45 protein-coding genes and 1 pseudogene (2 of these 46 cut by a window edge) are annotated in these 57671 nt (G+C 70.5%); 26 read left to right on the forward strand and 20 right to left on the reverse strand.

Going from position 1 to position 57671, the window contains the following annotated elements; all coding sequences use genetic code 11:
• On the reverse strand, positions 1 to 191 hold the start of the coding sequence (locus Pph01_RS35460) for an ACT domain-containing protein (protein ID WP_204077588.1). The gene continues 430 nt to the left of window position 1, outside the view; only the first 191 of its 621 coding nucleotides appear in the window; its start codon is at positions 189 to 191; its stop codon lies off the left edge, out of view.
• A 231-nt stretch (positions 192 to 422) separates the two neighbouring features.
• On the opposite strand from Pph01_RS35460, the gene Pph01_RS35465 reads away from it, so the two are divergent.
• Positions 423 to 1808: a HAMP domain-containing sensor histidine kinase gene (locus tag Pph01_RS35465; RefSeq protein ID WP_204077589.1), complete on the forward strand. Its 1386-nt coding sequence runs from the start codon at positions 423 to 425 to the stop codon at positions 1806 to 1808.
• 15 nt (positions 1809 to 1823) lie between these two features.
• Here Pph01_RS35465 and Pph01_RS35470 read toward each other — a convergent pair whose 3' ends face one another.
• On the reverse strand, positions 1824 to 2750 hold the full coding sequence (locus tag Pph01_RS35470) for an alpha/beta hydrolase (RefSeq protein ID WP_204077590.1): 927 nt from the start codon (positions 2748 to 2750) through the stop codon (positions 1824 to 1826).
• A gap of 166 nt (positions 2751 to 2916) precedes the next feature.
• Here Pph01_RS35470 and Pph01_RS35475 point away from each other — a divergent pair, with 166 nt between their 5' ends.
• From Pph01_RS35475 to Pph01_RS35485, 3 genes are read left to right on the forward strand one after another with little or no spacing between them, the layout of a single operon-like run.
• A complete protein-coding gene (locus Pph01_RS35475; RefSeq protein ID WP_204077591.1) occupies positions 2917 to 4989 on the forward strand; it encodes an N-acetylneuraminate synthase family protein in 2073 nt (690 codons plus the stop codon).
• Positions 4990 to 5002: 13 nt separating this feature from the next.
• On the forward strand, positions 5003 to 5944 hold the full coding sequence (locus Pph01_RS35480; protein WP_204077592.1) for a glycosyltransferase family 2 protein: 942 nt from the start codon (positions 5003 to 5005) through the stop codon (positions 5942 to 5944).
• Positions 5941 to 7239 (forward strand): alpha-2,8-polysialyltransferase family protein, encoded by a 1299-nt coding sequence (locus Pph01_RS35485; RefSeq protein WP_204077593.1) that lies wholly within the window; start codon positions 5941 to 5943, stop codon positions 7237 to 7239. Before Pph01_RS35480 ends, Pph01_RS35485 begins: the two co-directional genes overlap by 4 nt.
• A gap of 106 nt (positions 7240 to 7345) precedes the next feature.
• Here the strand turns inward: Pph01_RS35485 and Pph01_RS35490 are convergent, their stop codons facing one another.
• Complete coding sequence (locus Pph01_RS35490) at positions 7346 to 8557, reverse strand: DUF6716 putative glycosyltransferase (protein ID WP_239117258.1); 1212 nt, start codon at positions 8555 to 8557, stop codon at positions 7346 to 7348.
• Between the two features lie 5 nt (positions 8558 to 8562).
• A complete protein-coding gene (locus tag Pph01_RS35495) occupies positions 8563 to 9705 on the reverse strand; it encodes a hypothetical protein (RefSeq protein WP_204077595.1) in 1143 nt (380 codons plus the stop codon).
• Between the two features lie 256 nt (positions 9706 to 9961).
• On the opposite strand from Pph01_RS35495, the gene Pph01_RS35500 reads away from it, so the two are divergent.
• The 6 genes from Pph01_RS35500 to Pph01_RS35525 all read left to right on the forward strand — a co-directional run bounded on the left by Pph01_RS35500 (position 9962) and on the right by Pph01_RS35525 (position 17841).
• Complete coding sequence (locus Pph01_RS35500) at positions 9962 to 11458, forward strand: sulfatase family protein (RefSeq protein ID WP_239117252.1); 1497 nt, start codon at positions 9962 to 9964, stop codon at positions 11456 to 11458.
• A gap of 599 nt (positions 11459 to 12057) precedes the next feature.
• Entirely contained in the window at positions 12058 to 13398 is a 1341-nt protein-coding gene (locus tag Pph01_RS35505; protein ID WP_204077596.1) for an ABC transporter substrate-binding protein, read from the forward strand.
• 86 nt (positions 13399 to 13484) lie between these two features.
• Positions 13485 to 14459, forward strand: coding sequence for a carbohydrate ABC transporter permease (locus Pph01_RS35510; RefSeq protein WP_204077597.1), 975 nt, complete (start codon positions 13485 to 13487; stop codon positions 14457 to 14459).
• Positions 14456 to 15346, forward strand: a complete 891-nt coding sequence (locus Pph01_RS35515) for a carbohydrate ABC transporter permease (protein WP_239117253.1) — start codon at positions 14456 to 14458, stop codon at positions 15344 to 15346. The genes Pph01_RS35510 and Pph01_RS35515 overlap by 4 nt, the downstream gene beginning before the upstream one ends.
• Positions 15343 to 16776 (forward strand): GH1 family beta-glucosidase, encoded by a 1434-nt coding sequence (locus Pph01_RS35520; protein WP_204077598.1) that lies wholly within the window; start codon positions 15343 to 15345, stop codon positions 16774 to 16776. The genes Pph01_RS35515 and Pph01_RS35520 overlap by 4 nt, the downstream gene beginning before the upstream one ends.
• 45 nt (positions 16777 to 16821) lie before the next feature.
• The gene (locus Pph01_RS35525; protein ID WP_204077599.1) at positions 16822 to 17841 is read left to right on the forward strand and encodes a LacI family DNA-binding transcriptional regulator; all 1020 of its coding nucleotides are present in this window, start codon (positions 16822 to 16824) and stop codon (positions 17839 to 17841) included.
• 13 nt (positions 17842 to 17854) lie between these two features.
• Here the strand turns inward: Pph01_RS35525 and Pph01_RS35530 are convergent, their stop codons facing one another.
• Positions 17855 to 19144 (reverse strand): condensation domain-containing protein, encoded by a 1290-nt coding sequence (locus tag Pph01_RS35530; protein WP_204077600.1) that lies wholly within the window; start codon positions 19142 to 19144, stop codon positions 17855 to 17857.
• 501 nt (positions 19145 to 19645) lie between these two features.
• On the opposite strand from Pph01_RS35530, the gene Pph01_RS35535 reads away from it, so the two are divergent.
• From Pph01_RS35535 to Pph01_RS35560, 6 genes are all read left to right on the forward strand, one after another.
• Entirely contained in the window at positions 19646 to 20965 is a 1320-nt protein-coding gene (locus tag Pph01_RS35535) for a GH1 family beta-glucosidase (protein ID WP_204077601.1), read from the forward strand.
• Positions 20966 to 21087: 122 nt separating this feature from the next.
• Positions 21088 to 21978, forward strand: a complete 891-nt coding sequence (locus Pph01_RS35540) for an aldose 1-epimerase family protein (RefSeq protein WP_239117254.1) — start codon at positions 21088 to 21090, stop codon at positions 21976 to 21978.
• A gap of 6 nt (positions 21979 to 21984) precedes the next feature.
• On the forward strand, positions 21985 to 22977 hold the full coding sequence (locus tag Pph01_RS35545) for a phosphotransferase family protein (RefSeq protein ID WP_204077603.1): 993 nt from the start codon (positions 21985 to 21987) through the stop codon (positions 22975 to 22977).
• Positions 22978 to 23056: 79 nt separating this feature from the next.
• Positions 23057 to 24265, forward strand: a complete 1209-nt coding sequence (locus Pph01_RS35550) for an FAD-dependent oxidoreductase (RefSeq protein ID WP_204077604.1) — start codon at positions 23057 to 23059, stop codon at positions 24263 to 24265.
• A gap of 59 nt (positions 24266 to 24324) precedes the next feature.
• Positions 24325 to 25659 carry a class II 3-deoxy-7-phosphoheptulonate synthase gene (locus tag Pph01_RS35555; RefSeq protein WP_204077605.1) on the forward strand — a complete coding sequence of 445 codons (1335 nt, stop codon included), beginning with the start codon at positions 24325 to 24327 and terminating at the stop codon, positions 25657 to 25659.
• Positions 25660 to 25716: 57 nt separating this feature from the next.
• Entirely contained in the window at positions 25717 to 26511 is a 795-nt protein-coding gene (locus tag Pph01_RS35560) for an SAM-dependent methyltransferase (protein WP_204077606.1), read from the forward strand.
• Positions 26512 to 26544: 33 nt separating this feature from the next.
• Here the strand turns inward: Pph01_RS35560 and Pph01_RS35565 are convergent, their stop codons facing one another.
• A complete protein-coding gene (locus Pph01_RS35565; protein WP_204077607.1) occupies positions 26545 to 26913 on the reverse strand; it encodes a thioredoxin family protein in 369 nt (122 codons plus the stop codon).
• 118 nt (positions 26914 to 27031) lie between these two features.
• Here Pph01_RS35565 and ctaD point away from each other — a divergent pair, with 118 nt between their 5' ends.
• Positions 27032 to 28714 (forward strand): aa3-type cytochrome oxidase subunit I, encoded by a 1683-nt coding sequence (gene ctaD / locus Pph01_RS35570; RefSeq protein ID WP_204077608.1) that lies wholly within the window; start codon positions 27032 to 27034, stop codon positions 28712 to 28714.
• 11 nt (positions 28715 to 28725) lie between these two features.
• On the opposite strand, the gene Pph01_RS35575 is transcribed toward ctaD, so the two are convergent.
• Positions 28726 to 31122: an ExeM/NucH family extracellular endonuclease gene (locus Pph01_RS35575; RefSeq protein ID WP_204077609.1), complete on the reverse strand. Its 2397-nt coding sequence runs from the start codon at positions 31120 to 31122 to the stop codon at positions 28726 to 28728.
• A 272-nt stretch (positions 31123 to 31394) separates the two neighbouring features.
• On the reverse strand, positions 31395 to 31868 hold the full coding sequence (locus Pph01_RS35580) for a universal stress protein (protein ID WP_204077610.1): 474 nt from the start codon (positions 31866 to 31868) through the stop codon (positions 31395 to 31397).
• Between Pph01_RS35580 and Pph01_RS43035 the strand changes: the two are divergent.
• Positions 31863 to 32273, forward strand: a pseudogene (locus tag Pph01_RS43035) (permease prefix domain 1-containing protein); the annotation flags it as partial. The gene Pph01_RS35580 and the pseudogene Pph01_RS43035 sit on opposite strands and share 6 nt — an antisense overlap.
• Before the next feature lie 503 nt (positions 32274 to 32776).
• On the opposite strand, the gene Pph01_RS35585 reads toward Pph01_RS43035, so the two are convergent.
• Complete coding sequence (locus tag Pph01_RS35585) at positions 32777 to 33118, reverse strand: PadR family transcriptional regulator (RefSeq protein WP_204077611.1); 342 nt, start codon at positions 33116 to 33118, stop codon at positions 32777 to 32779.
• Between the two features lie 86 nt (positions 33119 to 33204).
• Between Pph01_RS35585 and Pph01_RS35590 the strand changes: the two genes are divergently transcribed.
• Genes Pph01_RS35590 through cydC form a run of 4 tightly spaced genes read left to right on the forward strand, consistent with a single transcriptional unit; the run spans position 33205 to position 38595 of the window.
• Positions 33205 to 34392: a cytochrome ubiquinol oxidase subunit I gene (locus tag Pph01_RS35590; protein ID WP_204077612.1), complete on the forward strand. Its 1188-nt coding sequence runs from the start codon at positions 33205 to 33207 to the stop codon at positions 34390 to 34392.
• An 11-nt stretch (positions 34393 to 34403) separates the two neighbouring features.
• Positions 34404 to 35165, forward strand: a complete 762-nt coding sequence (locus Pph01_RS35595) for a cytochrome d ubiquinol oxidase subunit II (protein ID WP_204077613.1) — start codon at positions 34404 to 34406, stop codon at positions 35163 to 35165.
• Positions 35166 to 35197: 32 nt separating this feature from the next.
• Entirely contained in the window at positions 35198 to 36898 is a 1701-nt protein-coding gene (gene cydD, locus Pph01_RS35600) for a thiol reductant ABC exporter subunit CydD (protein ID WP_204077614.1), read from the forward strand.
• Positions 36895 to 38595 carry a thiol reductant ABC exporter subunit CydC gene (gene cydC / locus Pph01_RS35605; RefSeq protein WP_239117255.1) on the forward strand — a complete coding sequence of 567 codons (1701 nt, stop codon included), beginning with the start codon at positions 36895 to 36897 and terminating at the stop codon, positions 38593 to 38595. Before cydD ends, cydC begins: the two co-directional genes overlap by 4 nt.
• Before the next feature lie 184 nt (positions 38596 to 38779).
• Here the strand turns inward: cydC and Pph01_RS35610 are convergent, their stop codons facing one another.
• The 3 genes from Pph01_RS35610 to lon form a co-directional block, all read right to left on the reverse strand.
• Positions 38780 to 40075: a S1C family serine protease gene (locus Pph01_RS35610; RefSeq protein ID WP_204077615.1), complete on the reverse strand. Its 1296-nt coding sequence runs from the start codon at positions 40073 to 40075 to the stop codon at positions 38780 to 38782.
• Between the two features lie 134 nt (positions 40076 to 40209).
• Positions 40210 to 41745: an acyl-CoA synthetase gene (locus Pph01_RS35615; protein WP_204077616.1), complete on the reverse strand. Its 1536-nt coding sequence runs from the start codon at positions 41743 to 41745 to the stop codon at positions 40210 to 40212.
• Between the two features lie 207 nt (positions 41746 to 41952).
• Complete coding sequence (lon, locus tag Pph01_RS35620) at positions 41953 to 44316, reverse strand: endopeptidase La (protein WP_204077617.1); 2364 nt, start codon at positions 44314 to 44316, stop codon at positions 41953 to 41955.
• Between the two features lie 260 nt (positions 44317 to 44576).
• Between lon and Pph01_RS35625 the strand changes: the two genes are divergently transcribed.
• Positions 44577 to 44903, forward strand: coding sequence for a DUF8820 family protein (locus Pph01_RS35625; protein ID WP_204077618.1), 327 nt, complete (start codon positions 44577 to 44579; stop codon positions 44901 to 44903).
• Positions 44903 to 46207: a DUF6745 domain-containing protein gene (locus tag Pph01_RS35630; protein WP_204077619.1), complete on the forward strand. Its 1305-nt coding sequence runs from the start codon at positions 44903 to 44905 to the stop codon at positions 46205 to 46207. Before Pph01_RS35625 ends, Pph01_RS35630 begins: the two co-directional genes overlap by 1 nt.
• On the opposite strand, the gene Pph01_RS35635 is transcribed toward Pph01_RS35630, so the two are convergent.
• Genes Pph01_RS35635 through Pph01_RS35655 form a run of 5 tightly spaced genes read right to left on the reverse strand, consistent with a single transcriptional unit; the run spans position 46133 to position 51438 of the window.
• A complete protein-coding gene (locus Pph01_RS35635; protein WP_204077620.1) occupies positions 46133 to 47074 on the reverse strand; it encodes an STM4011 family radical SAM protein in 942 nt (313 codons plus the stop codon). The genes Pph01_RS35630 and Pph01_RS35635 overlap by 75 nt on opposite strands.
• Positions 47074 to 48384, reverse strand: coding sequence for an STM4012 family radical SAM protein (locus Pph01_RS35640; protein ID WP_204077621.1), 1311 nt, complete (start codon positions 48382 to 48384; stop codon positions 47074 to 47076). The genes Pph01_RS35635 and Pph01_RS35640 overlap by 1 nt, the downstream gene beginning before the upstream one ends.
• Positions 48381 to 49235 carry an STM4013/SEN3800 family hydrolase gene (locus Pph01_RS35645; protein ID WP_204077641.1) on the reverse strand — a complete coding sequence of 285 codons (855 nt, stop codon included), beginning with the start codon at positions 49233 to 49235 and terminating at the stop codon, positions 48381 to 48383. The genes Pph01_RS35640 and Pph01_RS35645 overlap by 4 nt, the downstream gene beginning before the upstream one ends.
• Complete coding sequence (locus tag Pph01_RS35650) at positions 49232 to 50482, reverse strand: STM4014 family protein (RefSeq protein ID WP_204077622.1); 1251 nt, start codon at positions 50480 to 50482, stop codon at positions 49232 to 49234. The genes Pph01_RS35645 and Pph01_RS35650 overlap by 4 nt, the downstream gene beginning before the upstream one ends.
• The gene (locus tag Pph01_RS35655) at positions 50479 to 51438 is read right to left on the reverse strand and encodes an STM4015 family protein (protein WP_239117256.1); all 960 of its coding nucleotides are present in this window, start codon (positions 51436 to 51438) and stop codon (positions 50479 to 50481) included. Before Pph01_RS35655 ends, Pph01_RS35650 begins: the two co-directional genes overlap by 4 nt.
• Before the next feature lie 119 nt (positions 51439 to 51557).
• Here Pph01_RS35655 and Pph01_RS35660 point away from each other — a divergent pair, with 119 nt between their 5' ends.
• Complete coding sequence (locus Pph01_RS35660) at positions 51558 to 53012, forward strand: MFS transporter (protein WP_239117257.1); 1455 nt, start codon at positions 51558 to 51560, stop codon at positions 53010 to 53012.
• 116 nt (positions 53013 to 53128) lie between these two features.
• Entirely contained in the window at positions 53129 to 54634 is a 1506-nt protein-coding gene (locus tag Pph01_RS35665; protein ID WP_204077625.1) for an FG-GAP repeat protein, read from the forward strand.
• On the opposite strand, the gene Pph01_RS35670 is transcribed toward Pph01_RS35665, so the two are convergent.
• The 3 genes from Pph01_RS35670 to Pph01_RS35680 form a co-directional block, all read right to left on the reverse strand.
• Positions 54619 to 56175: an alkaline phosphatase D family protein gene (locus Pph01_RS35670; RefSeq protein ID WP_204077626.1), complete on the reverse strand. Its 1557-nt coding sequence runs from the start codon at positions 56173 to 56175 to the stop codon at positions 54619 to 54621. The two genes, Pph01_RS35665 and Pph01_RS35670, sit on opposite strands and share 16 nt — an antisense overlap.
• A 285-nt stretch (positions 56176 to 56460) precedes the next feature.
• Positions 56461 to 57036, reverse strand: coding sequence for an HAD family hydrolase (locus tag Pph01_RS35675; RefSeq protein ID WP_204077627.1), 576 nt, complete (start codon positions 57034 to 57036; stop codon positions 56461 to 56463).
• A gap of 35 nt (positions 57037 to 57071) precedes the next feature.
• Positions 57072 to 57671: the 3' portion of a hypothetical protein gene (locus tag Pph01_RS35680; RefSeq protein WP_204077628.1), read on the reverse strand. It continues 234 nt past the right edge of the window; only the last 600 of its 834 coding nucleotides appear in the window; its start codon lies off the right edge, out of view; its stop codon occupies positions 57072 to 57074.

Raw genomic sequence — 57671 nt, forward strand, 5'->3', positions numbered from 1 at the left:
ATCCGCTCGCGCAGCTCGCCGGGCTCGAACACCCCCGACCAGGAAACGGTGAAGTCGTCGACGGCCCTGCCCGCCTGCCGTTCGAGGACGGTCACCTGCAGGATGTCGGCCCCCATCACGCCGAACGCCCGGGCCACCTGGCCGAGCACCCCCGGCCGGTCGGGGAGCGAGACCCGTAGCCGCAGCAACATCCGTATCACCTCCTTGTGCGACAACAACAGTGTCCGACCGAGGTTTCAGGTTCATTACGGCAATGGGTCATGCCATTGCCTCCCGATTCCCGCCGCTGTCCGTACCGCCGTACGGCCCGGGGTCGGAGACGTCCCCACCCCAGGCGGGACCATTGAGAACTTTGACCAACTTTGGCAATGGCTTGAGAATGTCGCGAAATACTGCGCGATGACCATGAGTAACCTCGGGGGATGCCCCTCCCCTGGCCGCGTTCGCGATCTCTGCGCGCACGGCTGACCTTCATCGCAACCGCAGCCGCCGCCCTCGTCCTCATCCCCGTCTCCATCGCCGCCGACGTCGGCGTCCGGCATGCCGTCGCCGCTCACATCTGGAACGACAGCCTCGACGTGGCGAGCAGGATCGCCGCGGAGATCCGCGACGGCCGGACGCCCACGGTCATCCCCACGGCGGACGGCGGCATAGACCTGATCACGGTGACCGGAGCGGACGGCGCGGTGATCGCCACCAGCGCCGCCGCCAAGGGGCTGCGGGCCTTCACGTCGATACGGCCGTCCTCCGACACCCGGGTCGCCCAGACCACCACGTGCTCGGTCCCCAACCGCGACTGCGTGTACCTGACCGCCGTGCGGGTCTCGGACACGGCCGGCTCCCCGATCGTCTACGCCGGGCGCTCGGCGCCCGCGATTCTGGACAGCCGCTTCCCGGAACTGGAACTTCTCCTGCTGGTCGTCGTCCTGGGAGGCGGCGTGGGGCTGATGGCGTGGTGCGTCTCCGGCCGCGCGTTACGCCCGGTCGAGGCCATCAGCTCGGAGTTCGAGGAGGTCTCGGCCGACAACCCCGGATCCCGCGTCCCCGAACCTCCCGGCGACGACGAGATCGCGCGCCTCGCCCGCACGGCGAACGACGCGCTCGCCCGGCTCGACAAGTCGATCCGGCAACAGCGGCAACTCGCCGCCGACGCCTCTCACGAACTGCGCACCCCCATCGCCGGGATCCGGGCCCAACTTGAGGACGCGCGGCTGCACCCGCAGGACACCGCTGTGGCCATCGACGCCGCGCTGCGCGACACGACCAGGCTGGAGGCGATCGTCTCCGACCTTCTTCTGCTCACCAGCATCGGGACGACCCCGCACACCGTCCGCGAGCGTGTGGATCTCGGACGGCTGGTCTCCGGTGAGGTGAAGCGGAGATCGGGACACATGCCCATCCGGCTGCAGCTCGAACCGGACGTGATCGTGAGCGGGCTGCCCGCCCAGATCGCCCGCGTCGTGACGAACCTGCTCGACAACGCGGAACGCCATGCGGCCACCGGCGTCAGCGTGGACGTCCGCGGCGACGACGAGGGCGTCGTGTTGTCCGTGGTCAACGACGGCGAGCACATCCCCGAGGAGGACCGGGAGCGGATCTTCGAACGGTTCTACCGCAGGGACACCGCGCGGAGCAGGCGGGACGGCGGCACGGGGCTCGGCCTGGCCATCGCGCGCGAGGTCGTCGAGGCCCACCACGGGACCATCACCGTCGAGGACGTCGACCAGGGAGTCAGGTTCGTCGTGCGCCTCCCGCGGGCCCCGCAGGAACCGCCCCCCGACGGCGACCCGCCGTCTCCGGACCGATGAGCGCACCGGGCCGCGTCAGGCGGGAAGCAGCGCGGGCAACACGTCTTCGAGTTCGCGGATCCAGTACCGCCAGTCGTGGGTGCCGGCGCCGTAGAAGTCCGTGGTGACGGCCACGCCGGCGGCCCGCGCCGCGGTGACGAAGCGCCGGTTCCGCTCGAGGATGGACCGCTCCCCCTCGTCCACGGCCTCACCCCGGCCATCGAGCGGACCGGGCCGGCCGTCACCGCACGCGAGGTAGACGCGCACGTTCTCCAGGCGCCCGGCCAGGTCCGCCGGGTTGTGCGCCTTCCAGACCTCCGGCCGCTCCCGGGCGTCCCCCCACAGATCCCGCGGGTCCACGCCGTAATCGCGCATGAGGCCTTCGAGCCCGCCGGGGTCGTATCCGGTGTCGATCACTCCGGAGAACGACGCCGCCGCCTCGAAGACGCCCGGATGCCTGGCCGCGTACGCGAGCGCGCCGAACCCGCCCATGGAGGCACCCGCGACCGCACGGCGGTCACCTGTGCGGTAACGCGCCTCCACGAGAGGCATCACCTCTTTCAGGTGGAACGACTCCCAGGCGGGGCCGTCGAGCCAGTCCGAGTACCAGCTCATCTCGCCGCCCTCCGGGACGACCACGACGGCTTTCAGGCCGGCCGTAATCCGCTCGGCGTCGCCGTACACCAGCCACGCGTCCCCTCTGCTGACGCAGCAGCCGTGCAGCAGGTAGAGGACCGGCCATCCCGCGGACCCCGGCATCCAGCCCTCCGGCTTGAGCACCCAGACCGAACCCTCCCGGCCGAGCGCGGGCGACCGGATCGACAGGCGGTCCACCCTGGCGCTCAGCCCCTCGACGGCGGTGATCCGTGCCCCCGCTCCGGTGCCTTCCGTCGTCGTGCCCGGCGCCCCGGAGCACGCCGCCACAGCGGCGAACAAGGCCAGAGCAGCAAAGATCCGGCGCATTCCCGCACCTCTCTCCACCGAGATCGCGCGCTTCGACGTCATCCAAAGTTAAACATGCGGCCTATACCTGTTCAGCTGACTCACGCCCAACCAGCGCTCCCACTGACTAGGTTTCGGGGCACCCCCAATCTGGGGGAACTGTCGTCGCGTGCAGAAGGAGTCACTCGTGCGAGTGCTGGCTGTTGTCCCCGCCCGTGGTGGTTCGGTGGGCGTCCCGCTGAAGAACCTGGAGAAGGTCGGAGGCACTCCACTGGTCGCGCGAGCGGTCGCCGCGTGTGTGCAGGCCGAGCTCATCGACGAGGTCGTCGTCAGCACCGACCACGACCGCATCGCCGAAGTCGCCGAGAACGCGGGAGCGCGCGTCGTACGCCGCCCGGCCGACATCAGCGGCTCGACCGCCTCCAGCGAATCGGCCGTCCTGCACGCCCTGTCCGAGGGCCTGGACGAGGACCCGGAGATCGTGCTCCTGGTGCAGTGCACCAGCGCCTTCATCGACCCGGCGGACCTCGACGCGGCCATCGCGAAGGTCGTGGCGGGCGAGGCCGACTCGGTGTTCTCGGGCACCGAGACCTACGAGTTCGTCTGGACCGGCGACGGCCACGGCGTCAACCACGACCCCGCGACCCGTCCCCGCCGCCAGGACCGCGATGCCCAGTTCCGCGAGACCGGCGCGTTCTACGTCATGCGCACCGAGGGCCTGCGTGAGCACGGGCACCGCTTCTTCGGCCGGATCGCCGTCCAGCAGGTCCCGGCCGAGCACTCGGTCGAGGTGGACACCCCCGAGGACCTGAAGATCGTCCGGGCCCTGGCCCCCGTCGTGGACAGGCCGCTGCCGATCGACGTCGACGCCGTGGTGACCGACTTCGACGGCGTGCACACCGACGACCGCGCGTTCGTCGACTCCGAGGGCCGCGAGCTCGTGGCCGTCAGCCGCGCCGACGGCATGGGCGTCTCGCTCCTCAAGCGGGCCGGCGTCAAGGTCCTGGTGCTGTCGTCCGAGCAGAACCCCGTGGTCGCCGCCCGCGCCGCCAAGCTCGGCGTGCCCGTCGTCCAGGGCCTGGCCACCAAGCACGAGGCGCTCAGCGAGTGGCTCTCGAGCGAGGGCCTCGACCCCGAGCGGGTCGCCTACATCGGCAACGACGTCAACGACCTCGCCGCGATGTCCCTCGTCGGCTGGCCGGTCACCGTACCCGACGCCCACCCCCGTGTCCGCGCCGCCGCGCGTGTGGTGTTGTCGACCCCGGGTGGCGCCGGAGCCGTCCGCGAGCTGTCGGACCGCGTGCTCGCCGCCCGGCCCGAGGCCGACGCGGCCGCCCCGGTCGCCCGGCCGACCGTCACGGTCACCTCGGCCGCCTCGCGGCCCCAGCCCGCTCCCGTGCAGATCGGCGACGCGCTGGTCGGCGCCGGTCAGCCGGTCTACATGATCGCCGAGATCGGCATCAACCACAACGGCGACGTCGACATCGCCCGCAGGCTGATCGACGTCGCGGCGGACGCCGGCTGCCAGGCCGTCAAGTTCCAGAAGCGGACTCCCGAGATCTGCGTGCCGGTGGAGCAGCGCAGCCAGATCCGGCAGACTCCGTGGGGCGAGATGACCTACATGGAGTACAAGATCCGAACCGAGTTCGGCTACGACGAGTACTCGCAGATCGCCAAGCACTCCGAGGAGCGCGGGCTCGCCTGGTTCGCCTCCCCCTGGGACGTCCCCTCGGTCGAGTTCCTCGAGGCGATGGACGTTCCCACGCACAAGGTCGCGTCCGCGTCGATCACCGACCACGAGCTGCTCCGGGCGCTCGCGAGCACCGGCAAGCCGATCATCCTGTCGACCGGCATGTCGACGCTGGAGGAGATCGACAAGGCGGTGGAGATCCTCGGCACCTCCAAGCTCGTGATGATGCACGCCACCTCGACCTACCCGCTGCCTCCGGAAGAGGCGAACCTCCGCACCATCGTCACCCTCCAGGAGAGGTACGGCGTGCCGGTCGGGTACTCGGGTCACGAGCGCGGCCTGCAGATCTCGCTCGCGGCGGTCACGCTCGGCGCGGTCACCGTCGAGCGGCACATCACGCTCGACCGGACCATGTGGGGTTCGGACCACGCCGCCTCCCTCGAGCCGAGCGGCCTGGAGCACCTGGTCCGGGACATCCGCATCATCGAGAGCGCGCTCGGCGACGGCGTCAAGCGCGTCTTCCCGGGCGAGGAGGCCCCCCGCGCCCGCCTGCGCCGCACCACCGTGTGATCGCGGAGGGCTGGTGATCACACTTTCGGTCGTCGTGCCGGTCCGTGACGGGGAACCGTACATAGCCGACGCCCTGACGTCTCTGGTCCGGAACGTGTCCAGCACGTTCCGGACCGAGGTCATCGTCGTCGACGACGGATCGGCCGACGCCACCCCGGAGGTCGTCGAGGACTTCCGGGACGACCTGCCGGGGCTCGCGGTCATCAGGAACCCGGCTCCCGTCGGCCTCGCCGACGCAAGGAACCTGGGGCTGCGGCAAGCCACCGGCAGGTACGTGACGTTCCTCGACGGCGACGACTGGCTGGCGCCCGGCTACCTGGCCCAGCTGGTGTCGGCCATCGAGGGGTTCGGCTGCGACTTCGTCCGGGTGGACCACATCCGGGCGGAGGGCCGCAAGCGGGAGATCTTCCGCGCGCCGGAGGCCCGCAGGAACGTCGTCCTCGACCCGCGGGAGTCCATCCTGCCCGCAGGCGCCAAGACGCTGGTCGACTACCCCTTCGCATGGGCCGGCATCTACCGCCGCGAGTTGGGTGAGCTGCTCACCTTCCCGAGCGGCCTGCACACGGCCGAGGACCGTCCGTGGATCTGGCGGCTGCACCAGCGGACGAGGTCGTTCGCGATGGTGTCGCTTGCGGGGGTGTTCTACCGCCGGGGTTTGCCAGGCTCCCTCACGCAGGTCGGCGACGATCGGCAGCTGTACTTCTTCGACGCGTTCGAGCAGGTCTTCGCGGAGGTCGAGGAGAGGTTCCGGCCCAAGGCGATCCGGACGTTCTGCGCGTTGCTCGTCAACCATCTCGAGGCGGGGCACCGGTTCACCCCGGAGACCGCGGCCCGTTTCTCGGCCCGGGCCACGGAGGTGCTGACCGCCCTCCCGGAGGATCTTCTCGCCGAGGCCATCGCGACCAACGAGCCCGAGCGGCAGGCTACGCTGCTGCGCCTGAAGGAGGGCTCATGAACCAGGTGTTCCACGCCTCGCGGTTCTTCGGGGCGATGACCATCGCGGCCGCGATCGACGCGGGGGCGTTCGGCTCCGCGGACCGGCGGGTGTTGCTCGTCACCAACAACGCGGACATCCCCGAGGTCGCCCAGTCTCTGGACGAGACGCCCGGGTTCGCCGCGCTGCGCGACAGGTTCGACGAGATCCGTTCGTGGAACGAGATCATCGCGCCGCTGCACCCGTCCGAGTGGAAGGCCCGCGCGGTCGAGGCGCCCCTGTTCGCACGGCTGCTGGAATCCCACCTGGGCATCGACCGCGTGGACGAACTGGTCCTGGAGTCGGTCATCGTCTCGCCGGCCCGCACGCTGCCCGGGCTGTTCAAGGACTGCAGGCTGACGGTCTACTCCGACGGCCTGATGGCCCACAGCCCGACCAGGGACCCGCTGCCAGCGGAGATCTCCGCCAGGGTCGCCCGGCTCATCCATCTCGGCCTGGTTCCCGGTCTGACTCCCCTGCTCCTCACCGAGCACGGCGTGCCGTCCCACGAGTTGCCGGTCGACGCCTTCCGGCGGGTCGTCGCGCAGGTCGCGGCCACGGAGCCGGACGGCCTGCAGGGCGACGCGGTCGTGCTCGGGCAGTATCTGGCGGCCCTCGGCATCGTCACCCCGCAGGAGGAGGCCGAGCTGCACGCCTCCATGTTGCGGGCCCTGGTCGCCAGGGGGCATGAGCGGATCGTGTTCAAACCGCACCCGGCCGCGGGACGGCGGCAGAGCATGCAGCTCAAGCGGATCGCGGCGGACGTCGGCGCGCACCTGGTCATGGCGGGTGAGCACATCCCCGCCGAGGTCCTGTTCGCCAAGGTACGGCCCGCACTCGTCGTCAGCTGCTTCTCCACGGCACTGATGACGGCGCGGAAGTTCTTCGGCCTGCCCGTGGCGTCCATGGGCACGGACCTGCTGCTGGAGCGGCTCAAGCCGTTCGAGAACAGTAACCGGATCCCGGTCACGATCGTCGACGCGAGCGTCCCCCGGCTGGCCGCGGACGGCTCCCTGTCCGCGCCCGCACCCGTCGACCTCGGCGAACTCATCGGCGCCGTCGCGTACTGCATGCAGAGTGAGCGTCACCCGGAGCTGCGCGAGACCGCGCGGGCATACGTCGAGGCGAACGGGCACGCGCGGTACTTCAAGAAGCGGCGGCTCGAGGTGCTGAACCTGCTACCGGAGCCTGAGCCCGTCCCGGAATCCGAGCCTGCCCCGGAGCCGGAACCCGTGGCGGCGCCGACGTCACGGCTGCGCCGCCTCATCGGGCGTTAGGCCGGGTCTCCCCCGCGCGGGAACGCTCTGGGCCCCGAAAGGCGAGAATGCCCGCCGCTGTGTGCGCGGCGGGCATTCTCGTTCTCAGACGGCCAGGTGAACGCTGTCAGAACGCCTTGAGGTAACGCCGCATCCGCCGCTTGGCGCGGTAGCCGTACTTGAGAACCTTGGGCGGGACCTCGAGACGGAGCCGGGCCCGGCGGCGGGCCGTGGCGTGTTCGGGTGAGTCGAGGACGGAGCGGGCCGGGACGAGAGTGCCGGCCTGGGCGGCCGCCACCAGCCCAGAGACCCGGTCGACCCAGTCGCTGGCCGAGGCGTCGTGGAAGTAGTTGGCCTGGCACCACGCCTCCGTCGGCATGCGGAAGTCGGCCTTGGCCAGGTCCTCCATCGTGCCGAGGCAACCGCTGCCCTCGAAGACGAGGTTGATCATCTCCGCGCTGACCCCGAAGTCGGACAACACGAGCAGCGGCACCCGCTGGGCGATCGCCTCGAGCGCGGCGGTCGAGCTGACGGTGACGAAGCCCGCGGCGTGGGTCAGGTGCTCGTGCATGGGACCCGCGGCGAAACGGACGGCGTCCTCGCGGACCCGGCCCTCCGCCGCCATCGACATCCAGAGCCGCTCGTAGTGGTGGCGCTCGTTGTGCGTCTGACGTTCCGAGTCGCGGGCCCGCAGCTTGACCACGACGTCGAGATCGGGCCGGTTCGCGGCGAGGTCGGCGAGGGCGAGCAGGATCTGCTCGCGCTCCTCGCGGCGCCGCGGCACCTTGGCCTGGGTCGCGAAGATCACGCGGTCGCGGGCGCCCTGCGGTGCGGGGGCGCCGAGGTCGAGGTACGGCAGGCGGGCCAGCGCGACTCCGCCGCCTCCGCCGAGCTCACGGCCGATCGCGGAGAACTCGGCGACCTCGCGGCCGCTGTGGACGACGAACAGGTCGCAGCCGCTGCGGAACAGCCAGGCCTTCTCCGTGGCGGGGACCGAGATGCCGGGCAGCCCGGACACGAACACCGGCCGGGGCCGCAGGTCGGCGAGGATCTCCGCGGCGAGCACGTCGACGACGGGGCCGGTGCAGGCGAGCAGGACGACGTCGGGGCGGAACCGCTCGGCGGCCTTGCGCAACTGCCTGGACGACACGACCGCGGGGAGCGCGTCCGGTCCGGCGCCGGCGACTCTGGTGCCGCTCACGGCGGCGGCGATCTGGCTCTCCGAGGGGGCGATGGGCGTCCGTACGACCGCCATTTCGGTCGGCCACGACGCCGGGAGCGTGTCGAGCAGGCCCGCGGCCCACTTCAGATAGGAATCAGCGTCGGCGACGGCGAGCACGCGGGTCAAGAAGCAACCTTTCCGGGGTCCGGGGTAGCCCCCGGATGAACACTGCCGGGGGCCGGGGTCGTCCCCGGATGAACACTGCCGGAGCCGGGGGTCGCCCCCGGAAGATCACTGCCGGAGCCGGGGCTCGTCCCAGGCCGGCCTCCGCCGGAGCCCGGCTCGGCTCCCGGCGAGGCGTGGTGGGCGAACTGCTGCAGGTGGGTGCGCAACGACGGTCCGGCCGAGGCGGTCCACCACTCGTCGGGGACCTCCACGGTCTCGACGGGGACGCCGCGGGCCGCGAGCAGCACGCGCAACGAGGTCACCGCAGTGGAGGGCATGCTCAGCACCCGCTGGTCGGGGCCGAGGTCCCGCAGGGTCATCTCCACGGGGATGCCGACGTCGTTGATGGTGAGGCCGGGGATCCTGCTCACCCGCTCGAGGTCGCGGGGATCCTCACGCCGGTGCGGGTAGTACGCCACCGGCTCGCCGATGCCCTCCAGCCAGCCCAGGTAGCGGTCCCGGTGGATCAGGCCGTTCCTGACGAGGGAGGTGCCGAGCACGATCGTGCGCTCCTGCGGCGGACGCTCGCTGGGCTGGGACCGCAACCAGGCGAAGTCGTGCGTGACGAGCCGGGTGCCGGTCTTCCGCACGGCCGAGGCGAGGTCGTCGGGCACGGGTAACGCGGTGAAGACGGTGAGCTTGCGGCCGCGGAGGCGGAAGCCGGCGGTCGCGCCGAGCACCGACCGGCCGAAACTCGGCTTGCCTCTGGCCCGCAGGAGCGGCCGGCGGGAGCTGAGCAGCTCCAGCAGATGAATGGTGGCGAGACCGTCGTCGACCAGAATCGTGCGGCCGGGGATCGAGGTGACGAGCGCGAACTGGACCCGCCCGGAGAAGGCGTCGCCCACCGCCCAGGTGCGGCCGGGACGCGGCATGCGCCCGGAGGGCTCCTCGAAGGCGAGTCCTTCGGGTAGGCGGAGGCTGTTGAGCGCTTTGCGGGTGAGCCTCAGCGCGGGCAGACCCGCACGAGGCACGACACGGGTCTCAGACCCGAGGAGCCCCGCGTGGTGTGCTTCCACCACGCATAGGAGCTGCAGCGGGGACTCCACCCACGCGACGGCCGACCCTTGCTCATCGACGTGGTTGCGACCCTCGATATCCACGCCCCGTAATGACCCATTCACGACCTGTCCAGAATAGCCAGCGAAGGCTACAGCGGCAGGAACATGCGGTGAACACAGGTTGAAAGGATCTTCATTCCTCGCAGGCCATACCGGGTGGGCATGGCCCGCCGCCGTCGCCTCGCATCTCACACCGTCATCCGAATAATACGGTTTGTCCGTATATGCGAACCTTGTGTACTCATTCGATTACAGGGCGTGCGTTTTTCCTGGTGGGTCGTTGGCAATGTTCTACGCCGTGCCCCTAACGAAGAGATCCAGAGGATGGTGGCCCTGGCTCGCCGGTGCACTCGTCTTGTGCACGGCGTTCTCCAGCGCGGCGCACGGCGAACCAGCACCGACCCAGCGGCCGAACATCGTCTTCATCCTGACCGACGACCTGAACACCACCGATCTGCAGAGATTTCCCAACATCTGGAATCTGCTCGTCCGGCAGGGGGCGTCGTTCTCGCACTTCTTCGTCACCAACCCGTGGTGCTGCCCGTCGCGGTCATCGATTCTCCGCTCGCAATACGTCCACAGCCACGGAGTGGTGAGCAATCGCCTGCCGACGGGCGGCTTTCCCAAGTTCCGGCCGATGGAGGAATCCACCATCGGGACCTGGATGAACGATGCGGGCTATCGCACCGGCCTGATGGGCAAGTACCTCAACCAGTACCCCATGGGCGCCCCCTGGTCGCACGTCCCGCCCGGCTGGGACCAGTGGGCGGTGCCGGTCACCCGTCTCTACCAGGAGTACGGCTACGCGCTCAACGAGAACGGAACGGTCTTCCAGTACGGCAACACCTCTGAGGACTACCTGGAAGACGTGATCAGTGCGAAGGCGGACAGGTTCGTCTCACAACGCGGCACGGACCCCTTCTTCCTCTATCTCGCACCGGTCGCTCCCCACCTGCCGGCCAACCACGCTCCCCGGCACGAGTGGGCGTTCGCCGGCGAACCCGCGCCCCGGACGCTCTCGTTCGACCAGCAGGACCTGTCGGCCGAGCCGCTCTGGCTGCAACAGCGGCCGCCGCTCTCCGTCAGGGACGTGCGCCGGATCGACACGATCTATCAGAACCGCGCACGGGCGATGCTCGGCGTGGACGACATGGTCGGCAAGCTCGTCACGTCGCTCCAGCAGTCGGGACAGCTCGACAACACCTACATCTTCTTCGCCTCCGACAACGGCTTCCATCTCGGCCAGCACCGGCTCGAGCCCGGCAAGACGACGCCGTTCGAGGAGGACATCCGGATCCCCATGATCGTCAGGGGTCCCGGAATCGCTCCCGGCAGCACGATCGACCAGATCTCGTCGACCGTCGACCTCTCCCCCACGTTCGCCGATCTGGGGCGCGCCTCCACCCCGGCGTTCGCCGAGGGTCGTTCGCTCGTCCCGCTGCTGCAGGGCCGCAAGGTCCCGTGGCGTGACGCCGCGCTGGTGGAGTTCGTGCACGCGGCCTACTCGCCGCTCTGCCCGCCCACCTACAACGCGCTGCGCACCGCGCAGTACGCCTACGTGGAGTACGAGACGGGCGAGCGACAGCTCTACGACCTGTACGCCGACCCGAACGAGATGCACAACATCGCGGCGACCGCCGACCCACAGTTGATCGCCGCCCTGTCGGCACGGCTGGCCGCGCTGCACGCGTGCAGCGGGGAGACCTGCCGCATCGCGGACTCGACTCTTCCGGACTCGGCACGCCTGGCGAGGGCGCCCCCCGCGAGGGGCGGGGGCGCCCCGCCCTTCACCTGACCGGCCGCGTGACCATCCGCGCGACCATCCGCGCGACCTGTCCGCCTGAACACGACACGAGCGGCCATCGCCCATCCGGGCGGTGGCCGCTCACCGTCTCCGCGACCGCACCACTCCAGCAGCCCGGCGCGAACCATCGCGGCGTCACGGCCGCCGAGCACCGGAACACTCCCGCCACCGCACCGCCACCGCACCGCCACCGCACCGCCACCGCACCGCCACCGCACCGCCACCGCACCGCCACCGGACCGGCGTCCGATCGCCACACAACGACCGCGACCGCCGCCCGCACCCCACCCGCGCACGCCCCGGCACCGGCTCAGGGGTGACAACGCGTGCTCAGAGGGACACCGTACGCCCTGTCTCACGGTTTCCGCCCGTATGAGGCTGGGAGCGCTCCCACTCCCCATTATGCCTGGATATACGCATTTGAGGTCATCAAATCGCGCCCGGCGTAACAGTTGGGTTTCGGCATATTGACGCTGACGTCGCCAATGGAGGACTCTTCGTGGGAGCGCTCCCATATTGCTGTGGTCGGGGATCGGCCATGGGATGCCACCTCCCACGAGATTCGGGATACCACCTGAGAGGGGTCCGGAATGATTGACAGATCGCGCCGCGGCAGGATGCTCGCGGTCGCAGCGGCCACGGCCCTCGCCCTCAGCGTCACGGCGGCGTGTGGCGGTGACGGCGACGAGGCACCGTCGGGCGGTTCCTCGGCTGCGGCGCCGGTCACCATCAAGGTCCAGACGTTCGGCGGCGGCAAGAACTTCGGGTACAAGGAGGCGATCGACAAGTGGAACGCCTCCCACACCGACATCAAGATCCAGGAAGAGCACCTCACCGACCAGTTCGAGCAGGTCTACTGGCCGCAGATGATCCAGTGGCTGCAGTCCGGCTCGGGAGCCGGTGACGTCGTCGGCATCGACGAGGGCGGCATGGGCCTGGCCAAGGCGCACCCCGAGTGGTGGGCCGACCTCGGCGAGTACGGCCTGTCGAGCCGCCAGGGCGACTTCGCCCCGTGGAAGTGGGACGGCGGGCTCACGGCGGACGGCAAGCTCTTCGGCCTGGGCACCGACCTCGGCGGCATGAGCCTGTGTTACCGGCGCGACCTGTTCGAGAAGGCGGGCCTGCCCGCCGACCGCGACGAGGTCGGCAAGCTCTGGCCCACCTGGGACGACTTCATCAAGGTCGGCCAGGAGTTCCAGTCGAAGGTGAAGGACACCAAGTTCGTCGACGGCACCAACACGCTCTACAACGTGGTCCTGGTGCAGGAGGCCGCCAAGAACGGGGGCGTGTCCTACTTCGACAAGAGCAACAACCTCATCGTCGACAAGAACCCCGCGATCAAGACCGCCTACGACTTCGCAGTGAAGATCAGCCAGGACGGCCTGACGGCCAAGCTCCGCAACTTCACCCCCGAGTGGAACACCGGCATGAAGAAGTCGCAGTTCGCGACGCTCGGCTGTCCCTCGTGGATGCTCGGCGCGGTCAGCGGTGACGACGGCGCGGGACCGGAGTTCTCCGGCAAGTGGGACGTCGCGGCGGTGCCGGGCGGCGGCGGCAACTGGGGCGGCTCCTGGCTCGCGGTGCCCAAGCAGTCGAAGCACCCGAAGGAGGCGGCCGCGGTCGCCGACTACCTGACGGGCAAGGAAGGCGAGATCAGCGTGTTCACCTACAGCGGGAACATGCCGAGCAACACGCAGGCCCAGCAGGACCCGGCCGTTCAGGGCGCCAAGAACGAGTACTTCAACGACGCCCCGGTCGGCGAGATCTTCGCCAAGTCGGCGTCCACGCTCCAGCCCGTCTACCTCGGCGTCAAGCACGCCCAGGTGAAGAACGCGGTGGAGTCGGTCGTCTCGGCGCTGGACGACGGCTCGGTGCCCTACGACCAGGCGTGGCAGAAGCTGCAGGACGACGCGGTGAAGGCGGCGGGCTGATCCCCCTGCCCGTCCTGTGAGCACCGGCCCGCCGCGGGCGGAACCCCGTGGCGGGCCGGTCTCCTGCTTCCGCTGAAAGGTGACCCATGAGCCTGCACGTCGAATCGGGACCGTCCACTCGGGCGCCGGTCCCGCCTTCGAGGAGGCACGGACGGCCGGGGCCAGGGCGGGTCTTCCTGTCCTGGCTGGACCTCAAGGCCGCGCCGTACCTCCTGATCTCGCCCTACTACCTGCTGTTCCTCCTGTTCGGGATCTTCCCGCTCGGCTTCACCCTGTGGTACTCGCTCTACGACTACGACCTCGCGGGAACGGTGGAGTGGACCGGGCTGGGCAACTACACCGCGCTCCTGGCCGACTCGGCGTTCTGGAACGCGGTCGTCAACACGCTCGGGATGTTCGTCATCGCGACCGTCCCGCAGATACTCCTGGCACTGCTCCTCGCCAACGCGCTGAACAAGCGGATCAGGGGCCGGTTGTTCGTCCGGCTCGGCGTCCTGCTCCCCCTGGTCACCTCGGTCGTCGCCGTGGCCGTGGTGTTCACCCAGCTGTACGGACGCGACTGGGGACTTTTCAACTGGATCCTGGGATCGGTGGGCGTCGATCCGGTCGACTGGAAGGCCGAGCGACTGCCGTCCTGGCTGGCGATCTCCACCATGATCGACTGGCGGTGGACCGGCTACAACGCGATCATCTTCCTGGCCGCGATGCAGACGATCCCGAAGGACCTCTACGAGGCCGCGGCCATCGACGGCGCCTCGCGCCGCCGGCAGTTCTGGCAGATCACCATCCCGATGCTCCGGCCGACCATGATCTTCGTGGTGCTGAACTCCACGATCGGCGGTCTGACGCTGTTCGCGGAGCCCACCACCTTCTACGGCGGCAACGTGCACGGCGGCAGCAACAGCCAGTTCCAGACCGTGTCGATGTTCATCGTCGAACAGGGTTTCCGCGAGTTCGACTACGGCTACGCGGCGGGCGCGGCGTGGCTGCTCTTCCTCATGATCCTCATCGGATCGCTCATCAACTTCCTGCTCATCCGCCGGATCGGGGGTAGAAAGTGACCACGCTCTCCGCGCCGGCCGAGACCCGCAAGCCCCGGGCGAAGCGGGCCGGCGGCTCCGACCTCTGGAAGGCCACGCCGCTCACGAGGATCGTGCTGATCGTCACGATCGTCGTCTCGGCCTTCCCGCTGTACTGGATGGTCGTCATCGCCTCCCGGTCCAACCATGAGGCCACCGACATCCCGCCGCCCTTCCTGCCCGGTGGCAACCTCGGCCAGAACATCCAGCGGGTGCTGGCCAACGAGGACGCCCACTACCTGGCCGGCCTGACCAACTCGGTGATCATCGCGTCCACCGTGACGATCTCCGTGGTGCTGATCTCCACGTTCGCGGGCTTCGCCTTCGCCCGGCTGCGCTTCAAGGGCGGCCGGATCCTCCTGCTGCTCGTGCTGGTGACGATGATGGTCCCGCTGCAGCAGATGGGCATGGTGCCCCTCTACCGGATGATGGTCAGCCTCGAGTGGATCGGCACGCTCAAGGCCGTGATCCTGCCGTACCTGCTGAACGGCTTCGGCGTCTTCCTCATGACGCAGTACACCGAGCAGGCCGTGCCCAACGAGCTGGTCGAGGCCGCGCGCGTCGACGGCGCGTCGACCCTGCGGATCTGGTGGAACGTCATCCTGCCCGCCGTACGGCCGGGCATGGCGGTGCTGGGGATCAACACGTTCATGCTGACCTGGAACGACTTCCTGTGGCCGCTGATCGTGCTGACTCCGGACAACCCGACGGTCCAGGTCGCCATCAACTCCCTCAACGCGAAGTACGGCACGGACTACGTCCTCATCTTCAGTGGGACCGCCCTGTCCGTCCTCCCACTCATCGTCGTTTTCGTCGTGTTCGGCCGCCAGATCATCGGCGGACTCATGGAAGGTGCAGTCAAAGCGTGACCACGCAAGGCACACGACCAGAAACCGAGGCAGCAGGGCTGACGTTCCCCACCGGGTTCGTCTGGGGCGCCGCGACCTCGGCTTACCAGATCGAGGGCTCGGTCACCGCCGACGGGCGCGGGCCCTCCGTCTGGGACACCTTCTGCCGTCGGCCGGGCAGCATCGTGGGAGGCCACAACGCCGACATCGCGATCGACCACTACAACCGCCACCGGGAAGACGTCGCGCTCATGGCCGACCTCGGCCTCACGGCGTACCGCTTCTCCGTCTCGTGGCCGCGCGTCCAGCCGGACGGCGCGGGCGCGATCAACGCCCGGGGCCTCGACTTCTACAAGCGGCTGGTCGACGAGCTGCTCGGCCACGGCATCGACCCCTGGGTGACGCTGTACCACTGGGACCTCCCCCAGGCCCTCGAGGACGCGGGGGGCTGGCCCGCGCGTGACACGTCGAAGCGCTTCGCCGACTACGCGGCCGCCGTGCACGCCGCGTTGAGCGACCGGGTGCGGAACTGGAGCACGGTCAACGAGCCCTGGTGCGCGGCGTTCCTCGGGTACGCCTCGGGCGAGCACGCCCCGGGGCGCCGGGAGCCGGAGGCGGCCATCCGGGCCGCCCACCACCTGAACCTCGCGCACGGCCTGGCCACTCAGGCGATGCGCACGCAGGACCCGGCCTCGCGGATCGGCGGATGCGTGAACCTCTACGCGATCTCCCCGGCCACCGGGAGCGACGCCGACCTGGACGCGGCCCGCCGCATCGACGGCCTGCAGAACCGGTTCTTCCTCGACGCGCTGCTGAAGGGCGCCTACCCGGAGGACGTGCTGGCCGACGTCGCCCGCCTGACCGATGGCGGGTTCGTCGAGGACGGCGACATGGCCACGATCTCCGCGCCGCTGGACATGCTGCTGATCAACTACTACAGCCGGTTCACCGTGTCCGGAGCGCCTGGAGGCGCGGCGTCGGCCGCCGCGGCTCCGACCGACTCGGGCTCCCCGTGGGTGGGCAGCGAGCACGTGGGGTTCGTGAACGGGGGCCGCCCCGTGACCGGCATGGGCTGGGAGATCGACGACGCCGGGCTGTACGAGATCCTCACGCGGGTGCACGAGGAGTACCCGTCGATCCCGATGGTGATCTCGGAGAACGGCGCCGCCTTCGACGACGTCCTCGTCGGCGGCTCGGTGCACGATCCCGAGCGGACGGCCTACATCGAGGCGCACCTGCGGGTCTGCCACGCCGCGATCGAGGCGGGGCTGCCCCTCCAGGGGTACTTCGCGTGGTCGCTGATGGACAACTTCGAGTGGGCGTGGGGGTACGGCAAGCGATTCGGGCTCGTCTACGTGGACTACGAGACCCAGGTCAGGACGGCCAAGTCCAGCGCGTTGTGGTATGCCGACACCATCAGGCGCGGTGGTCTGCCGAGTCCGGCAGAATAAACGCGTTCGCGATCAGCGGTACGTGCAGATGAGGGGGCGCCGGAGATGAACGGGGATCGTCGCGTGGGAGCGCGACCGACCCTTGAGGCGGTCGCCGCTCGTGCCGGCGTGGGCCGCGGCACCGTCTCGCGGGTCATCAACGGCTCGTCGAAGGTGAGCGACAAGGCCAGGGACGCCGTCCTGCTCGCGATCGAGGAACTGGGATACGTGCCCAACCGCGCGGCCCGCACCCTCGTCACCAACCGGACCGACACCATCGCCCTCGTGGTGTCGGAGTCGGAGCAGCGCGTCTTCGACGAGCCCTACTTCGCGGGGCTGATCCGCGGGATCGGCTCGGCCCTGTCGGAGACCGGGCTGCAGCTGATCCTCACGATGGCGCAGAACCGGCAGGAGCACGACCGCCTGGAGGGCTACCTGACCGGGCAGCACGTCGACGGCGTCCTGCTCACGTCGGTTCACGGGGCCGATCCGTTACCGGGCCGGCTGGAGGAGCTGGGCGTGCCCACCGTCCTCGGCGGCCGGCCGGTGGGGCTGAACCCCTACAGCTACGTCGACATGGACAACCGGGCCGGCGCCCGGCAGGCGGTGAAGTACCTGGTCTCCAAGGGCAGGACCGACATCGCCACCATCGCCGGCCCCCAGGACATGGGCGTGGGCGTCGACAGGCTGGCCGGATACCGTGACGCGCTGCTCGCCACCGGCATGCCCGAACTGGTCTCCTACGGCGACTTCTCCGAGGAGAGCGGCGAGGCGGCGATGCGGGAGCTGCTGGAGCGGCATCCCGGTCTCGACGCCGTCTTCACCGCCTCGGATCCGATGGCCGCCGGGGCGTTGCGCGTGTTGCGTGAGCGGGGCAGGTCCGTCCCCGGCGACGTGGCGGTCATCGGTTTCGAGGACTCGAAGGTCGCCCTGCACACCGACCCGCCGCTCACGAGCGTGCACCAGCCGACGGAGGCGATGGGCAGGCAGATGGTGAAGCTGCTGATCGCCCGCATCAACGAAGAGGCTCTGGAGCAGCCCGTCGTCATCCTCGACACGCACCTGGTGATCCGCGCCTCCGCCTGAGCCGGCCCGGCGCTCACACTCCCCCGACGACCAGTGCCTCCATCCCCCGGAGGAAGCTCTCCAGGTCGCGGGGGGCGACATGCCGGGAGTCGGCCGTGACCAGGACGCTGAGCCGGTCGGGCACCCCCGTCACGTGGACGCAGAACCTGCAGTTGAGCTCGTCGAGCCCGCTCTCGGGGACGATCTCCGTGAGCGGGAGGGCCGCGCCGATCTCAGCGTCGCCAGGCACCTCCCCCACCGGGGTGACGGCCTCGACGGGCCGCTGGTCGTTGAAGCAGCAGAGCGGATCGGCCCCGTCCAGCCGCCGGTTCAGCTCCGCCTGGTCGTAGTAGGCGTGCCGGTACGCGCGCAGCGCCGCCGCCCGCGCCGACACCATGAGCTCGTGGAAGCCCGCTCGCCCGCCCGCGTCCCGCCCTCCGCCGTTCCGGGACGGGAGGACGAACAGGCCCAGCTGCGCGAGCGAGGTCACCAGGTCCCGGTCCTGGCGGCGGAACCGGTTGTTGACCAGCGGGGTCATGGCGGCGACCGGCCGCCCGGCGACGCGCGCGGCCTCCACACAGGCGGCGGCGAGCAGGACGGTCGAGGTGCTCACGCCGTACCGCGCGGAGAGCGTCTGGCTGGCGCGGTCGAGAGCCGGCGAGACCATCGTGAGCCGTTGGTAGCGGGGCTCGGCGGAGGGCTCCCGCCTCGGCTGCTCGAACACCGGCCCGCCGAGCTCGGCCATGCCGCGTTCCCAGAACGCGACCGAGCGCTCGCCGCGGGCGGCGTCGTGGCCCTCCTGCCTGCCGACGAGATCCCGCAGTTGCTCCGGCCCGCCGGGCGGCGCCCCTCTGAGCAGGGCCACGCGCAGGTCGCGCGCGACGATGTCGCCCGCGTAGCCGTCCGCGGCCGTGTGGCAGAACGCGAGGATCACCTGCTCCACGACTCCGTCACGGGTGACCAGCCCCGCGCGGACCGGCCAGTCCCCCGCCGGGTCGAACCTCTCCTCCGCCACGGCCTCCGCGTCGAGGTCCGCGCCCACCCGGGCCTCGATGCCGCCGCTGACCCCCACGACCTGGTACGGCTCGCCGTCCGAGCCGATCCTGACCCTGGTCCGCAGCGAGTCGTGGCGTTCCACGACCATGGCGAGCGCGCGGGCGACCGTGTCCGGACCGGGCGACCCGGCGGCGCGCGGCACGGTCACCGTCCGCGTGAAGTTGAAGTAGCGGTCGCCGGGAACGCCGACGAGCCGCATCGCCTCCCAGATGGACCGCTGGCCCCAGGCGAGGGGACCCGTCCACTCGAGATCCGCCGCCCGGAACACCGCCTGGAGCATCACGCCGGCCGGCCCGCGTCCAGTGCGCGAAAGCGCTCTCGTTGCCAGGGGATGAGAGCGGGTCGTACGGATGCCGCATAGTCCTGAGCCATTCGTCCGGTAACCCCCGTCAGGCGATGAGTCGTCACCGTCGTCCATCCGTCGCGTATCTCGCGCGTATCTCACCGGCGGGTCGTGCCACGTCTCATGTCGCGAGACATCCCATGGCCGATGGGGAAACCCCGAGGTGGTACGGCGGGTGAGCCGGTGAGCGCCTACCAGATGAGCGCTTCATTTGCGATCAGGCTATGGATTATGACTGGTTCACGTCAAGATATCCGCATAATTTTCCTGACATATGCGATTTCACGAATCGTCATTTCTCGAAAATGCGCCGAATACTCCGCGGCCGGTCGAGCCATTGACGATTGCGGTTGAATTCTGTACGCTCCTGGGAGCGCTCCCATCCGATGTTCCCGAGGCCAGGGGGCGGCTTCGACAAGGAGAGACATGGACGGCCTGCGGTTCCCTGACGGTTTCGTGTGGGGGGCGGCCACCTCGGCCTATCAGGTGGAGGGGGCGACCACGGAGGACGGGCGAGGCAGGTCCGTCTGGGACACCTTCGCCGCCGTCCCCGGCAACGTCGCGTTCGGCGAGACCGGCGAGCCGGGCGCCGACCATTATCACCGCTACCTCGAGGATCTCGACCTGATGGCCGACCTCGGGCTGCACAGCTACCGCTTCTCGATCGCCTGGCCGCGGATCCAGCCGTCCGGATCGGGCGCACCCGACCAGAGAGGCCTCGACTTCTACCGCCGTCTGACCGAGGGCCTGGCCGAGCGCGGCATCCGCCCGATGGCCACGCTCTTCCACTGGGACCTGCCCCAGGACCTCCAGGACCGGGGCGGGTGGGAGAACAGGGACACCGCGGCGAGGTTCGCCGACTACGCCTCGATCGTCTTCGAGGCCCTGGAGATCGGCGACTGGCTGACGATCAACGAACCGAAGACGGTCGTCGAGAGCGGCTACCGATACGGGGTCCACGCGCCGGGCATCAAGGACGACGCGCGCGCCTACGTCGCCTGCCACCACCTGCTGCTCGCGCACGGCCTGGCCACCCAGGCCCTGCGTACCGTGCGCCCGGACGCGCGGATCGGTCCCGCTCTGAACCTGCACCCCACCTATCCGGCGGACGACACCCCCGAGGCCCGGGAGGCCGCCTGGCACCGTGACGGCCTGGAGAACCGCGTCTACCTCGACCCGATCTTCAAGGGCCGCTATCCGGAGGACACCCTGAACTGGCTGGCCGAGCGCGGGCCGATCAGGGACCACATCCTCGACGGCGACCTCGCGATCATCAGCGAGCCCGTCGATCTGCTCGGCGTGCAGTACTACACGCCCGTCTTCGTGAACGGCGCGGGAGAGCGGGTGTTCCTGCACCCCAGGGCGCAGGCCGAGTGGCTGGAGATCTACCCGGACGGCTTCCACGACATCCTCGTGCGGCTCAGGGACGACCTCCCCGGCGTGCCCCTGGTCGTCACCGAGAACGGCATGCCGGCCCTCGACCGTCTCGGCGACGACGGACGGGTCCGCGACGACGACCGCATCGCCTACCTGCGTGACCATCTCGTCGCCATGCACCGGGCGATCGAGGAGGGTGCCCGCGTCGAGGGCTACCACGTCTGGTCGCTGCTCGACAACTTCGAGTGGGCGGAGGGATACGGCCAGCGTTTCGGCATCGTGTACGTCGACTACGCCACCCTGAGCAGGCACCCCAAGGACAGCGCGCTCTGGTACCGCGACGTCATCAAGAACGGCGAGGTGCGCTGACCCGGGCACGACGCTCTCTCGTCCCCCCGATTCGGGATCAAGCCCTCCGAACTGGGATGATTGCCAGCATACGATTACGTGACCAGGTTGATGTTGACGTGGCGTCAGCGAGAGGACTCCCCGTGCCCGAGTACACCATCATCGGCGGCGGCTACGAAGCGGTGATCAGCGAAAGGGGCGGGGCGGTCCGCGTCCTGCGCCACCAGGGTCGCGACCTCGTGACGAGCTGGCCCGAGGACGGGCCGATCCCCTACTTCAGCGGCACCGTCCTGGCTCCCTGGCCGAACCGGGTCGTCGGGGGCACGTACACGTTCGAGGGCGTCCGCCACGATCTGCCCATCACCGAACCCGCCCGGGGACACGCCCTGCACGGCCTGGTCAGCAACCTGCTCTGGACCTGCGCCGAGGTCCTCGACGTCGAGGACGACCACGGCTTCGTCCGGCTCACCCACACGATCGAGCCGACCGACGGCTACCCGTTCCGGATCGCGCTCGAGGTCCGCCACGCCGTGTCCGGACGCGGCCTCACGACGACGCTGACCGCCCGCAACACGGGCGAGGACGCCGCCCCCTACGGCTGCGGCCCGCATCCGTGGCTGCTCGCCGGGCCCCGGGTGCAGGAGTACGAGCTGGACCTCCCCGCCGGGCAGGTCCTGCTCACCGACGAGGTGCTCGCCCCGCGCGCCCTGGAGGACGTGGCCGCGACGCCGTACGACTTCCGGACGCCCCGCGTGGTGGGCGACACCGCGATCGACCACGCCTTCACGGGCCTCACCGACGGGCGGGTGCGGCTGCGCGGGCCGGACGGCGGGGTGGAGGTCTCCTGGAACCCCGCCGAGATGCCCTGGGTCCAGATCTGCACCGGCTCGGCGCTCGACCATCACGGGCTGGCCATCGAGCCGATGACGTGCCCGCCCGACGCCTTCAACTCGGGCACCGATCTGATCGCGCTGAAGCCGGGAGACACCCACGAGGCGAGCTGGACCATCGCCGCCTCGGGCCCGCAGGGGTAGGGCCCGGTGGACAGCCGGACCAAGCGGCGGTTGTCGGCCGCCCAGCTCGACGCGACCCTCCGGGGCGCGCTGGGCACGGGCGTGCTCTCTTCGGAGGAACTCGAGGACGGCTTCGCCAACGCCGTGTACCGGCTCGGCCTCGAGGACGGCCGCCAGGTCGTGCTCAAGGTCGGTCCTCCTCCCGACCTGCGGCTGCTGACCTACGAACGGCACCTGCTGCGCACCGAGGCCATGGTCTACCGGCTGGCCGAGCCGGCGGGTCTGCCGCTGCCCGCCCTGCTGCACGCGTCCTTCGACGATCCCGCCCTGGGCGGGGACTACCTCGTCCTGTCGGCGCTCGACGGCGTTCCCTGGAACCAGGCCGCGCTCGGCCCGGGCGAGGACGCCTCGCTCAGGCACGAGCTCGGCCGCCACCTGGCCCGCCTGCACACGATCCCCGGCACCGGGGTCTTCGGCTACCCCTTCGCCGGGCTCACCGGGGCCGGCTGGCGGGAGGCGTTCCTCGTCATCGTGGGCGCGCTGCTCGACGACGCGGTCCATTACGGCACGCCGCTGCCCGCGCCCGTCGCGGAGATCCACGCGCTGGTCGGCGCCGCCGCACCCGCCCTGGACGAGGTCGTCACGCCCGCGCTCGTCCACTTCGACATCTGGCCGGGCAACGTGTTCCTGACCGGAGAGGGCCCGGGCAGGCGGATCCAGGCGCTGATCGACCACGAGAGGGCCTTCTGGGGCGACCCGCTGGCCGACTTCATCACGCCGACCATCTTCGAGGAGATCCGGGAGGACGACCCGCTGGTCGCCGGTTACCGCGAGGCGGGCGGGACGATCCTGCTCACCCCGGCCGCGCAGGTGCGCACCGACCTCTACCGGACGTACCTGTACCTGATCCTCCTGGTGGAGAACGGCCCCCGGCAGTATCCCGAGGAGGCCTACGCGCGGCTTCGCGACCTCGCCACCTCGGCTCTCGTGCGGAGCCTGGACGCGCTGCGCGTCGCGTAGCCCCGAGGGCGCCCCCGGGAGCCCCGGCGACTGGAGCGGAGCGGGGGTGCCGTGCGACAATTTCATGGGGTGATGAATTATGCGGACGACATGTGCGATCGCAGGCGGGGGCCCGGCGGGAGCCGTCCTCGCCCTCCTCCTCGCCCGAGCGGGCGTCGACGTGACACTGCTCGAGAAGCACGGAGACTTCCTCCGCGACTTCCGCGGGGACACCATCCACCCGTCGACGCTCCAGATCCTCGACGAGCTCGGCCTGGCCGAGAAGTTCCACCAGCTCCCCCACCGCAAGGTGCACTCCCTGTCGATGGTCACCGACGACGGAGCCGTCCCCATGGCCGACCTGAGCCGGCTGCCCGGCAGGTACAAGTACATCGCCTTCGTGCCGCAGTGGGACTTCCTCAACCTGATCACGGCGGAGGCGGCCAAGCACCCGAACTTCCACCTGCTGATGAACTCCACCGTCACCGACCTCATCCGGAGCGACGGCGCGATCCGCGGGCTCCGCTACCGCGACGAGGCGGGCGAGGAGCACGAGATCCACGCGACGCTCACCGTGGGCGCGGACGGGCGGGGCTCCGACGTCCGCCGGGCCGCGGGCCTGGCCCCCCGGGAGTTCGGCGCGCCGATGGACGTCGTCTGGTTCCGCCTGCCGCGGGAGGAGGGTGACCCCGACCAGCCCTTCCTGCGGGCGTCCGCCGGCCATCTCATGGTGGCGATCAACCGCGGGACGTACTGGCAGCTCGCCTACGTGATCCCCAAAGGCGGCTTCGATCAGCTGAAGTCCGAGGGCGTCGAGGCCCTGCGCTCCAAGGTCGCGCGGCTCCTGCCGTACCTCGGCGGGCGGGTGGACCGGCTCGGCGGCTTCGACGAGGTCGGCGTCCTGCGGGTGGCGCTGAACCGGCTGAGCCGCTGGCACCTGCCCGGGCTGCTGCTCATCGGGGACGCCGCCCACGCCATGTCCCCGGTCTTCGGCGTCGGCATCAACCTCGCGGTCCAGGACGCCGTGGCGACGGCCAACATCGTGGGACCGGCCCTGCTGCGGGGCGAGGCGCCGCGGGCGCTGCTGGCCAGGGTGGAGCGCCGCCGGAAGATCCCGACCGTGATCACCCAGGCCGCCCAGCGGACGGTGCAGAACCGGCTGATCAGCCCCACGCTGGACTCCCGGCCCGTCTCCGTGCCTCGCGGCCTGTCCCGCCTGCCGGTCCTCGGCGGGCTCGCCCGCCGCTTCATCGGACTCGGCGTTCTTCCCGAGCACGTACGGCTGTCGCCAACGAGCGGCCAAAAGTGATCTCACAGAGCGGACGGCGGGAGGGCCACAGCCCGCAGGGTGCAATAACCTAGTGTCTCGTGAGCGCAATTCACCTCGATACGTGGCGTGACCTGCCCACGGCCCAGCAGCCGGACTGGCCTGACCGCGGCGAGCTCGCGCGGGTCGTCGACGAGCTCAAGGGGCTGCCGCCCCTGGTGTTCGCGGGCGAGTGCGACCAGCTGAAGCAGAGCCTCGCGGCCGTCGCCCGGGGCGAGGCCTTCGTGCTCCAGGGCGGCGACTGCGCGGAGACCTTCGCGGGCGCGACCGCGGAGAACGTCCGCAACAAGCTCAAGACGTTGCTGCAGATGGCGATCGTGCTCACCTATGCCGGCCGCGTTCCCGTGGTCAAGATCGGCCGGGTCGCCGGCCAGTTCGCCAAGCCCCGGTCCAAGGACACCGAGACCCGCGACGGCGTCGAGTTGCCCGCCTACCGCGGCGACATGGTCAACGGGTTCGACTTCACTCCCGAGGCGCGCCGCCCCGACCCCTCCCGTCTGCTGCGGGCCTACCACTCCTCCGCGGTCACGCTGAACCTCGCCCGGGCCTTCACCAAGGGCGGCTACGCCGACCTGCGGCAGGTGCACGCCTGGAACCAGGACTTCGTCGCCGAGTCCCCGGCCGGGCGCCGCTACGAGAAGCTGGCCAGGGAGATCGACCAGGCGCTCGCCTTCATGCGCGCCTGCGGGGCCGAGCCCGAGGAGTTCCACACCGTTGAGTTCTACTCCTCGCACGAGGCGCTGATCCTCGACTACGACCGGGCGCTCACGAGGATCGACTCCCGGACGGGCCTGCCGTACGACGTGTCGGCCCACATGGTCTGGATCGGCGAGCGCACCCGGCAGCTCGACGGCGCGCACGTGGAGTTCTTCAGCAAGATCCGCAACCCCATCGGTGTGAAGCTCGGCCCGACCACGACGCCCGAAGAGGCCATCGCGCTGATCGAGAAGCTGAACCCGGACAACGAGCCGGGCCGGCTGACGTTCATCAGCCGCATGGGGGCGGGCAGGGTCCGCGAGGCGCTCCCGACGCTGGTCGAGAAGGTGCGGGCGAGCGGCGCCACGGTGGCGTGGATCTGCGACCCCATGCACGGCAACACCTTCGAGGCGCCGAGCGGCCACAAGACCCGCCGGGTCGACGACGTGCTCGACGAGGTGGCGGGCTTCTTCGAGGTGCACCACGCGCTGGGCACGCACCCGGGCGGGGTCCACATCGAGTTCACCGGCGACGACGTCACCGAATGCGTCGGCGGCGGGCACGAGATCGCCGAAGAGGATCTGGCGCTGCGCTACGAGACGGCCTGCGACCCGCGCCTCAACCGCGGTCAGTCCCTGGATCTGGCGTTCCGGGTGGCCGAGCTCTACCGTTCCACCTGACGCGCAGAACGCCGCGCACCCCCCCCACGCGACGCCCGCGAGCCGAAAGAGATGAAGATGACGGATCCCCGGCCAGCCCCCGAGGGCGTGGACCCGAACACCCCCAACGTCGCCCGGATGTACGACTACTTCCTGGGCGGCAAGAACAACTTCGCCGTGGACAGGGCGGCCGCCGAGAGCATCCTGGCGACGTTCCCGGACACCCGGTCATCGGCCATCGAGGGCCGCGCCTTCCTGGCCAGAGCGGTACGGGAACTGGTGGATGCCGGCGTCCGCCAGATCGTCGACATCGGCTCCGGCCTGCCCACGCAGGGCAACGTGCACGAGATCGCGCACATGACGGCGCCTGACACGCGGGTGACCTACGTCGACTACGACGCGGTGGTGTGCTCGCACGCCAGGGCCCTGCTCAGCGGGGACCCGCACGTGTCCGTCGTGCGGGCGGATTTCCGTGAGCCGGACGACCTGATCGGCCAGCTCGACGGACTGGTCGACTTCGACCGGCCGGTCGCCTTCCTGATGTTCGCCGTGCTGCACTTCATCCCCGACTCGGCGAAGCCGTACGAGGTGGTGGGGCGGCTGCGCGATCTGAGCGCCCCGGGGAGCTACCTGGCGATCTCCCACGCGCGTGACGCGCGCCCCGAGCTCACGCCCGAGGCCCTGGAGGTCTACAACCGGGCGACGGCGTCGCTCGCGTTGCGGTCGCACGAGGAGATCGCCCGGTTCTTCGACGGATACGAGCTGCTGGAACCGGGGCTCGTCTACCCGGAGGACTGGCGACCCGACCCCGACGAGCCTCGGCTCGCGCAGGCGCCGTCGGCCGGCTTCAGCGGCGTCGGCCGCAAACCCTGATCCGCCGGCGCGGGGCGGGCCGCCCGCCCCGCGTCAGCCCTGCTGGCCCGCCTCTGCCGCGATCTCGGCGCGGATGGCGTCCATGTCGAGCGCGCGCAGCTGGCTGATCAGGTCCGAGAGCGCGGGCGCGGGGAGCGCGCCGGGCTGCGAGAACACCACGATGCCGTCCCGGACGGCCATGATCGTGGGGATCGCCGTGATCTCGAAACCCTGGGACAGCGCGGGCTGGGCCTCGGTGTCGATCTTGCCGAACGTGATGTCGGTGTGCTCCTGCGACGCCTTCTCGAAGATGGGCGCGAACGTGCGGCAGGGGCCGCACCACGACGCCCAGAAGTCCAACAGGACGATGCCGTTGTCGGCGATGTCGTTGAAGTTCTGCTCGGTCACCTCAATGGTCGCCACGGGGCGACTCCTTTCATCCGTTCCGTCACTTGCACAACCACACCTGCGATCTCAGCATTCCACCGCACGGCACCGGGTATCAGCACACGGGACCTCCTTCGCGAAAAGGAGCCACCGCATGACCACTCAAGTCGTGAGACCCGTTCCCGAACAACGGCGGCCGGGCACGGTCCTGGCAGCCTGGTTGTCGAGCACCGACCACAAGGTGATCGGGCACCTTTACATGATCACCACCTTCGGCTTCTTCCTGGTCGGCGGCCTCATGGCGATGGTGATCAGGGCCGAGCTGCTCGAGCCGGGGCTGCAGTTCGTCGGCCTGCAGCGCTACAACGAGATGTTCACCCTCCACGGCACGATCATGCTGCTGCTGTTCGCGACGCCCCTGTTCGCCGGGTTCGCCAACGAGATCATGCCGCTCCAGATCGGCGCGCCGGACGTGGCGTTCCCCCGGCTCAACATGGTCAGCTACTGGATGTTCCTGTTCGGCGGTCTCATGGTGCTGGGCAGCTTCGTGGTGGGGGGCGCGCCCGCCTTCGGCTGGACGGCCTACTCCCCGCTGTCCGCCGTGGATTTCAGCCCCTCACCGGGGGGCGACCTGTGGATCATGGGCCTGGCGCTGGCCGGCCTCGGCACGATCCTGGGGTCCGTCAACTTCATCACCACGATCGTCACGATGCGGGCGCCGGGCATGCACATGTTCCGGATGCCGATCTTCACGTGGAACGTGTTGTTCACGTCGATCATGGTGCTGCTGGCGTTCCCGGTGCTGGCGGCGGCGCTGCTCGTCCTGGAGGCCGACCGCAAGCTCGGCGCGCACGTCTTCGACGCCGAGACCGGCGGAGCCATGATCTGGCAGCACCTGTTCTGGTTCTTCGGCCATCCCGAGGTCTACATCATCGCGCTGCCGTTCTTCGGCATCATCACCGAGATCATCCCGGTGTTCAGCCGCAAGCCGCTGTTCGGCTACATCGGCATGGTCGGCGCGACGATCTCGATCATGGCACTGTCGATGACCGTGTGGGCGCACCACATGTTCGCCACCGGCCAGGTGCTCCTGCCGTTCTTCTCGCTCATGACGTTCCTGATCGCGGTGCCGACCGGGGTGAAGTTCTTCAACTGGACCGGGACGATGTGGCGGGGCCACCTGTCATTCGAGACGCCCATGTTGTTCTCCGTGGGGTTCCTCGTGACGTTCTTGCTCGGCGGCCTCACCGGCGTGATCCTCGCGTCGCCGCCGCTCGACTTCCACGTGACCGACAGCTACTTCGTCGTCGCGCACTTCCATTACGTGGTGTTCGGGACCGTGGTCTTCGCGATGTTCGGCGGGTTCTACTTCTGGTGGCCCAAGTTCACCGGCATGATGCTGAACGAGGTCCTCGGGAAGATCCACTTCTGGATGCTCTTCATCGGGTTCCACATGACGTTCCTGATCCAGCACTGGCTCGGCGTGATCGGGATGCCGCGGCGCTACGGGGACTACTCCCCCGTCGACGGCTTCACGGAATTCAACATGATCTCCAGCGTGGGCGCGTTCCTGCTGGGCGCCTCGACCCTGCCGTTCATGTACAACGTCTGGCGTACATGGAGGCGCGGCGAGCGGGTCACCGTGAACGACCCCTGGGGCTCCGGCAATTCGCTGGAGTGGGCCACCACGTGCCCGCCGCCGCGCCACAACTTCACGCATCTCCCGCCGATCAGGTCCGAACGGCCGGCCTTCGACCTGCGCTACCCGAGGACGGGAGGGATGCCGGGAGCGCCCCCCGCCGGGAATCGCGACGCGATCGGCCCGGCGGGGGACTAGAAACCCGTGCCTCAGTCCAGGTCGAGCCCGAACAGCAGCGGGTCGTGGTCGGACGAGCGGAACGCGCCCGGCGAGTACAGCGACGGCGGGTTGAACTCGGTGTTGTAGTCCATGAACCGGCCTTCGTCGGCGTTGATGTGCCAGATCGTCGCCCCGGTCACCCGCTTGAGCAGCTGCTTGCCGACCATCACGTGGTCGAGCTCGCCCGACAGGCTGTCGAAGACGTAGCTGTAGCGGTCCTGCTTGTCGATGAACTTCTTGCTCAGGCTGGTGAGCTTCCCGGCCTCCAGCGTGTGGATCGGGTCCTCCTCGCCGTAGGCGTTGAGGTCGCCGGCCACGACGGGGTTGGGCAGGTTGTAGGTGTCGATCAACCCGAGCACGGCCTGCGCCTGGCGGACGCGCTCGGCGTTGAAGCAGCTCTGGCCGTCGCCCTGGTCGAGGTCGGCTCCGGTCGCGCCGTCGCAGCCCTTCGACTTGAAGTGATTGACGATCATGGTGAAGATCCGGCCGTCGTCGTCATCCCTGGTGCGCTGGAACATCTGGATCAGCGGCGGCCGGCGGAACACCGGGTCGGTGGAGGACTGGGCGGCTCCCACGGGCTTCACCACGGCGGGCTTGTAGATCAAGGCCACCTGGATCTCGTCGGTACCGGGGACCGGGGAGGTGATCCCCTTGTAGGTGCCCGCGCCGACCTCGGCGTTCAGCGCGTTCACCAGTGTGTTCAGCGCGGTGGCGCCGTTGTTCTCGACCTCCATGAGGCCGGCCACGTCCGGGTCCAGGCCCTTCAGCGTCGCGACGAGCTTGGCGAGCTGACGCTGGCGCTCCTCGTCGGTGTTGGCGCCGCGCTTGTTCAGCGTGGTGAACCAGTTGAGGGTGTTGAGGCTCGCCACCTGGACGTCGCCGCCCACCTTGGCCGGCTTGGCCGGGCGGGGGTTGTCGGCCGCGAAGACCACCGGCGAGGTCGGCTCCACCCGGTAGAGGTCGAAGCCGTAGGTCAGGATGCCGGTCAGCCCGGTGGTCCCGTCACCCACGCGTACGGTGTTCAAGCCGTTCGTGTGGTACGGCAGGACCGGGGGGTTCTGCACGTTGGACGCGTCGTCCAGGAGAATCCGGCGGGCCTGGTTGTCGGCCGGGTCGACGCCGTCGCGGTCGGTCGGCTGGAAGAGCCGGCCCTTCGCGGACAGAGTGATCTCCCCGAAGCGGCCCAGGTTGTAGACCTCGGAGACGGTGAGCTCCTGGGGGAACGTGACGAGCACGCCCTCCAGCGACTCGAGGGTCGTGCCGGAGGCGAGCGGCAGCCTCACCGCGGCGGTCTTGACCGTCCCGGTGCCGCAGACGTCCACGGCGGAGACCGAGGACAGCTCCGTGAGGCCGTTGAACTCGGTGACGGTGCCGCTGACCCGCACCTGGTCGCCGACGGCGGCGGGCCTGGAGGTGAACACGAACACGGCGTCGGAGGTGGCCGGGTTCGCGTCCGGCGTCGGGTCCTGGACGTAGAAGCCGCTCAGCTGGTTGGTTCCCTGGAAGTCCGCGGTCACCACGCCCTCGACCCGGACCGCCTGGCCGGCGAGGGGCGAGGCGTCGCCCGCGCCCTGGACGTCGGCGATCTGGTGCGTCACCGGCACTGCGCAGGAGGACGGAGTCGTGGGGGTCGGGGTGGGAGTCGGGGTCGGGGTCGGCGTGTCCGACGGAGTGGGGGTGGGCGTCGGCGTGTCCGAGGGGGTGGGGCTCGGGGTGGTCCCCCCGCACGGCGCGGCGGCCGACGCGCTGTTGCGCGGCGCCGGAGCGCCGGCCTCGAAGTCCGCGGCGTTGCTGTCGGTGTCGGCGCAGCCGCCGTCCTTGCGGATCGCGGCGGTGGTGTTGGTCAGCGCCGGGGCGGCGGCTCCCTCGAAGTAGTTGGCCGAGCCGTAGCCGACGAGGTCGGCGATGTCGGCGGTCTGCTCAGGGGTGCAGGGGATGGAGCCGCCGTTGCAGGCCAGACCTGTGGTGGACCGGACCAGCGCGACCTTCCCCGCCGTGCCGCTCAGGGCGAGGTTCCCCGTGGTGTCCGGGGCCGGGAGCGGTCCACTCGGAGTCGTGCCGGCCGCGAGCTGGACGAGGTGGTAGCGCCCCGGAGCCAGAGAGCCCGCGAGGTCCACCTTGTTGGAGGAGAAGGGGCCGGTGCCGGTGGCGCTGGCGTACTGGACCGACCAGCCGTCCAGGGAGACCGTCGCGCCGGTGCGGTTGAACAGCTCGACGTAGTCGTTGGTCAGCGGGGCACCGCTGTTGCCGCCTCCGCCGTACACCTGGCTGATCACCACGGTGCCCGGCTCCGCCGACGCCGGGGTCAGCGAGAGCGCGGTGACACCGGCCACCACGAGGCCGACGGCCACGAGCGCGGCGGCGGCGCGCACGGCCTTTCTCGGCATGGACCTGAGGCGACCACGGGCATGGTCATAAGCACGGGATAAAGGGAGCATGATCCGGACTTTATGAGGATATGCCCGTGCCAGTTGCTCCTATGGGTGACTACAGAATGAAATCGTATGAACTTGCCAATCGGCGGAGCCCCGGGACGTACGGGTCCTGCCGTTGCGTTCCGTTCCGCTTTCCGGCGTGATCGTCAGGCGGCGCTCGGGAAACGGAAACGGTGCACGGGGTTAAAAAGGACGCAGGCGGACAGGCGTCCGTCCCGGAAGCGCTAGGAAATGCTCCCGGCGAGCATCTCCCCCATCGAACGGTGGTGCGGCATCCCCGGCAGCACGACCACGACGGGGCAGTTCGCCCGCAGCAGGCAGGCGGCCACGATGGGGTTGATGACCGGGTACGGCTCAGCGTCGGCCTCGTCGGATCCGAGCACCAGCAGGTCGGCGCCGGCGGCCGCCTCCAGCAGGACCCGCGCGGGCGGACCCTCCACGACGACCGACTCCACATGGTCCTCACCGAGCTCGTCCACGGCCCGCATGGCCATCTCGGCCGCGGCACGGCGCTCGTCCTCACGCGAACTCCGGCCGGCCAGCGGCGCATAGGGGGCGTGGAGCCCGCCGGACCACTCCCAGGCGTACACCGCCTCGACGTCGGCGCCGCGCAGGCGGCCCTCCGCCGCCGCCCAGCGAAGTGCGGCCGATGAGGCCGCAGAGCCGCTGATACCCACCACGATCTTCGCCTGATGCACTGTCCCGCCTCGCTCTCCGCCCTGAAGTCTCTCCTATCAGGATTAATCAGGTGTTGCTGGGGCGAAACGTCAGAAAGACAAAATAGTCGACGGCAAGAGCTCCGGGGTCGGGTCAGGGTTACCCCTGATGGCGGGCTGTGGAGACGGCCAATACCCTGGCGGCGTTCCGGTGACTTTCCGGAGGTCCACGCGGGAGGGAAGACGGTGCCGACGAGTCCGATCGACGACTACGTGACCGGGCTCCGCCGACTTCTCCATGGTCCGGTCCGAGCCAGGCGGGACCTGCTCGCCGAGGCGCGGGATGGGCTGCTCGACGCGGCCGAGGCGTACGAGGCCGAGGGACACCCGAGGGCCGAGGCCGAGCGGCTGGCGATCGAGGACTTCGGCCCCGCGGCGGAGGTCGCGCCCGGCTACCAGGAGGAACTGGCGGTGGGCCAGGCCCGCAGGACCGCCGCGCTGCTGTTCGTGAGCGTGCCGCTCACCACGCTGATGTGGAGCGTGATCTGGGAGTTCTATCCGCTCCCTGCCTCGGCTCCCGCTCCGCCCGGGTGGTTCTGGACGGTCAGCAGGCTTCTCGACTACATCCAGCTCGCGACCGGGGTCGCGGGAGGCTTCGCCCTGGTCGCCTTCGGCCGGGGGTTGCGGGTGGTGCGGCGGCCCCTGCCCCTCGCCCGCGCACTCGGCCTGCTCGTCCTGCTCCAGATCCCGGTCAGGATCGTGATGGGCATCGCCCTCGTGCGGGGCGCCGACGGTCCCCCGGGGTTCGAGGACTTCACGCCGGGCGTGGCCGTCTCCGTGATCACCTACGCGCTGGGCGCATGGCAGCTGCTCAGCGCCGGACTGTGCCTGGCCTTCACCCGGCGGATCCGCCCCGAGGGGCGTCGTCACCCCGGGGAGTGGCTTCGTCATCACCCCGAGGGGCTTCGTCCTCCCGAGGGGTCGAGCACGCTCCCGATGGCCGTCGTGAACGACTTCCAGGCCGAGCGCTCCCCCGTGAGCGCCGCGCGGCCCGAGTCCGTCAGGCGGTAGGTGCGCCGCTTGCGCCCGCCCGCCACTGCCCACTCGCCTGCCAGATAGCCGGCTCGTTCCAGCCGGCGCAACGCCGGATAGACCGTCCCCGTCGGGACGTCGAGCGCACCGTCGCTGCGCTCGCGGAGCGCCTCGATGATGGCGTAGCCGTGAAGGGGCTCGCGCTCCACCACGGAGAGCAGCAGGGCGTCCATGTGCCCTCGCAGCGTGTCGGGGTTCACGGCCGCAGCTTATCCCTGTTCCACATGTAGCGAGTCTACATGTAGGCTGTCTATATGTAGACTCCCTATTTATTGAGGAGCCCCCCTTGGACGTCGTCGACCTCGCGCGGACGCAGTTCGCCGTGACCGGCAGCCTGCACTTCCTGTTCGTCGTGCTGACCCTGGGCCTCGCCCCCCTCGTGGCGATCATGCACACGCGCTACGCGGTCACCGGAAATCCCCTCCACGAGCGGATGACCCGCTTCTGGGGACAGATCTACGTGATCAACTACGCGCTCGGCATCTTCACCGGCCTGGTCATGGAGTTCCAGTTCGGGCTGAGCTGGAGCGGCCTGTCGCGATACGCGGGCGACGTCTTCGGCGCGCCGCTCGCCATCGAGACGCTGGTGGCCTTCTTCCTGGAGTCCACGTTCCTCGGCTTGTGGATCTTCGGCTGGCATCGGCTGCCCCGGGGCCTGCACGTGACCTGCATCTGGCTGGTGACGTTGACCGCCTACGCCTCGGCGTTCTGGATCATGGTGGCGAACTCGTTCCTCCAGCACCCGGTCGGCTCCGTCGAACAGGGCGGCCGCCTGGTGCTGCGCGACTTCGGAGCGCTGCTCACCAACCCGAACCTGGTCTTCGCGCTCCCCCACGTGATCAGCGCCGGCCTGTGGACCGGCGGGTTCGTCGTCATGGGGGCCAGCGCCTACCACCTGTTCCGGCGCACGGCCGAGCGGGAGTTCTTCACCCGGTCGCTCCGGATCGGCGTGGTCACCGCGTTCATCGGCTCCCTGTTCACCGTCGGGTTCGGCTACGCCCAGTTCGGCGTGGTCGAGGACACCCAGCCGGACAAGTTCGACGGCGTCATCCCCGGCACCGCGCTCGGCCTGATGATCACCATCGGACAGTTGCTCCAGTTCGGCGTGATGCTCGTCCTGCTGCCTCTGCTGATCAAGGATCTCCTCGCGCGGTGGCGGTGGCTGCATCCGGTCCTGATGCTCATCACGCCGCTGCCGTTCGTCGCGGCCATCGCCGGCTGGCTCGTGCGCGAGGTGGGCCGCCAGCCGTGGCTGGTGTACGGGAAGCTCTCCGTCGCCGACGCCATGACTCCTGGGCTCTCCAAGGCCGCGATCATCGGGTCGTTCGTCGGCTTCGCCGGCGTGCTCGGCCTGCTCGCCCTCATCGACTACCTGCTGATCGCCCGTGCCGTACGCCGCGGGCCGGGACAGGTGTCCCTCGGCATGCCGGACCGGTCGGCCGACCCCGTTCCCCAGCCCGCCCACTCGCTCTGAGGACCACGACCATGGAGATCATCTGGTTCGGCGCCCTCGCCGTCCTGTTACTCGGCTACTTCGCCCTGGAGGGCTTCGACATCGGGCTCGGCATCCTGCTGCCCGTGCTCGGCAGGTCGCAGGAGGACCGTGACCGGCTCGTCGGAGCCGTGGCGCCGTTCGTGCTCGCGGGCGAGGTCTGGCTGGTCGCGCTGGTCGGCGTCCTGTTCGGCGCCTTCTCCACACTGGAAGGCGAGGTGCTCAGCGGGCTGTACCCCCTGGTGGTGGCGCTGCTCCTGACGTGGATCACGCGGGACGCCGGACTGTGGTTCCGCCGTCGCGCCGACGGCGCCGCCTGGCGTGCGGTGTGGGACGGCGCCATCTGCCTCGGCTCGGCCGGGCTGGCCCTGACCTGGGGCATGACGCTGGTGGCGCTGGCCCGCGGGCTGTCCGCCCCTCTGCTCAGCCTGGAAGGCGTGGTCGGCGGGCTCGTGGTCGCACTGGCCTTCTGCCTCCATGGCTGGACGTTCGCGGCGTGGCGACTGCCCGGCGATCCGGTGGTCCGCGGCGCGCGGCGCACCGGGCGGGCCCTGGCCCTGACGGCTCTCGCGGCCGCGATCCCCGCCGGGCTCACCGTCGCCGTCGTGGCCTCCACCCTGATCGACCACGCCGCCCCGCCCGAGACACTGACCACCATGGGTGCAATTGTGTTGCCGTGCGTCCCGATCCTCGTCGGCGCACAAGTATGGGTGTGGCGCATCTTCAGCAGGGGCGCGCTGCCCACGTTCTTCTGACCGCCTGCTGACGACGTCCGATTGGGCCCGCGTTGCACAAGGATCTTCTGCGGCTCGCACGATCCGAACGGACCGTGCGGCCGCACCTCGCCGCCTGCCTGGCCGCGGCCGTGGCGGCGGGCCTCCTCGTTCTCGTGCAGGCGGAACTGCTGGCGGGCGTGCTCTCCGGCAGGTTCACCACGGCCGTCCTGCTCCCGCTGGCACTCGTCGTGGCGGCGCGGGGGCTGCTCGGCTGGGCGCGGGGGATCTTCGCCGGCCGCACGGCCACGGCGGTGAAGTCGGCGCTGCGCCGGCGGCTGCTGTCACGTTTCCAGGAGCCGGACGCCGGATCCGCGCGATCCGGCGAACTCGTCACGCTCGCCGGGCGCGGCCTGGACGCCCTGGACGCCTACCTGACCGGTTACCTGCCCGCCGTGGCCGTGGCGGGCGTCATCCCGATCGCGGTCGTCGTACGGCTTTTCGCCGCCGACCTCGGGACCGCCGTCATCGTCCTGCTCACTCTGCCGCTCATCCCGATCTTCGGGGCGCTGGTCGGCTGGACCACCCGGGCGGTGACGCGCCAACAACTGGAGGCCCTCACCCGGCTCGGCGGCCACTTCCTCGACGTTGTCCGCGGCCTTCCGACCCTGCGGGCCTTCGGCCGCGCCCGGCACCAGGCGTCGGTGATCCAGCAGGTCGCCGCCGCCCACCGGACCGCGACCATGCGGACGCTGCGGGTCGCGTTCCTGTCGTCGCTTGTGCTCGAGCTCGTGGCGTCGCTGTCCCTCGCCCTGGTCGCCGTCCCCGTCGGCCTGCGCCTGTTGTCGGGTTCGCTCGACCTCCACACGGCGTTGCTGGTGCTGCTCCTGGCGCCAGAGGCCTACATCCCCCTCCGGGCGATGGGCACCACCTTCCACGCGGCCATGGAAGGAGTGGCCGCCGCCGACCAGGCCTTCTCCCTCATCACCCCGGGGCGTGATCATGCACAGATTCGCGTTCAGGCCCCTGACCTGCGCACACCCGACCGTGATCATGCACAGATTCGGAGTCAAGCTCCCGACCTGCGCATATTCGGTCGTGATCATGCACCGCCTGCGATCCGGCTCGAAGGCGTGACCGTCCGGTACCCCGGTCGCGAAGACAACGCGCTCGACGACGTCACGCTGGAGATCGCGCCGGGCGAGAGAGTGGCCATCGTGGGGCCGAGCGGAGCCGGCAAGAGCACGCTGCTCCACGTCCTGCTCGGGTTCGTCACCCCGTCCCGGGGCCGGGTCCTGATCGACGGCGTCGACCTCACCGGCCTGGACCTCGACGAGTGGCGCCGGCGGCTCGCCTTCGTGCCCCAGCGCCCCCATCTGTTCGCCGCCACGGTCGCCGCCAACATCTCCCTGGGAGCGGACGCCTCGCCGGACGAGGTCCGTACGGCTGCCGCGGCCGCCCAGGCGGCCGAGTTCGTGGAGGCTCTGCCGTACGGCTACGAGACGGAACTCGGCGAGCGCGGGGCGAACCTGTCGGCCGGCCAGCGTCAGCGGGTGGCGCTCGCCCGGGCGTTCTGCCGTCCATCCGCGGAGGTGCTCCTGCTCGACGAGCCGACAGCGCGTCTGGACGGCCGGAGCGAGGCCGCGATCGTCGCGGCCACGCGCACGCTCTCCGAGGGCAGGACCGCGATCGTCGTCGCCCACCGCCCCGCCATGATCGAACTGGCCGACCGGGTCATCCGCCTGAGTGACCACGCGGAGAGGGGGGCCGCATGACCGGGGTGTCCCTCCGGCTTCTCGCGCCCGGGATGCCGCGCAGGCTCGTCCTCGCGACGCTCGCGGGGGCCGCCGCCGACCTCGCCGGAATCGCACTGATCGCGGCGGCCTCCTGGATGATCACGAGGGCGGCCGAGCAGCCTCCCCTGGCCGCGCTGTCCGTCGCCATCGTGGCGGTGCGGGCCTTCGCCACCACGCGCGGGCTCTTCCGGTACGGCGAGCGCCTCTCCGGGCACGACGTCGCCCTCCGCGCCCAGGCGGGCACACGCGAACGCCTCTACCAGGCGCTCATCCCCGCGGGGCCGTTGCCTCTCCGCGGCGCCGACCTGCTCAGCCGGATGGTCGACGACACCGACGCCGTACAGGACCTGCTCGTCCGCTGCCTGCTGCCCGCCCTCGCCGCGCTGCTCGCCGGGACCGCCGCCGTGGTCCTCGCGGCGTTCGTCCTGCCCGTCGCGGCGCTCCTGCTCGCCGCGGGCCTGCTGGCGGCGGGCGTGGCACTGCCGGCCGTCACGGCCGCGGCCGCCCGGAGGCGGTCGGCGCGGATCGCCCCGGCCAGGGCCGAACTGGCGGCGCGCGTGGCCGATCTCGTCCATGGCGCGGCCGACCTCGCGGCGTACGGCGCCCGGGATCGGGCCCTGGCTGCCGGGATGGAGGCGGACGCACGGCTGGTGAGGCTCGAGCGCAGTCGGTCGCGGGTCGACGCGGCGGCACTCGGGCTCGGCGTGCTCGTGCAGGGGCTGACCGTGGTCGCCGTCGTGCTCGCGGCCCGTTCGGCCGACCTGGACGGCGTCGCGACGGCCGTGCTCGCCCTGACCTCGCTGGTCTCCTTCGAGCCCGTGCTGCCGCTGGGCGCGGCGGGTGAACGGTTCGCCGGAGTGCTCGCCGCCCTGCGGAGGCTGCGGGAGATCGGCGGGACGCCCGCGGCGGTGACCGAGCCCGGCGCTCCCCTGACGTTGCCCGACCGGCCGCTGGCCGTCGAGATCGAAGATCTGGTGGTCCGCCACGGCGACCGGGAGCCCGCTCTCAACGGGGTCAGCCTGAGTGTGGCGCCCGGCGACCGGGTCGCGATCGTCGGGCCTAGCGGCGCGGGGAAGAGCACCCTGCTGGCCGCGCTCATGCGGACGGTGGACATCGAGTCCGGAAACATCTTCATCAACGGGGTCGACATCCGGCGGTACGCCTCCGACGACGTCCGCACCAGGATCACCGGGCTCACCCAGGACCCCTACGTCTTCCAGGCCAGCCTGCGCGACAACCTCCGGCTCGCCGGCCCGGACGCCTCCGACGAGGACCTCGCCCGTGCCGTACGGCAGGCCTGCCTGGACGGCTGGACGGACCGGACCGGATGGGACACGACGCTCGGCGAGGACGGGCGGACGGTCTCCGGTGGGCAACTCCAGCGTCTCGCCCTGGCCCGTGCCCTGCTGTACGACCCCCAGGTGCTCGTGCTGGACGAACCCGCCGAGGCCGTGGACGAGGAGACGGCGGACGCCCTGCTGGCCGACCTGCTCGACGCCACGAGGGGACGGACGACGCTGCTGGTCACCCACCGGCTGCGCGGGCTGGAGCAGGTGGACGAGATCATCGTCCTGGAGGACGGGCGGGTCGTGCAGCGCGGACCGCACCACGCTCTGGTCTCCGTACCCGGCTACTACCGGGACCTGTGGGAATCCGAGGCGCTCACCCGCCGCTGAAAACGGCGCTCACATGGTGCTCACGCGGTGCTCACACGGTGACGGGCCGGCGGCCGCTGAGGGCCGCCGGCCGGGGACGGTCACGAGGACGCTTCCGGGGACTTGCCGGGGACGGTCACGAGGACGCTTCCGGGGACTTGCCGGGGGTGTTCCGGGGAGTTCCTGGGGCGTTCGGGGGGTGACGTCAGTTCGTCGCCGACTGCTCCGCGAGCGTGATCGACGCCGTCGACACCTTGCCGTTCCGCGAGTAGGTGATGGTGACCTTGTCGCCGGGACGGGAGCTGCGGATCTCGCCGACGAGCGTCTCCGCGCTGTCGACCACCTTCTCGTTCACCTTGGTGACGAGGTCGCCGTCCTCCAGCCCGGCCTTGTCGGCCGGGCTGCCGGCCGTGATCGAGCTGATCACGGCGCCTTCCGCGTCACCGGTGGCGTCGGCCAGACTCACGCCGAGGAAGGCGTGGGTCGCCTTGCCGGTCTTGATGAGCTGGTCGGCGACCTGACGGGCGGTGTTGATCGGGATCGCGAAGCCCACCCCGATGTTGCCCGAGCTCTGCCCGGACGTCGCGATGGCGGTGTTGATGCCGATGACCTGACCGGCCGCGTTGACCAGGGCGCCGCCCGAGTTGCCCGGGTTGATCGCCGCGTCCGTCTGGACCATGCCGCCGATCGTCGTGCCCGGCTCCTGCTGCCGCTGCTGCCCGAACGGGAACGGCTGCTGCGGCTGCTCTTCTCCGCCCTCGGTGAGGGTGCGGTCGAGCGCGCTCACGATGCCGGACGTGACCGAGCCCTCCAGGCCCAGCGGGCTGCCGATCGCGAGCACCGCGTCGCCGACCTGGAGCTTGTCGCTGTCGCCGAGCGAGGCCGGTGTCAGGCCGGACACGCCTTGCGCCTGGATCACGGCGAGGTCGGTCGTCGGGTCGGTGCCCTTGACCGTGGCCGAGGCCGTCTTGCCGTCGCTGAACTTGACGGTGACGTCTCCACCGCCCTGGCCGAGCTCGGCGACGACATGGTTGTTGGTCAGGATCAGGCCGTCGGCCGACAGGATCACACCCGACCCCTCGCCGCCGCCGTTCTGCGTCGTGATCCTGATCGACACCACGGACGGCTGGATGGCCTTGGCCACCTCCGCGATGGTGTTGACCGAGGTGTTCGACGCGGGATTCACGAGCGGGCTGGAGATCACGGTCTGGCCGTCGTTCGTCGCGTTGGCGATGAGGGCCCCCGTGGCCCCGCCGCCGATCGCCACGACGGCGAGCGCGAGGCCTGTGATCACCTTCTGCGTGCCGGTCATCCCGGTCTTCTGCCGCGGCGGCGGCAGCGGCCCCCCGTACGGCGCGGTGTCGTACGGCCCCGGGCCGCCATAGGCGCCATAGGCGCCGCCGTACTGGCCCTGCTGGGGCGGAGTCCTGCCGAACTGGCTCCAGCCGTGACCGGGGAGCACCTCGGTGTCGTTGCCGCGACCCTGCTCGTCCGAGCTCATCGCCATCCCCCTCATTTGGATCTGCCGGTGATCCGGCTCTCCGCCGGTACAACCACTACGATGGCAAATCCTCGATAAGGTCACGCTAAGCGATCAGCGGTTCCCACCGGCAGAGGCCGCACGCGGCTCTTATATCACGACGTCGCGGGCCAGTATTCATCGCGCAACAGGCGCTTGTACAACTTGCCCGTGGGATGTCTCGGGAGTTCGTCGCGGAAGTCGACCGATTTCGGGCACTTGTAATGGGCGAGTCGTGCCCGGCAGTACTCCATGAGCTCCTCGGCGAGCTCGGGCCCGGCCTCCTCCGGGACGACCGGCTGGACGACGGCCTTCACCTGCTCGCCCATCTCCTCGTCCGGCACGCCGAAGACGGCCACGTCGGCCACCTTGGGGTGGACCGACAACACGTTCTCGGCCTCCTGGGGATAGATGTTCACCCCACCAGAGATGATCATGTAGGAGCGGCGGTCGGTGAGGTAGAGGAAGCCCTCATCGTCGACGTAGCCGATGTCACCGAGCGTCGTCCAGCCTCTGCCGAGCGGGTCCTGCGCCGAACGGGTCTTCTCCGGATCTCCGTGGTAGACGAACCGGGGGCCGTCGGAGAAGTAGACCGTCCCGTGCTCGCCCGGGGGCAGTTCGGCGCCCTGCTCGTCGCAGATGTGGACGACGCCGAGCAGCGGCCGGCCGACCGTGCCCCGGTGCTTGAGCCAGTCCTGTGAGCCGACGTAGAGGAAGCCGTTGCCCTCGGTGCCCGCGTAGTACTCGTGGATGATCGGGCCCCACCATTCGATCATCTGCTCCTTGACGGGGACGGGGCAGGGGGCGGCGGCGTGGATGGCGCACGTCAGCGAGGACAGGTCGTAACGAGACCGGACCTCAGGCGGCAGCTTCAGCATCTTGATGAACATCGTCGGCACCCACTGCGAGTGCGTGACGCGGTACCTCTCGATGAGCTGGAGCGCCTCCTCGGGGTCGAACCTCTCCATCACGACGATGGTCGCTCCGGCCCGCTGGAAGTTCATGCAGTACCGCAGCGGGGCCGCGTGGTAGAGCGGGGCGGGCGACAGGTACACGCTGCCGGGGGCCGGGGCGAACAGGAACTGGATCAGCTGCAGGAGCGGCCCGGGAGCGTCGAGCGGCATCTTGCTCAGCGTGGGCTTGACCCCCTTCGGCCGCCCGGTGGTGCCCGAGGAGTAGAGCATGTCGACGCCCTGGCACTCGTCCGCGATGGGCGTCACCGGCTGCGCGGCCGTCGCCTCCTCGTAGGACGTGAAGCCGGGCGCCGTGCCGTCGAGCATCAGCCGCGCCTCGACTCCCGGCGTCTCGCCGGTGACGGAGGTGGCGACGGCGGCCAGCTTCACCGAAGAGATGAACACCCGGGCGCCGCAGTTGTTCAGGATGTAGGCGAGCTCCTCCGCCTGGAGGCGGGAGCTGATCGCGGTGTAGTACAGGCCGGCGCGGTGGGCGGCCCAGGCGACGGTCAGGAACAGGGGGTGGTTCTCCAGCATGAAGGCGACGTGGTCGCCCGGCTGGAGCCCGGTGGCCCGGAACAGATGGGCCAGGCGGTTGGACTCCTCGTCGAGCTCCCGGTAGGTGACGACGCGGCCGGAGCCCGCCATGATCACCGCCGGCTTGTCTGGCGTCTCGGCCGCGATGGCTCCCGGATGCATAACAGAACATTACTCGGGCCCCCGGGCAGGCGGAAGATCTTCCCGGCGGCCCCCGCCAGGCTCGCGGCCGTGCGGAATTCACGCCCATAGAACGCGTACGGCTCGCGGGATGCACGGCCCCGGAACACGTACGACTCGCGGGTGCCCCGGAACACGTACGGCTCGCGCCTCGGAAGACGAGGACGCGAGCCGTACGCGGTGGGCGGGTCAGGCGGCCGCGGTCTGGGCCACCGTCGCCGGGGTGAGGGCCAGCTCGAGGACCTCACGGACGTCGCTCACCGGGTGGACGGTGAGGTCGGCGAGCACGTCGGCCGGGACGTCGTCCAGGTCGGGCTCGTTGCGCGCCGGGATGAGCACGGTCGTGATCCCGGCCCGGTGGGCGGCGAGCAGCTTCTGCTTCACGCCGCCGATCGGGAGGACGCGCCCCGTCAGGGACACCTCTCCGGTCATCGCCACGTCGCCGCGGACCGGACGGCCCGACAGCAGTGAGGCGAGGGCGGTCGTCATGGTGACGCCCGCCGACGGCCCGTCCTTCGGCACCGCGCCCGCCGGCACGTGGATGTGGACCTGACGGTCCTTCAGGGAGCCGACCGGCAACTCCAGCTCCACGCCGCGCGAGCGCAGGTAGGACAGCGCGATCTGGGCCGACTCCTTCATCACGTCGCCGAGCTGACCGGTGAGGGTCACCCCGGTCGAGCCCGTCTCCGGGTCGGCCAGCGAGGCCTCGACGTAGAGCACGTCGCCGCCCGCGCCCGTGACCGCGAGGCCGGTGGACACGCCCGGCACCGCCGTACGCTGCCTGGCCTCGGGGAGCGAGGACTCGGCCACGTGCCGCGGACGGCCGAGGTAGGGCACCAGGTCGTCGGCCGTGACCGCGACCGGCAGCTCCGCCTCGCCGAGCGCGACGTTGGCCGTGACCTTGCGCAGGACCCGCGCGACCGACCGCTCCAGCGACCGGACGCCCGCCTCGTGGGTGTACTCCCCCGCGAGCCGGCGCAACGCGCCCTCGTCGATCGTCACGTCGTCGGCCGTGAGGCCCGCCTTCTCCAGCTGGCGCGGGAGCAGGTGGTCACGGGCGATGGCGACCTTCTCGTCCTCGGTGTAGCCGTCGAGCGTGACGATCTCCATGCGGTCGAGCAACGGCCCGGGGACCTGCTCGAGCACGTTGGCCGTCGCGAGGAACAGCACGTCGCTCAGGTCGAGCTCGACCTCCAGGTAGTGGTCGCGGAACGTGTGGTTCTGCGCCGGGTCGAGCACTTCCAGCAGCGCCGCCGTGGGGTCGCCGCGGTAGTCGGAGCCCACCTTGTCGATCTCGTCCAGCAGCACGACGGGGTTCATCGAGCCCGCCTCACGGATGGCGCGGACGATCCGGCCGGGCAGCGCGCCGACGTAGGTGCGCCGGTGCCCGCGGATCTCCGCCTCGTCCCGGATGCCGCCGAGCGCCACACGGACGAACTTGCGGCCCATCGCCCGAGCGACCGACTCGCCCAGGGAGGTCTTGCCGACTCCGGGCGGGCCCGCCAGCGCCAGGACGGCGCCGCTGCGGCGTCCGCCGACGACCCCGAGGCCCTGGTCGGCCCGGCGCTTGCGGACCGCGAGGTACTCGATGATGCGGTCCTTCACGTCGGCGAGACCGGTGTGGTCCGCGTCGAGAATCGCGCGGGCGCCGGTGATGTCGTACTCGTCGGTCGTGTGCGTGTTCCACGGGATGTCGAGGACCGTGTCCAGCCAGGTCCGGATCCAGCCCGTCTCCGGCGACTGGTCCGAGGTGCGCTCGAGCTTGGCGACCTCCTTGAGCGCGGCCTCCTTGACCTTCTCCGGCAGGTCGGCGGCCTCGATGCGGGACCGGTAGTCCTCCTCCTCGTCGGCCGGATCGCCGTTCAGCTCGGCCAGCTCCTTGCGGACCGCGGCCAGCTGCTGGCGCAGCAGGAACTCCCGCTGCTGCTTCTCCATGCCCTCCTGGACGTCCTTGCGGATGGTCTCCGCCACGTCCATCTCCGCGAGGTGGTCACGGGCCCAGCCGACCAGCTTCTCGAGCCGTGCGGTGGGGTCCGCGGTCTCCAGCAGGAACTGCTTCTGCGGCGTCGTCAGCCACGGCGCGTAGCCCGAGCTGTCGGCCAGCACCGAGGGATCGTCGATCTGGTTGACCGCGTCGACGACCTGCCAGGCTCCGCGATTTTGCAAGATCGTCGTGGTGAGGGACTTGTACTCCTTGGCGAGCTCGTCGGCCCTGGGCCCGGCCGCGATCGGCTCGATCACCTCCGCCTCGACCCACAACGCCGCTCCGGGGCCCGTCGTCCCGATGCCCACGCGCATACGGCTCACGCCGCGGACCACGGCCGCGGGCTCCCCTCCGGGAAGCCGCCCGACCTGCTCCACCACGGCGGACACACCGGTCGCGCCGTAGCGGCCGTCCACACGCGGCACCAGGAGCACCCGGCTCTCGCCACCGCTGGCCCGTGCCGCGTCGATGGCCGCCCGGACCTCGGAATCCGACAGGTCGAGGGGGACCACCATGCCGGGCAGGACGACCTCGTCGTCCAGGGGCAGGACGGGAAGTATCTGTGTCATGCTCACTCCCAAGGTTGAGTTATGCCGACTCAACTAACAGGAGCCCGGGTGTGTTCCCAGTTTTGCGCGTGTTCGCTGCGAGCGATCGTAATCCTGTAATCAGGCCTTTCATGGCCCTGGCGCGGAGCCCTGTCGCGGAGGCTTCGTGCCGAGCTGTGGTCCGGAACCCGTGGTGCGAAACCGGGCCTGCGGGCGGAGGCGCACTCCGGGAAATGTCGGTGGCGGCCGATACCTTCCCGATCAGGTCGGAGAGGAGTGAGATGTACCGCCAGGGAGACATCCTGATCGTGCCGGTGCCGGAAGAGCGGGTGCCCGCGCAGGCTCGGACGGCGCCGCCCGAGCCGCGCGACGCGCGGGGCCGCCTCGTGCTGGCCCTGGGAGAGGCCACCGGTCACGCGCATGCGATCGCAGGCCCGGGGACGCTGCTCCTCGATCCGGATCCGAGCCGCCCGGGCTTCCTGCACCTGCCGTCCGGCGGGCGCCTGGTCCACGAGGAGCACGCCGCGATCTCGCTGCCCAAGGGGTGGTATCGCGTGATCCGCCAGCGTGAGTACGTCCCCGGCGCCTTCCGGGTGGTGGCCGACTGATGACCGCCACGCTGAGTTCACCGCCCGGGCCGGGCACCCGGCCGGGCGACTCGGGTTCCCGTTCCTGGGAAGAGACGGCGCTCGCCACCGGCCCCGCCGACCGCCCCGCCGCCGAGGAAGGTGTACGGCAGGCCTACTGGGACGCCGGCCTGCCCCAGCCGGAGCGGATCGTCTGGCTCGGCTCTCCACTGCGCGGCGCCGTCGCGGCCCTGCTGCTGGGCGACCCCGCGCACGGGGAGGCGCTGGTTCGGGCGGGTCTCGGCGGCCTCGCCGAGGAGGTGCTGCTCCAGCTCGAGGCGTCGGGCCTGATGCCGACCTCGGCGGCGGACTCGCCGACCGGCCGGGCCGTGCCGGGGTCGGCAGCGGACACCGTGACCGGCCAGGCACCGGGATCCGCCGATGGCCCTGCGGCGGACTCGCTGACCGGCCGGGCGGTGAACGCGTCGGCCGCCGCCGGGGCGTCGGTGCGCACGGCGGTCCGCACGCTTCCGTGGGAGCGGGCGAGGGCGGCCGTCCACGCCTCGCTCGCGCCGGCCGGCTGGGCCCAGGCGTGGGCGGACAGCGGCGGGCTGCTCTGGCAGCCGGTGAACAGGACGATCTCCGACATACGCCACCGGATGTCGGAGATGGGAGGCGAGACCGCGGGCGAGCTTCTGCGTGGGGCGACGCTCGACGCGGTCTTCGGTCAGCACGACGCCGCCTGGTTGTCGGTCTTCGACCCGGTCTCCGGGGTCCGGCCGGGCGTCGCCGAGGCCGAGCGCGCGGCCCTCGGCGGTCTGGCCGCGGTCGCGCGCGCCGCGGGCTGGTGGTGGCCGTTCGAGCGCATCGTGCTCGTCTGCGAGCGCCCGTCGGAGGCGCACCGCGACGACGCCGGGCGGCTCCACCGGGCCGAGGGGCCCGCGATGTCGTTCCCCGACGGGTTCGCCCTCCACTCCTGGCGCGGCATGCCCGTCCCCGCCGGCTTCGGCGCCTCGATGGCCTCGCTCGACGCCGAGCGGATCCGGGCCGAGGAGAACGCCGAGCTGCGCCGGGTGATGCTGGAGCACTACGGGTACGAGCGCTACCTCAAGGAGTCCAACGCGTCTCCCATGCACCGGGACGAGACGGGCACGTTGTGGCGCCTCGCCCTGCCCGACGACGAGGACCTCGTGATGGTCCAGGTCGTCAACTCGACGCCGGAGCCCGACGGCACCCGGCGCACCTACTTCCTCCGGGTGCCGCCGTCGATCTCACGGGCGAGGGAAGGGGTCGCCTGGACCTTCGGCGTCCCCGAGGCCGACTACCGTCCCGAGAAGGAGACCTGACCCGGGGAAATCGGCGGGCCGTACCGGCACACGCTCGAGGATCCCCCCGGCGAAGACGTCGTAGAGGCCCAGCGGCTCCAGGTGCACGTACCCGATGTGGCAGTCGCAGGCCGCCGCCGGGCACGGCCGGGGCCGCAGGGCTTCGCGGAACGATCCGTCATAAAGGTTGCCGAGCTCCGTGGGGATGAAATGACACCGCCTGACCGTGCCGTCGCCGTTCACCGAGATCACCGTCTCCCCGGTACGGCACGGCAGGCCGGCGCTCAGGTGCGGACGGCGGCTGTACCCGAAGAGCGGATCGATCGCGGTCCACTCGGCCGCCTCCGCGTCGGTGTAGCTGCGCCCCTCCTCGGCGTTCACCCACAGGTAGGTCGGCTCCGGGAGGTCCGCCCGCAGCCGTCGGGCAGGGTCGAGGTGGTCCGGGTGGCCCACGATGCCGACGCTGTGCCGTACGCCGAGCCGGTCCAGTTCGCGGCATTTGGCGAGGAAGCGGTCGTAGGCGACCTGACTCGGGTGGTAGGTGCACCACAGCGCGAGGCTGCCCAGGTCGGCCTCGGCGAGCCAGCCGGTGCGGCAGCTCAGGTTCGTCTGGATCGCCACCGTGCGGACGTGGCCGAGGCGACTGAGCCCGATCATCGCCTCGCGGTACCACGAGCGGACGAGCCCCTCACCCCACGGCGTGAACAACACCGAGATCGGGTGGTCCTGCTCCGCGACCCAGGTGGTGAAGCGCTCAAGCGCCGCCCGGTCGGCGCGCAGCCGGTCGGGGTCGTCCCGCCGTTTGGCGAACGGGCAGTAGGCGCAGTCGTAGTCGCAACTCGACAGCGGACCGCGGTAGAGGATCGACAGGTGCCCGGCCGCCGTCATCAACGCTCCTCGTAGGCCTGCATCAGTGCCTCCACCCGGCCGGAGAACAGGGCCGGGCCGATGGCATCCGAATAGGCCAGGCCCTCCCCTGTCAGCCGCACCAGGTCACGGTCGCTCTCCAGCCATCCGAGCTCGGCGTACCGGGTGAGTTCCGCGCCGAAGTCGTCCATGACGTCGGCGCCGAAGCGTTCCCGGTAGCCCGCCCGCGGCATTCCGTCTGCCTGCAGCAGGGACTGGATCAGATGGCGGCGCCTCCTGTCCTCGTCGTCGAGGCGGAAGCCCACGTTCGCCACCGCGAACTCGCCGGCGGGCAGGCGGACGAAGTCATCGATGATCGCCCGCACGTGCCGCGCCGACACGGCGTACTCGTAGGAGTAGTGCAGGCTCTGCGTGTACGACCGGGCACCGCAGCCGAGACCGACCATCCCGTCGGTCTGGCAGCAGTACTCGGTCGAGCCGCCGGAGCCGGGCAGGCGGAACATCCGCATCGACACCTGCTCGTAGCCCGCATCGAGCAGATGGTCGCGGCCCACGCGGTAGAGGTCGAGCCGCTGGTCGTCCCACTCACGGTCCCTGCGGGCGAGTCCGGTGAGCGGCCGCACGTACAGCGGATAGAGGTACAGCTCCTCCGGACGCCAGTCGAGCGCGGCGTCCAGGGAGTGCCGCCAGGACCGCCGCGTCTGGCCGTCGATCCCGTAGATCAGGTCGACGTTGAGGACCTCGAAGGCGGTGTCCCTGATCCGGCCGAGCGCCGCCTCGACCTCGGACCGCCTCTGCGGCCGCACCGCGGCACGGGCCTCGGCGTCGACGAAGCTCTGCACGCCGATGGAGACGCGGGTGGCGCCCCGGCCGGCGAGCACGGCGAGGCGGTCCGCCGTCGCCGTCGCGGGCGAGGTCTCGACGGACAGCGGGACCGCGCGGAGGTCGGCTCCGAGGACGTTCTCCGCGAGGTCGAAGAGCCGGTCCAGCTCCGCCGGGCTCAGGTAGGTCGGCGTGCCGCCGCCGACGGCGGCCGTCGCGAAGCGCGGATCCGGCAGGGCCTCCCGCAGCGCGGTGGCCTGGCGCTCCAGTGCGTCGAGGTACGCGCCGACCAGTTCCTCCGGGGCGCCCGTCCGCGTGAACAGGTTGCAGAAGCCGCAGCGCATCTCGCAGAAGGGGATGTGCAGGTAGAGGAAGAGGGCGTCGGTCCGTTCACCCGACCAGACGTCACACAGAGCAGGGCGTGGTTCTAATGGCCGATAAGCCGTCTTGTGCGGATAGGCATAGACATATCCGTCGTACGGGCTGATTGTGGTGTCGATCTCCGTCATCCCCTGATCCGATCCCATGCGCGCGCACGCCCCCACTGCGGACGTGGCCTGGCCGGCGTCCGCTCCAGCACGAACTCGGCGTACGGCACCGTCCAGACCACCTCGTGGCCGATCCGGTGACCGGTGTGGCCGCTCTCCCCGTACGCCGTGCCGTGGTCGGAGCAGATGATCGTGAAGCACGGCCGGTTCCTGGTCATGAGGGCGAACAGGCGGCCGATGTGCCTGTCGACGTATTCAAGGGCAGCCGCGTGGCTCTCCAGCGTGTCGCCGTCCTCCTGCGCGGCGCCCGGCAGGTGGAACCAGTTGGGCTGGTGGAGGGCCGAGACGTTGACGAACAGGAAGACCGGCTCGTCCCTGTCACGCAGCGCCAGCTCCGCCCGGTCGATCTGCCGCTCCAGGGAGTGGCGGGAGGTGACGCCGAACTCGGGCCCCCAGTGGCTCTCCGCGAACAGGCCCGGCAACGCGGACCCGAGCGGGCTCTGCTTGTTGAAGAAGCCGACGCCTCCCACGCAGACCGTGTGGTAGCCCGCCTTGGCGAGACCCGTGGGCAGGTCAGGGGCGTCGAACACCCAGGTGCCGTCGGCGGTCGTCTCGCTTCCCGCAAACCTGGCCGCGAACGGCCGCGCGTGAGTCCCGGGTTCCGCGGGGGTGGGGAGGAAGCCCGCGAACATCGCCGCGTGGGCCGCGTAGGTGAAACTCCCGGGGCTGTGCCTGCGCTCCCATCGCCCTTCCGGCAACACGCCGGCCAGGTTCGGCAGCCTGCCGGCCGCGACAAGCCGGGCCGCCACGTCGTAACGCAACGTGTCCAGTGTCACCAGCAGGATGTCGTGGCTGCCCACGACGGTGTTCATGTCACGCACGCCGTCTCTCCCTCGCCTCGGATGTCCCGGGACTGCATGCCCTGCCGCCATCCCCGCGACACCGCCGCGATCTGTGCGGCGTAGGTGTCCAGGTCCTCACCCGGACTCCCGGGCAGGCCGGAAAGGCCGGGGAGCAGATCGCCGAAGGCGTTGACCTCGGCGACCGCGGTGGATCTCCAGTCCGCCCCGATCATCAGGTCGACTCCGATCGCCAGGCTGCCCGGGAAGCACGCCGCGGCGCGGGCGCACACGTCGAGCGCGCCCTGCCATCCCGCCGTCCCGAGGCGCTCCCGCACCCGGCCGAGATCGCCGCGAGCACCCCCGAGATGCAGGTTCGTCATCGGCGTGCGGCCCACTCTGACGACGGCATGGGTGGGCACGCCCGCGACCACGACGACCCGGAGGTCGAAGGCCCGGCCGTCCATGGACGCCTTGGGAAACCACCGCTCGACGTGCAACCCGTCGGGCGCGAGCGCGTCGACGACCGCCGCCGCGTCGGCCTCGTTCTCGTAGGTCCGCACCCGCAGTGAGTTGTACAGCGAGGCGCCGCCCTCCCCCCGGCCGCCGTTCTCCCCCCGGCCGCCGTTCTCCCTCCGGCCGCCGCCTGCGTCGTGCCCGGCCGCGCTCTGGCCGTCCCTCTCCTCGCCGCGGCCGTCCGGCAACGCGGCCGACGTCACCGCTCTCACCCGGGCGCCCAGCGCCTGGAAGGCGATCACTCCCGACGCGGACGATCCGTGGGCGGGCTTGACGAACACGCGCGGCCACCCGCTGGCGGTCATCAGCTCCCGCAACTCCCGGTACGAGCCGACCGATTCCCGGAGTGCCGGTGGCACGGGGACGCCGTCCGCTCGCAGCCGCGCATGGCAGAGGCGCTTGTCGAACATCACGGCGATCTCGTCGGGGTCGCCGAGCAACACCGAGCCGGGTGAGGCCTCGACGGCCTCGGCGAGGTGCCGCAGTCCCGTGCCGAACGCCTCGTACCAGGCCGCGCCGCCTCCCGTCCGCGTCGGATCGCCCGGTCCCCGGAGCAGCGCGTCGATCTCGGCGTCCTCACCGGGCGAGTCGACCCGTACGGCGCTGCCCGGCGCGATCGGCGTACCGTCGCCGGTCAGCACGTCCCGCCAGGAGATCACCTGTGGGTCGGGCAGGCCGGCGCGGGCCGCCGCCGCGCGGAAGAGGGCGACCCGCCGGTTGCCGGGGACGCCGACGACGGCGAACCGCGTGTTCGCCGTGGTCACTCGCCGACGGCGACGTAGCGCCACTCGTCTTCCTCGTCCTCCGGCTCGGACAGGTCGACCTGGACTCCCGGCAGGGCCTCCTGGATGCGCTTGATCATCGAACCCGTCAGGAAGTGATGATGGAGGTCGAGCTCACGCAGATGGGTGAGCGGCTGCCCGGTCAGCAACGCCTCCGCCCCCAGGTCGGTGAGGGTGCCCATGGACAGGCTCAGGGTCTCCAGCCGGGCCACGACCGGGGCCGAGGCCACCGCGGCCGCGATCTCGTCCTGGATCTCGCTGTCCTGCAGGCCCAGGTGCCGCAGCGCCGGCAGCCGCTCACCGGACATGATCGCGTCCAGGTCGGCCACCGCGGAGTCGCCGCCGTAGTTCTCGACGCCAAGCCAGAGGTCCAGTTCCTCCAGGGCGGGGAGATCGCACTGCCCGACCGCGCGGACGACGGCGGCGGGCAGGCCTCCGGACTCGAAGCGGAGCGTCCGCAGCGCGTCGTGCCGCACGGGGGTGAAGGCCAGCTCAGTCCCGCCCCGAACCTCCAACTGCTCCAGCCCCGGGAAGGCCTCGAGCAGCGGGGTCACGTCCGACTGCTGGATCCAGGAGATCTCGCACTCCTCGGACTGCAGGGCTCCGACGAAGAGGGCTCGCAGGGCGGGGAAACGCGCGGCGTTGTCCGTCAGGGGCCGGATCGCCGCCTCCGATCCTTCCTCGTAGGGGTTCTCCCAGCCGCCCACGACGATCGCCCGCACCGCCGAGGTGTCCACCTGCTCCATGAAACGGGCGAACAGCGCCGCGAAGGCTCCCTCGTCCGCGTCGTACGGCTCCGCGGACAGTCGCCAGGCCACCGAGCCGGCCTCGGGCAGCTTCCCGGGGTCGCCTTCGCCGGTGAACTCGGCCACGGGAAGATCGGCGTAGCGATCCCGGTAGTCGTGGACGTTCCTGCGCGGATTGTCATGGTCGGCCACGGAGGTGCTCCTCGCCTGGGGGGACTGGCGGATCATGTCTTACCAGAGTCAGGCGACACTTCGGTCGTTCAGTCGACCTCCCGATGCGACGCCCTGAGGCACGGACCATGATGGCCCCTATGGAATCAGGCCATATCCGGCTCAGCTCGGCCCCGGGCCGCTGGGTCCTCCTCACGACGGTCCTCGGATCCGGCATGGCGATGCTGGACGGCACCGTGGTCAACGTGGCCCTGCCCGCCCTCGCCCGCGATCTCCACACGGGCATGTCGGGGCTGCAGTGGACGATCAACGCGTACACGCTGACACTCGCGGGGCTGATCCTGCTCGGGGGTTCGCTCGGCGACCGGTACGGCAGGCGCAAGGTCTTCATGATCGGCGTCGTGTGGTTCGCCTCCGCCTCCGCGCTGTGCGGCCTCGCCCCGAACATCGAGGTGCTCATCCTCGCCCGCGCGCTCCAGGGCATCGGCGGGGCGCTGCTCACCCCCGGATCACTGGCGATCATCCAGGCGAGCTTCGTCCACGACGACCGTCCCCGCGCCGTCGGCGCCTGGTCGGGGCTCGGCGGCGTCGCGTCGGCGATCGGGCCCCTGCTGGGCGGATGGCTCGTGGAGACGGCCGGCTGGCGCTGGGTCTTCCTGCTCAACCTCCCCCTCGCGGTCGTCGTCCTCGCGGTGGCCGCACGGCACGTCCCGGAGACCAGGGACACCTCGGCGCACGGCAAGTTCGACGTGCTCGGGTCGGCGCTGGCTGCGCTCGCTCTGGCCGGCGTCACGTACGGCCTGATCCTCGGCGGCGCGGGGGTCTTCCCCCTCATCGCGGGACTGGTGCTCGCCGCGTCCTTCGTCGTCGTCGAGATCCGGCGCTCCCCCGACGCGCTCGTCCCCGTGGGGATCTTCTCGTCCCGGGTCTTCACCGCGGTCAACGTCGTGACGCTGATCATGTACGCGGCGATGGGCGTGGTGTTCTTCCTGCTGGTGGTCCAGCTCCAGGTGTCCGCCGGGTTCTCCCCGATCGCCGCCGGCTCCGCGATGCTCCCGGTGACGATCCTGATGTTGCTCCTGTCCGCCCGCGCGGGGGAGCTCGCCAAGCGCATCGGCCCCCGGATCCCCATGACCGGCGGGATCCTCTGCTGCGCGGCGGGCCTCGCCCTCATGAGCAGGATCGGGCCGGGCGCCTCCTACGTGGTCGACGTCCTGCCCGCGGCCGTCGTCTTCGGCCTGGGCCTGAGCACCGCCGTCGCCCCGCTGACGGCGACGGTGCTGGCCACGGCGGAGGAGCGCTACGCGGGGGTCGCGAGCGGGGTCAACAACGCCCTCGCCCGGACCGGCAGCCTGCTCGCCGTCGCCGCCGTCCCGCCTCTGGTGGGCCTCACCGGCGACGCGTACGACTCGCCGGTCGCGTTCACCCACGGGTTCCACACGGCGATGCTGATCAGCGCCGCCATGCTGGCCGCGGCGGCGCTCGTCGCCTTCTTCACGATCAGGACCAACGTGCTGATCGAGGCTCCGGAGCCGGAGCGTAAGATCCACTGCTCGCTCGACGCGCCGCCCATCGAGGGCGACGTCACGACATGAGACGTGAACCATGAGACGTGAACCATGAGGCTTACAGCGCTGAGTTAAGGCAGCCGACGTGGGCGGTTCATGTGCTGGTGGGCCTCATGTCCAGATAGCCGGAGACGATCCGGCACATGAGTGTTTCACGCACGTCCGCCCTGCTCGCGGTGGCTGTGGCCACTCCGGTGGTGGCGCTCGCCTCCCTCCTGGCCGCCTTCCCCGCCTCCGCCGTCGCCGTCCCGGGCGCTCTGCCCGGCACTGTTCCCGGCATGGTTCCCGGCGCGGTTCCCGGCGCGATTCCGGGAGCGGCGAAGGGCTGCCCGGCGTTCGTCGCCGTGGCCTCGCCGTACGCGACGGTGAACGGGAAGGCGCGCGCGGGGGCGGTCACCCTGTACGGGAGCGCGCGAAACGGTCTCAAGCCTGTGAAGACGCTGCACCAGGGCGCCGGCGGCATCGGCGGGGCCCCTGAGGTCAACGACTCGTTCGGATCGGCCGTCGCCAGGGGCGACTTCAACGGAGACGGCTGCGCCGATCTGGCCGTCGGAGTCTCCGAGGAGTTCTTCGGGTCCCGGGTCCCCGACGCCGACGGGCACGGCGTCGTGCACATCCTCTTCGGGTCGCCCGGCGGGCTGACCAAGGTGAGGTCGGTCGACGTCACCCATCTGGGCCGCAAGCACGGCACCGACAGGTTCGGGGCGGCCCTCGCCTCCGGCGACCTCGACGGGGACGGAGACGACGAACTGATCGTCGGAGCGCCCGGAATGAAGGGCGGCGGAGGCGTCGGCGTCTTCGGCATGAACCACCGCTCGCCGTACGGCACGGGCACGCTGATCACTCAGGCCACGGGCTGGGTCCACCAGAGCCGGGGGCAGACCGACCTGTTCGGCGAAGCGCTCGCGGCGGGCGACTTCAACGGCGACGGCAAGGACGAGATCGCGGTCGGGGCGCCGGGCGACGGCGGCACCAAGACGCCGGGCGCGGGCGCCGTCACGATCATCGATTTGCGCAAGCGGCACGCCGGCGCCTACACGCAGAACAGCCGGAACGTGCTCGGCTCAGCGGAGAGGTGGGACGCCTTCGGCTCCGATCTGGCCACCGGCGACTTCAACGCCGACGGCCGGGACGACCTCGCGGTCGGCGTCCCCGGCGAGGACGTCTCCTCCACGCTCACCCGCGGAATGGACTACGGCGACGGCGCGGTCAACGTTCTGTACGGCTCCGCCCGGGGCCTGACCGCGACCCGGAGCGAGATGTGGACGCAGACGATCCTGGCGGGCGTCCCGCGTTACTTCGACCGGTTCGGCTCGTCGCTGGCCACGGGAGACCTCAACGGCGACAAGGACGACGAGCTGATCGTGGGCGCGCCGGGCGAGGGCGCCGTGCAGGTGATCGCCGGGACGCGCAGCGGGGGGCTCACCCGCAACCACAATCTCCTGCTCACCGGCGACCGGACGGGCGCCTTCGGGTCGTCTGTCCTGACCGAGGGCGGGAAGCTGCTGATCGCGTCCCCGGGTTCCGGCCGGCTGACCGTGGTGAGCACCAAGGTGAAGAAGGGCTCCTACCCCGGCGCCGTCCCCGGAACCGCCCGCGTCGTCCGCACGGGCGGTCCCGATGATCTGTACGGCTACGCGCTGAGCTGAGCGTGGCCCGAGGGGATCGTGAAGCGGGCCGAGGTCTTGGCGGGCGCGCCGCGCCTGGTGATGTAGTCGAGCGTGCGGAACTCGGCCCGCATCTCGTCCTGTGACACCGAGCAGACGATGTAGCCGCGGCGCTGGTCGATGTAGGAGAAGTGCGGGTTCTCCCGCATGGTCTCCGCGATGCCGGCCGTGTCGCGGTACCCGTCGCCGTCGCTAGAGATCGACGACGTGACGAGTTCGACCGCCACCTGGGGCGAGTCGGGGTCGGCGAAATCCGGCTTCAGTGTGGCGGCGTAGTGCGTGTGGGCGTCGCCGGTGAGGACGACGGGGTTGGCCGCCCCCGACCTCTCGATCCCTTGGAGGAGCCGGGTGCGGTCGGCCGCGTAGCCGTCCCAGCTGTCCATGTTGACGTCGACGCCCGGGCCGGTCCTGCCGTCGCGCTGCGCCATGATGACCTGCTGGCCGATGAGGTTCCACCGGGACTCGGACCTGCCGAGCCCGTCGAGGAGCCAGCCGCGCTGGTCCGCCCCGAGGATCGAACGACCCGTGTCGAGCCGATCGTCGCACCCGGACCGCTCGCCGTCGTCGCACGCCTGGTCATCGCGGAACTGCCGGGTGTCGAGCAGGTGGAAGGTCGCCATCGTGCCCCAGTCGATCCGCCGGTTGATGCGGATCGAGCCGCCCTTCTGCAGGCTGCCCCGGCGCAGCGGCATGTTCTCGTAGTACGCCCGGAACGCGGCGGCCTTCCGCTGGGCGAACGCGGCGGCGCCCGTGCTCGAGACCGGGCCCGCCCAGTTGTTCTCGACCTCGTGGTCGTCGAAGACGACGAGCCACGGGGCGACCTGGTGGGCGGCCTGAAGGTCGGGGTCGCTCTTGTACTGGGCCAGCCTGAGCCGGTAGTCGCCCAGCGACTGGCACTTCCTCCCCGCGTGGCGGCGGACGACGCCGCTCACCGCTGTGTAGCCACTCGGCGCGTACTCGTAGATGTAGTCCCCGAGGTGCACGACGAGGTCCGGGTCCTGCTCGGAGATCCGGCGATAGGCCGTGTAGTAACCGTGCTCCCAGTGGGCGCAGGCCGCCATCACGAACTTCAGCGGCGTCAGCCCCGTGGGAGCGGTGCGGGTACGGCCCACAGGGGACACGTGGCCGTCGGCGCGGAACCGGTAGAAGTACTCGCGGCCCGGCTCCAGTCCGTTCACCTCGACGTGGACACTGTGCCCCTGCCCGGCACCGGTCGTGGCCGTACCGGATTTGACGATCTTGGAGAATCGTTCGTCGGACGCCAGTTGCCATTCGACGTCGAAGGAGCCGCTGGGCATGCCGCCGAGGCCGTCGGGCGCCGTGGGCTCGAGCGCGAGGCGGGTCCACAACACGATGCCGTCGGGGGTGGGGTCACCGGAGGCGACTCCGAGGGTGAACGGGTCCCTCTTGAGCGCCCCGCCGTACGGCAGTCGCGACGGGAGGGCGGACCCTGACAGGAGCAGGCCGCCCGCACCGGCGACCGCAGCGGACAGGAACACTCTTCGTGACGCATTCGTCTGCACGCTGCCAGTTCAGCCGCCACGGTTAACGCGCGGCCTTTACACCCGTGGCGGGCGGCGAAACCCATGATGAACAGTGCTTTTGACTGCCCACCTTTGCTGAACGGCGCCTGAAGCGGAGGGCTCGGACGCGTTAATGCGCGTTCATCTCCGCATCAGGAACGGACGGTTCTCACAGGGCCAGCTTGAGATCGTCGCAGCGTCACAGCGTCACGGAAACGGACGGTTCTCACAGCACGAGCGTGAGATCGTCGCGCAGCGTCGCGGCGTCACGGAAACGGATGGTTCTCACAGGACGAGCTTGAGATCGTCGCGCAGCGTCGCAGCGTCACGGAAGTGGACGCCGGTCATGCCCGCCCGCTCGGCCCCCTCGATGTTCTCCAGCCGGTCGTCGACGAAGACGATGTCCCCGGGAGCGACGCCCATGCCGTCCGCGACGCGGAGATAGATCTCCGTGTCCGGCTTCACCAGGCCCATGCGGCCGCTGAAGAAGCGCGGCCGGATCGGAGCCATGAAGGGCAGCAGCTCGACACCGTCCGCGATGCTCACGGGGGCGTTGGACAACAACGCCATCGGGACTCCCTGGGCCGCGAGCTCGTCGACGATCGCCAGCGTCTCCTCGTTGGGGCGCGACCAGCTGGCCACGTCGAGCGCGACGACCTCGTCGAGCTCGGCGCCGGCGACCGGCCTGCCGTACACGGCGGACCAGTACGCGCCGTCGTCCAGCGTGCCGCGGTCGAAGTCGAGGCGCAGCTCCCAGTACCGCTCCTCGAATCCGGGCACGCCCTGGGCGAGCCGGGCGGCGTCCCCGTCGGACTGAGGGAGGCAGATGACGTTGCCGTAATCGAAAAGAACATGTCTCATGATTGAACGAGCATAGAGGATGTTCGTTGCGAGCGTCAGGCGAGGTAGGGCTTCAGGTACTCGTTCGCGGCACCGCAGCCGAGGTAGTTGCGGACCGTGTGGAAGTCGAGCCAGTCGATGTTGCAGGCGACGTCGCGCTCGATTCCGTCGAAGAAGGCCTGGAGATCGGGCGGAATGGCGGCGATGTCGTCCTTGTCGGCGATGTTGATCCAGCGCTTCACGCCCGGCGGCCGAGCGCCGCGCCCGTGGAGGGGAACCGGCGACAGCCGTTCGAACACGACGTCCCGCATGCCGAGGGGGCTGCCGAGCGTGATGAGCACCTCGGTGGACAGGTCGGAGTGCGCCCAGAACGCCTCATAGGCGACCACGCTGCCGAGAGAGTGGGCGATCACGACACGGGGTTGCCTCCTGCGGATCACGTCCGCAACCGTGTCGCGGGCGCGGACGCGCGGATCGCCTCCGCCGAGATAGGTCGCGACCTCGGGGCAGAAATCCTGCGCGAACTTCACGGCGTTGGGGCCGAGCCTGGCCAGCAGCCATTCGGCGAGCCGATGGGCGATGCCCGTCAACGACTCGCCCGCGGCGCTGCGAATGCGCCCGTCGAGCTGGGCCGCCCAGTCAGCGAACACCAGCTT

Origin of the sequence: Planotetraspora phitsanulokensis (assembly GCF_016863295.1) — a bacterium.
Taxonomy (GTDB): domain Bacteria; phylum Actinomycetota; class Actinomycetes; order Streptosporangiales; family Streptosporangiaceae; genus Planotetraspora; species Planotetraspora phitsanulokensis.

Coding starts and splice junctions, on each gene's coding strand:
- Pph01_RS35465 (WP_204077589.1), top strand. CDS start 423: ATGCCCCTCCCCTGGCCGCGTTCGCGATCTCTGCGCGCACGGCTGACC.
- Pph01_RS35470 (WP_204077590.1), bottom strand. CDS start 2,750: ATGCGCCGGATCTTTGCTGCTCTGGCCTTGTTCGCCGCTGTGGCGGCG.
- Pph01_RS35485 (WP_204077593.1), top strand. CDS start 5,941: ATGAACCAGGTGTTCCACGCCTCGCGGTTCTTCGGGGCGATGACCATC.
- Pph01_RS35505 (WP_204077596.1), top strand. CDS start 12,058: ATGATTGACAGATCGCGCCGCGGCAGGATGCTCGCGGTCGCAGCGGCC.
- Pph01_RS35510 (WP_204077597.1), top strand. CDS start 13,485: ATGAGCCTGCACGTCGAATCGGGACCGTCCACTCGGGCGCCGGTCCCG.
- Pph01_RS35525 (WP_204077599.1), top strand. CDS start 16,822: ATGAACGGGGATCGTCGCGTGGGAGCGCGACCGACCCTTGAGGCGGTC.
- Pph01_RS35535 (WP_204077601.1), top strand. CDS start 19,646: ATGGACGGCCTGCGGTTCCCTGACGGTTTCGTGTGGGGGGCGGCCACC.
- Pph01_RS35550 (WP_204077604.1), top strand. CDS start 23,057: ATGCGGACGACATGTGCGATCGCAGGCGGGGGCCCGGCGGGAGCCGTC.
- Pph01_RS35560 (WP_204077606.1), top strand. CDS start 25,717: ATGACGGATCCCCGGCCAGCCCCCGAGGGCGTGGACCCGAACACCCCC.
- ctaD (WP_204077608.1), top strand. CDS start 27,032: ATGACCACTCAAGTCGTGAGACCCGTTCCCGAACAACGGCGGCCGGGC.
- Pph01_RS35575 (WP_204077609.1), bottom strand. CDS start 31,122: ATGCCGAGAAAGGCCGTGCGCGCCGCCGCCGCGCTCGTGGCCGTCGGC.
- Pph01_RS35595 (WP_204077613.1), top strand. CDS start 34,404: ATGGAGATCATCTGGTTCGGCGCCCTCGCCGTCCTGTTACTCGGCTAC.
- cydC (WP_239117255.1), top strand. CDS start 36,895: ATGACCGGGGTGTCCCTCCGGCTTCTCGCGCCCGGGATGCCGCGCAGG.
- Pph01_RS35610 (WP_204077615.1), bottom strand. CDS start 40,075: ATGAGCTCGGACGAGCAGGGTCGCGGCAACGACACCGAGGTGCTCCCC.
- Pph01_RS35615 (WP_204077616.1), bottom strand. CDS start 41,745: ATGCATCCGGGAGCCATCGCGGCCGAGACGCCAGACAAGCCGGCGGTG.
- lon (WP_204077617.1), bottom strand. CDS start 44,316: ATGACACAGATACTTCCCGTCCTGCCCCTGGACGACGAGGTCGTCCTG.
- Pph01_RS35625 (WP_204077618.1), top strand. CDS start 44,577: ATGTACCGCCAGGGAGACATCCTGATCGTGCCGGTGCCGGAAGAGCGG.
- Pph01_RS35630 (WP_204077619.1), top strand. CDS start 44,903: ATGACCGCCACGCTGAGTTCACCGCCCGGGCCGGGCACCCGGCCGGGC.
- Pph01_RS35635 (WP_204077620.1), bottom strand. CDS start 47,074: ATGACGGCGGCCGGGCACCTGTCGATCCTCTACCGCGGTCCGCTGTCG.
- Pph01_RS35640 (WP_204077621.1), bottom strand. CDS start 48,384: ATGACGGAGATCGACACCACAATCAGCCCGTACGACGGATATGTCTAT.
- Pph01_RS35645 (WP_204077641.1), bottom strand. CDS start 49,235: ATGAACACCGTCGTGGGCAGCCACGACATCCTGCTGGTGACACTGGAC.
- Pph01_RS35660 (WP_239117257.1), top strand. CDS start 51,558: ATGGAATCAGGCCATATCCGGCTCAGCTCGGCCCCGGGCCGCTGGGTC.
- Pph01_RS35665 (WP_204077625.1), top strand. CDS start 53,129: ATGAGTGTTTCACGCACGTCCGCCCTGCTCGCGGTGGCTGTGGCCACT.
- Pph01_RS35675 (WP_204077627.1), bottom strand. CDS start 57,036: ATGAGACATGTTCTTTTCGATTACGGCAACGTCATCTGCCTCCCTCAG.